This is a genomic window from Pseudomonas sp. FFPRI_1, from assembly GCF_055384485.1.
The window spans coordinates 6,553,028-6,607,406 of record NZ_AP029168.1; the positions used below are offsets into that span (position 1 = coordinate 6,553,028).

Sequence of the window (54,379 nt, forward strand, 5' to 3'; positions counted from 1 at the left end):
CTTTGGCGCCCGCGAGTCCGTCCAGGGCCAGGGCAGCCCGGCGCAATGGCGCCTGCACAAAGACCAGTTGAGCGGCCTTGACGGCTGGCAGATCAACGGCAAGATCGGCATCCGCGCGCCCAAGGACTCCGGCAGCGGCACCCTGTTCTGGCTGCAACGCCAGGACTATTACGACATTCGCCTGTCCGGCCCCCTGGGCCGTGGCGCCGCACGCCTGACCGGGCGTCCTGGCCAGGTCAGCCTGGAAGTGGCCAATCAGGGCCGTTATGAAGCCGCCAGCCCGGAAATCCTGCTGGAAGAACAGCTGGGCTGGAAACTGCCGGTGTCGCATCTGGCCTGGTGGGTCCGCGGCCTGCCCGCCCCCAACAGCAAGAGCCGCCTGACCCTGGACGGCGACAGTCACCTGGCAAGCCTGGAGCAGGACGGTTGGTTGGTGGAGTACACCAGCTATACCCAGCAGAACGGCTACTGGCTGCCGGAACGCATCAAACTGCATGGCAACGACCTTGACGTCACCCTGGTGATCAAGGAATGGCTGCCACGCAAGCTGGGGCAATGACATGAGCGCACCCCGCCTGAGCTTGCCCTCCCCGGCCAAGCTCAACCTGATGCTGCACATCCTCGGTCGCCGTGAAGACGGTTATCACCAACTGCAGACCCTCTTTCAGTTCCTCGATTACGGCGACGAGATCACCTTTGCCCTTCGCGATGACGGCGTGATCCAACTGCACACCGAGTTCGAAGGCGTGCCTCACGACAGCAACCTGATCGTCAAGGCAGCCAAAAAACTCCAGCAAGAGTCCGGCTGCAGCCAGGGCATCGATATCTGGATCGACAAGATCCTGCCCATGGGCGGCGGTATCGGCGGCGGCAGTTCCAACGCGGCCACCACCCTGCTGGGGCTCAATCATCTCTGGCAACTGGGCTGGGATGAAGATCGGCTGGCCGTGCTGGGTCTGACCCTGGGCGCCGACGTTCCGGTTTTCGTCCGTGGGCATGCGGCGTTCGCCGAAGGTGTCGGGGAAATACTCACCCCTGAATATCCCGAAGAACCCTGGTATCTGGTACTGGTCCCGCAAGTGTCTGTTAGTACAGCAGAAATTTTTTCCGATCCGCTGTTGACACGTGACACTGCGCCCATTAAAGTGCGCCCCGTTCCCAAGGGAAACAGCAGAAACGACTGCCTTCCGGTAGTCACAAGGCGTTATCCAGAAGTACGTAACGCATTGAATTTGTTAGGTAAATTTACCGAAGCAAAACTGACTGGAACTGGAAGTTGTGTGTTTGGGGGCTTCCCAAGCAAAGCTGAAGCTGATAAAGTCTCGGCCCTTCTTACAGAGACCCTTACAGGGTTTGTCGCCAAAGGCAGCAACGTTTCGATGTTGCACCGCAAGCTGCAAAGTCTGCTCTAAAGGAACCGGGTACCAGGTACTCGAAGCAACAGATACAGGGGCGTCGCCAAGCGGTAAGGCAGCAGGTTTTGATCCTGCCATGCGTTGGTTCGAATCCAGCCGCCCCTGCCATTTTCCTATACTCATCCAGGTATACCCTCAGCCTTCAGGTACTGCGCGTGTCCAAGATGATGGTCTTTACGGGGAACGCTAACCCCGATCTGGCTCGGCGTGTCGTACGTCAGCTGCATATCCCTCTCGGTGACATCTCTGTTGGAAAATTTTCCGACGGCGAGATTACTGCCGAGATCAATGAAAATGTCCGCGGTAAAGACGTCTTCATTATTCAGCCGACTTGTGCTCCGACCAACGATAACCTGATGGAACTCGTCGTGATGGCTGATGCCTTCCGCCGCTCCTCAGCGACTCGTATCACTGCTGTTATTCCTTACTTTGGTTATGCCCGTCAGGATCGCCGTCCGCGTTCCGCACGTGTGGCTATCAGCGCGAAAGTCGTCGCTGACATGCTTACCGTAGTCGGCATCGACCGTGTTCTCACGGTTGATCTGCATGCTGACCAGATTCAGGGTTTCTTCGATATTCCGGTAGATAACATCTACGGCTCCCCGGTTCTGGTGGATGACATCGAAGACCAGCGTTTCGAAAACCTGATGATCGTGTCCCCGGATATTGGCGGCGTCGTGCGTGCACGTGCCGTGGCCAAGTCCCTGGGCGTGGATCTGGGGATCATCGACAAGCGTCGTGAGAAAGCCAATCACTCCGAAGTGATGCATATCATCGGCGACGTCGAAGGACGCACCTGCATTCTGGTCGACGACATGGTCGATACCGCCGGCACTTTGTGCCACGCGGCCAAGGCCCTGAAAGAGCATGGTGCAGCCAAGGTCTTCGCCTACTGCACACACCCTGTGCTGTCGGGTCGGGCGATCGAGAACATTGAAAATTCCGTGCTGGACGAGCTGGTGGTGACCAACACCATCCCGCTGTCCGCTGCAGCACAAGCCTGTGCGCGTATCCGCCAACTGGATATCGCACCGGTAGTTGCCGAAGCGGTTCGCCGCATCAGCAATGAAGAATCGATCAGCGCGATGTTCCGCTAAGGGCTAGCCCTGGCAAAACATCCCGATGACGAAAAGCGCCCCGTCCCAACCTGTGTTGGGACGGGGCTTTTTTGCCCATATCGCCTTTAGCGCTGGTCGCAAACGCTAGGGCGAGTGTGGTTATTTTGGAGATACAACATGAACGATTTTACTCTGAATGCTGAAGTGCGTTCCGACCTGGGGAAAGGTGCGAGCCGCCGCCTGCGTCGTATCGCGAGCCTGGTTCCAGCTGTAGTTTACGGTGGCGACAAAGCCCCTGAATCCATCAGCATGCTGGCCAAAGAAGTGGCCAAGCTGCTGGAAAACGAAGCTGCCTACAGCCACATCATCGAACTGAACGTTGGTGGCACCAAGCAGAACGTCGTGATCAAGGCCCTGCAACGTCACCCGGCCAAAGGCCACGTGATGCACGCTGACTTCGTTCGCGTGGTTGCCGGTCAGAAACTGACCGCCATGGTTCCAGTGCACCTGATCAACGAAGCAGCACCGATCAAGAAAGGCGGCGAGATCTTCCGCGCTACCACCGAGATCGAAGTATCCTGCCTGCCGAAAGACCTGCCTGAGTTCATCGAAGTCGACATGGCTGAGACCGACATCGGCACCGTCATTCACCTGTCCAACCTCAAGGCCCCTAAAGGCGTTGAGTTCGTCGCTCTGGCACACGGCAACGACCTGGCAGTAGCCAACGTCTACGCTCCACGTGTTGCTCAAGACGCCGCAGAAGAAGGCGCTGCAGAGTAATTATTCACTCTGACGCCGGAGTGAGCGGAATACATCGCGGACTGGAACGTAGCGAGAAAGCGGGCGAGAACGCGAGGTTTGCCGCAAGGTAACCCAGCTTTGTCGTCCACTTTCGCCGCAGCCTGATCGCGGCGATGTTTTCCACCACTCCACAGAAGGGCCCCTATCGTGACTGCCATCAAACTGATCGTTGGCCTGGGTAATCCAGGCACCGAATACGAACAGACCCGGCATAACGCAGGGGCCCTTTTTGTTGAGCGCATCGCCGAGAAACAAGGGATCAACCTTGTCGCCGATCGCAAATATTTCGGCCTGACCGGGCGCTTCAGTCACCAGGGTCAGGACATTCGTCTGTTGATTCCCACCACCTACATGAACCGCAGCGGCCAGGCCGTGGCGGCGCTTGCCGGCTTCTTCCGCATCAAGCCGGAAGAGATCCTGGTGGCCCACGACGAACTCGACCTGCCACCCGGCGTCGCCAAGCTCAAGACCGGCGGCGGCCATGGCGGGCACAACGGACTGCGGGACATCATCGCGCAGCTCGGCAACCAGAATACCTTTCACCGCCTGCGGCTCGGCATTGGCCACCCGGGTGTTGCCAGTATGGTTTCAAACTTTGTCCTGGGTCGTGCGCCACGCGCCGAACAGGAAAAACTCGATGCCAGCATCGATTTTGCCCTCGGCGTGCTGCCGGATATCCTCGCCGGGGAATGGAACCGTGCGATGAAAAACCTGCACAGCCAGAAGGCCTGACTCTACTCCTCGGGGAATACACCATGGGATTCAATTGCGGCATCGTCGGCCTGCCTAACGTCGGCAAGTCCACCCTGTTCAACGCCCTGACCAAGTCCGGGATCGCGGCCGAGAACTTCCCCTTCTGCACCATCGAGCCCAACAGCGGTATCGTGCCAATGCCCGATCCACGCCTGGACGCCCTGGCGGCGATCGTGGTGCCGGAACGCGTGCTGCCCACCACCATGGAGTTCGTCGACATCGCCGGCCTGGTGGCTGGTGCCTCGAAAGGTGAAGGCCTGGGCAACAAGTTCCTGGCCAACATCCGCGAAACCGATGCCATTGCCCACGTGGTCCGCTGCTTCGAAGACGACAACGTGATCCACGTGTCCAACAGCGTCGACCCCAAGCGCGACATCGAGATCATCGACCTGGAGCTGATCTTCGCCGACCTCGACAGCTGCGAGAAGCAACTGCAGAAAGTCGCGCGCAACGCCAAGGGCGGTGACAAGGATGCCGTGGCCCAGAAGGCCCTGCTGGAACAGCTGATTGCCCACTTCACCGAAGGCAAGCCGGCTCGCAGCCTGATGAAGGACATGAGCAGCGACGAGAAGCTGATCATCCGCGGCTTCCACCTGCTGACCACCAAGCCGGTGATGTACATCGCCAACGTCGCTGAAGACGGTTTCGAGAACAACCCGCTGCTGGACGTGGTCAAGGCCATCGCCGACGAAGAAGGCGCGATCGTGGTGCCGGTGTGCAACAAGATCGAAGCGGAAATCGCCGAGCTCGATGACGGTGAAGAGAAAGACATGTTCCTCGAGGCCCTGGGCCTGGAAGAGCCTGGCTTGAACCGGGTAATCCGCGCCGGTTACGAAATGCTCAACCTGCAGACCTACTTCACCGCCGGCGTGAAGGAAGTACGCGCCTGGACCGTACGCGTCGGCGCCACCGCGCCACAGGCTGCTGCGGTGATCCACACCGACTTCGAGAAAGGCTTCATTCGCGCCGAAGTCATTGCCTACGACGACTTCATCCAGTTCAAGGGTGAAGCCGGTGCCAAGGAAGCCGGTAAATGGCGCCTGGAAGGCAAGGAATACATCGTCAAGGATGGCGACGTGATGCACTTCCGCTTCAACGTCTAACCCGCTGTCGGTTCGACCCGAACCACAACGGACACCAGAACCCCCGTGCATCATCAGGATGCACGGGGGTTCTGTTTTTCACGGCCACATGTTTTTCAAGGGCAGCCTGCGCCCCATCTCGCCAAGACAAGAGCAAGCACGCCTTTACTGCAGCGCCCGACTGAAAGCGGGCCGGCACTCAAGGCGACATAACAGATAAGTAATTTGCCTGCGATGCTGGTGAAAGGCAGCGTTACGTATCCTTGTGCCCGAATATCAGTTCAGGGTGCGTACATGAGGCCTCAAGTCACCGCGATCCATCGCGACAGCAAAGACGCTTAGGGTCTTTGCATGCCAGATGAACAACCGCTCATCCATGCCCAGTCGCTGGACAGCCGTTCTGCTCAATACTTCCTCGCCAGTGCACGTTGTGCGTCGTTCAAACAAGCGGCTCGCAGCCTGAACATCAGTGCATCGGTCCTGCGTAAGAAACTGCTGGCGCTGGAACAGCGTATCGGTACGCCTCTGTTTCTCTACCAGGACAACAGCCTGAGCCTGACCCTGGTGGGCAAGCGATTGCAGGCAGCGCTCGCCAGTCGCCAGGAGGAGTTGCTGCCTGCCAGGGCCGACAGCACCCGCCAGGGAGTGGTGATTGCGGTGGCGGACATATTGTTGCGAGACATCCTCGCAAGGGACCTGATTGCCTTTCTGCGGCGCAATGCGGCCTCACGACTGGAGCTGATTGCCCTGCATGGCGTGCCCTCGGCCAAGGCCGACATCATGCTGTGGCTGGCCGATCCGGGAAGCCCCCGACCGGATCCCGGCTTCGCCACCACCCAGCCGATCTGCCTGACCCGAATCCGCTATTCGGCCCATGTTGCCAAGCGCTATGTCGCCAAGCCGGCGATGCCCCGACGCATGGAACAGCTGGATGACTACATGCTGGTCCAGGTCAGCAGCCACATGGGCATGCCCGCCCTCGAACCCTGGAACCGGCTGATACGTCGCAGGGCAAACGGCGTGGCACAGACCAGTGATCCGCAACTGGCCCTGGAGCTGATCAGGAACAGTGCCTGCATCGGCTTGCTGCCCGATTACATCGCCCAGTTGGACAAGACCCTGGTTCCTCTGCCGCAGCTGTTCGATGCCAGCATGCAGCAGTACGCTTGGCTCAGTACCCATGCCCAAGCCGCCGAGCGCGCAGAGGTCAAGGTGCTGGTGGCGCTGATTCAACACGCCTTTGCCAGTCGCAGCGAGTGGTTTACCCCCCAAAACAGCTGAGCCCTCCACGCCTGATGCCACGAAAGATGCCTGCTCCCATGCCGTATCAGCCTCTTGATACGGCGTGAGAGCAGGAGTCTGGTGTTGCAGATTCATCTTGAAAGAGCCCGGATACAGCAGCCGTTATTTTTTTCCTTCATGTTCCCGACATATTTCCCCTGCCCTGCCCGGCGCCGGCCTGGAGCGCTGCACCCCTTGAAAATCCTGGGCCGGCCAAGGTCCCGAGAGGGTTCACGGGCCGCTGCAATAAAACCGTAATCAGAATGAACAAAAACCTTCATGTGCCCTGACAACTATCCGCCCAGCCGGCCTGCACACCTGCAGGCACGGCCACCCAAGACATAACGAGAAACGGACAGGAGAGCAGTATGTCGGTCAGAACAACCAGGGCCCCACAGGGCTGCGCAATGCTTTTCAGCCTGCTGAGCGTGGCCATGCCCCTCACCAGCCATGCCGGCACAGTCACCACCGACGGGGCGGACATTGTCTTGAAAACCAAGGGCGGCCTTGAAGTGGCCACCACCGACCAAGCCTTCAGCTTCAAGCTGGGTGGGCGCCTGCAGGCGGACTACGGCCGCTTCGATGGCTACTACACGCACAATGGCGATACTGCGGACGCCGCCTACTTTCGCCGCGCCTACCTGGAGTTCGGCGGCACCGCCTACCGAGACTGGAAATACCAGATCAACTACGACCTCTCACGCAACGTCGGCAATGACAGCACCGGCTATTTCGACGAAGCGGCCGTGACCTACACCGGCTTCAATCCGCTGAACCTGAAGATCGGCCGCTTCTACACCGATTTCGGCCTGGAAAAGGCCACCAGTTCCAAGTGGGTGACGGCGCTGGAGCGCAACCTCTCCTATGACACTGCCGAATGGGTGAATGACAACAGCGGCATGGGCGTGCAGGCCAACAGCGTGGTGGGCAACCTGGCCTATCTGTCCGCCAGCGTGTTCAGCGAGAACAACAACGACACCGATGGCGACAGCGTCAAGCGCTACAACCTGCGTGGCGTCTTCGCACCCTGGCACGCGCCGGGTAACGTCCTGCACCTGGGGCTGCAATACGCTTACCGGGATCTCAAGGACAGCGCCGTCGATACCCGCATCCGCTCACGCATGGGCGTGCGTGGCGTCGAGACCAATGGCGGCAACAGTGCCGGCAGCAACGGTAACCGTGGTGTATTCGGCGGAGCCACTGCCCAGTCCGGGTTGTGGAAAGACGATTCGGTCTGGGGACTGGAGGGCGCCTGGGCGATCCAGGCGTTTTCCATCCAGGCCGAATACCTGCGGCGTACCCTCAAGGCCGATAGCGCCGCCAATGACCTCAAGGCCTCGGGCTATTACACCCAACTGGCCTATACCCTCACCGGCGAGCCGCGGATCTACAAACTCGATGGCGCCAAGTTCGACACGATCAAGCCCCAGAACAAAACGCTCGGCGCCTGGGAGCTGTTCTATCGCTATGACGCCATGCAGGTCGAGGACGACAATCTGGTAGCCAGCAGCGCGTTGCGCCAGGTGGGTGACGCCGAGGGCAAGACCCACACCCTGGGGGTCAACTGGTACGCCAACGAAGCCCTGAAACTCAGCGCCAACTACATCAGGGCGAACACCGACAACATCAGCAACGCAGTCGGTGACGACTCCGGGCAGGGCCTGGTGATGCGCATGCAATACGTGTTCTAGCGACCTCGTCGCTGCGTCGCCAGCAAGACGACGCACTGTCACAGGAGGCCCCTCTGGAGCTCTTGCAAACCAGCCCGCGGGGGCCTCAAGTTTCCATTCGTCGCACCTTCAACCCCGTTGCCTGGCAACGGGGTCCTGGCCCACCTCAGAAGTAGGTGGTCGCTCCGGCGAAGAACGCCCGTCCCGGCACGTAGAAGGTGGTCGATCCGTCCCGCAGGTCCTTGTCCAGCAGGTTCTGCACCCCACCGTTGAGGGTCAGCCACTGGGTCAGCGCCAGGTTCGCGGTCAGGTCGTAGGTGGTGTAGGACTGGACAAAATCATTGCCGATCCCTCGCTGCTTGCCGACGTGCTGCGCCGACAACTCACTGCTCAAGCGGTCATTGACCTGCCAGTCCAGGGCACTGAACAACGATAGTTTGGGCGCATTGATCAACTCTTCGCCGGTGGACAGGTTCTTGCTCTCGAGCATGTAGGTGGCATTGGTGCGCCAGGACAAGGACTCGCCAAACGGCACCCGGGTGGTGCCCTCCCAGCCTCGGGTACGGGCCTTGTCGACGTTTTCCAGCATGGTCCACCAGCGACCCTGATATTGACCCAGCGGACCGTACTCGATCTTGTCGGTGAAGTCGGTGTGGAAGTAGGTCAGCGCCGCTTCCCAACCGTCATGCTCGAAGGACACGCCGACTTCCTTGTTGGTGCTGGTTTCCGGCGTCAGGTTAGGGTTGCCGGCCATCCAGCAACTGCCGGTGACATAACCCAATGGGCGCAACGAACCACAGCCACGGCCACCGGACTCGGTCGCCGCACCCGCACTGCCCTCCTTCAGGCTCGGCGCCCGGAACCCCTTGGAAACACCGCCACGCACCGTCCAGTCGGGGTGCGGGTGGTAGACCACATAGGCCCGTGGGCTGTTGTGATTGCCGTACTTGTCGCTGTGGTCGAAGCGGTTGCCCAGGGTCAGGGACAGGTTGTCCAGCAGGAACAGTTCATCCTCGATGAAAGCTGCCGAGACATCACCTTTCAACGTCGAGCCGTTGATCGCCGCCCCCTGATAATCCACCGGCACCGTGCCCAGAGTATCGGTGTTGGTCAGTTCTTCACGCTTCCATTGCCCGCCCACGGTCACCCGTTGATCCAGCAGCAGCTCGAACGGCATATTGAGGCTGCCCTCGACAATTTTCTCCTCGGAATTGGCTTTGCCCCAATCAATGTCGTTGCGGTACTTGTTCAGGTAAGCGTCGAGCTTTGAGGTGCCAAAGCCCCAATCCCCAACATGGGACAGGATGTAGCTGTCACGAGTCAGGCGGCTCGGACCGAAGGCCCCGCCAACGGTGTCGCCCCAGTCACCAAAGGTCTTCTTCGACGACCAGGAACGCTCCACTCCGTGCACCGCCTCGAATGACAGGCTCTGCGCTTCGTTGATCTGCCAGTCGAGCAAGGCGTTCACACTCTGGTCCTTGGCCCCACCGGCGCCATCGCCGTACATGAACTCGCCGTCGGCGTCACGACGCGCTTCCACTTCGTCCGCCGCCCGACGGGTTACGTTGGCCCCCAGGCGCAACCCCAGGGAATCGGTCAGCGGGCCGGAAGCATTGAGGCTGTACTGGGTGGTCTGGCCACGATCGGAGTCCTTGGGCACGGTGATGTTGGTGCTGGCCGAACCGCTCCAGGTCCGCGACACCTTGCGGGTAATGATATTGATCACCCCGCCCATGGCGTCCGAACCGTAGAGCGAAGACATCGGCCCGCGCACAATCTCGATGCGCTCGATCATGTTCGGCGAGATCCAGTTCAAATCCTGGCGCGCCAGGTCGCGACGATAGCTCAGGTCTCCGGAACTGCCGACACGCTTGCCGTCCACCAGGATCAATGTGTACTTGTCATCCAACCCCCGCAGCTTGATCTTCGACTGCTCGCCCACCGGGCCGAAACCACCGGTCACCCCGGGCACCCGACGCAACAGGGTGTTGAGGTCGTAGACCGGCTGGCGCTCGATTTCCTCGCGGGTGATGACGCTGACGCTGGCCGGGGCATCCTTGAGGTCAGTGGCGCCCCCGGTGGCAGTGACGAAGGCGGTATCCAATTCCAGTGGCGGCGGGTTGGCAGCATCGTCGGCCTCACTGGCGTACAACGCCGGAGCGGCCAGGCTGACGCCGGCACTGAGCAAAAGGGAATTGAACAGGCAGGAACTGACTTTCATTACAAACGATCCTTGTCGATTCCATGCACCCATAAGGTGCAAAAGGGAGGGGATCGAAGTGTAATGCTAATGATTAGCATTTAGAAATATAAATATTACAAAGCCGATACAGTCTCTCCAGTGACAGATCCGCAGCCGAATACGCCGAGACCGCCCCTGCCCGGGGACGGTTTCGGCGCTTTCAATTCAGCAGACTTCTTCGTAAGGCAGGCCCACATAGTTCTCGGCGATGTTCACCAGGCCTGCGTGGGAGTTGAGGAAATACTCGCGATCGGCCTGCTGCATCTTGTGATCCCAGGCGTCCTGATGCTCACCGAAATCGTGCAGCAGGTTGGTCATGAACCAGCTGAAACGCTCGCCCTTCCACACTCGGCGCAAGGCCAGCTCCGAGTATTTTTCCAGCAGGTCGGTGCGCCCTTCCTGATAGACCTTGACCAGGATGCGGTACAGGTAGCACACGTCGGAAGCCGCCAGGTTCAGGCCCTTGGCCCCAGTGGGCGGCACGATATGAGCGGCGTCGCCCACCAGGAACAGCTTGCCGTACTGCATCGGCTCCACCACATAGCTGCGCAGCGGCGCGATGCTCTTCTCCAGAGACGGCCCCTGCACCAGTTGCTCCGCCACCTCCTGTGGCAGGCGCTTGGCAAGCTCGCTCCAGAAGCGCTGGTCGGACCAGTCCTCGACCTTGTCGGTCAGCGGCACTTGCAGGTAATACCGGCTGCGGGTCAGGGAGCGCTGGCTGCAAAGCACGAAACCGCGCTCATGCTGGCCGTAGATCAACTCATGGTTGACCGGCGGGGTATCGGACAGCAGCCCCAGCCAGCCGAACGGGTACTCGCGTTCATAGTGGGTGAGCACCGCCTCGGGAATACTCTTGCGCGCCACCCCATGAAAACCGTCGCAGCCGGCGATGTAGTCGCAGTCGATACGGTGCTGCTGGCCGTCTTTCTCATAGGTGAGGTAGGGCTGCCCGTCCTGCATGCCATGGGGCTGTACATTGTCCGCCGAGTAGATGATCGGCGCGCCACTGGCGGCACGGGCTTGCATCAGGTCGCGGGTGACTTCGGTCTGACCATAGACCATCACCGTCTTGCCGCCGGTCAGGGCCTTGAGGTCGATGCGCACGCGCTTACCGCCCATCAACAACTCGACCCCTTCGTGAACCAGGCCTTCGGCATCCATGCGCTGGGCCACCCCGGCCTCGCGCAGCATGTCCACGGTGCCTTGTTCCAGCACCCCGGCCCGGATCCGTCCGAGGACATAATCTGCGGTCTGGCGTTCGACAATCACTGTCTGGATGCCGGCCTTGTGCAGCAGTTGGCCAAGAAGCAGGCCCGAAGGCCCGGCGCCGATAATCGCAACCTGAGTTTTCATTGTTGTCGTCTCACAAGGGCATTCCAGTCGCCCGCTGGGCGAAGGCTGGAATTTATGGTTATTGTTGTACCCCTGCATTTTTGCCGACAAAAACCTGAATAAATGGTGATTAGCCGCTGTAAAAATGCACTTTTGAAAACAGCGTTCGATTATCGATCATTCCAGCCATGCAGATCCGCCAGGGCACGCCCCATGAAAGCCAAGCTCTCCAGCATCCCCGTGTTCAAGCTCTATGGCGAAAACCAGGCCTGGCCGACACCGGACCTGCTGCACTGCGAATCGATCCCCAAGCGCAGCAGCCTGCACCACTGGGAGATCAAGCCCCACCGCCACGCCGACCTCTACCAGTTGCTGTATGTGCAGCGGGGCCAGGCGCTGGTGGAGGTCGAAGGACGGCGCCAGGAAGTGCGTGAAGCGGCGATCCAGGTCGTGCCGCCGCTGATGGTCCACGGCTTTCAGTTTTCCGAGAACATCGAAGGCTACGTGCTGACCCTCGGCGCTCCACTGGTGACCCAACTGGAAGCGCAGCTGGGCGCCCCCCTGACCGTACTCGCCGCCTCCGGCTACTACCCGGTGGGCCGTGACCGCAACACCCTCAACACCCTGTTCAAAGCCCTGCTGCATGAGTACGAAGGCAGCGCCTCGGCCCGCGACCTGCTCCTGCATTCGCTGGTCAATGTGCTGATGGTATGGATCAGTCGCCGTGGCCAGCAGAACAGCGTGCCCGGCAACCGCAGCGAACGTAATCAGCACCTGCTGGGGCACTTCATCAAGCTGGTGGAGCAGCACTACCAGGAGCACCCCAGCGTGGAATCCCTGGCCCACCGGATCGGCCTGTCCAGCGTGCACCTCAACACCCTGTGCCGGGAACTGGCCGGGCAAACCGCGCTGCAGATCATCCACCAGCGCCTGATGCTGGAGGCCAAGCGCGGCCTGATCTACACCAACATCAGCATCAGCCAGCTGTCCGACAACCTGGGCTTCAGCGATCCGACCTATTTCTCGCGCTTCTTCAAGCGCCTGGCTGGCCAGTCGCCCAACGCCTTTCGCCAGGCGGCCGGTCAGGATCAGCAAGTGCCCTGAAGAGCCCCAGAAACAAAACGCCCGAGGCTTGGACCTCGGGCGTTTTTCTTGCCGATGCCGTTCAGGCCATCACGCTTTCCTGGTGCGCGGCAGGAAAATCGCCAGCACCCCGAACAGCGGCAGGAACGAGCACAGGAAGTAGACATACTCGATGCCATGGATGTCCGCCAGGTGCCCCAGCAAGGCCGCACCGATGCCACCGAAACCGAACATCAGGCCGAAGAACACCCCGGCGATCATGCCGACGTTGCCCGGCACCAGTTCCTGGGCATAGACCACGATGGCAGAGAACGCCGAGGCCAGGATAAAGCCGATCACCACGCTCAGGACGCTGGTCCAGAACAGATCGACATGGGGCAGCAGCAGGGTGAACGGCGCCACCCCCAGGATCGAGAACCAGATCACCGCCTTGCGCCCGATCTTGTCGCCGATGGGGCCGCCGAAGAAGGTTCCCGCCGCTACTGCGCCAAGGAAGAGGAACAGGTGCAACTGCGAACTGGCCACCGACAGGTCGAACTTCTCGATCAGGTAGAAGGTGAAGTAGCTGGTAAAGCTGGCCATGTAGAAGTACTTGGAAAATACCAGCAACCCGAGGACCACCAGGGCGCTGATCACCCGCTTCCGGGAAAGGCCATGGGTGGCCGCCTGGCCCTGCTTGAGCTTGTACAGGCGCAGATGATTGGCGTACCAGCGGCTGATGGCGTACAGCACCACCAGGGCAAACAGCGCGAACAGGCCGAACCAGGCCACGTTGCCCTGGCCGTAGGGAATGATGATGGCCGCCGCCAGCAAGGGGCCGAAGGCGGTGCCGGCATTGCCGCCGACCTGGAAGCTCGATTGCGCCAGGCCATAGCGCCCGCCCGAGGCCAGCCGCGCGACCCGCGAGGCTTCCGGGTGAAAGGTCGAGGAGCCGATGCCGATCAGCCCGGCCGCCAGCAGGATCAGGGGAAAGCTGCCCACCTGGGACATCATCAGGATGCCGACCAGGGTGCAGATCATGCCCGCCGGCAGCAAAAACGGTTGCGGCCGCCGGTCGGTGTAGTAGCCCACCCAGGGTTGCAGCAACGACGCCGTGAGCTGGAAGGTCAGGGTGATCAGGCCGACCTGGGTAAAGCTCAGGCCGTAGTTGCTCTTGAGCATCGGGTAGATCGCCGGCAACACCGCCTGGATCAGGTCGTTGATCAAATGCGCCAGGGCCACCGCGCCGATGATGCGCAAGACCAGTGGACTGCTTTGCGAAGCAGGGGAAGCCGTCGTTGCGACGGTCTGAGGGTTGCTGCTAGCCATAGGATTTTCCGTACAACGGGTGGGTGCACAGGTGCGGGTGCGCCAATGTGCCATTTTTCAATGGGGTCGCGCCATCCCATTAGCTTGCTAACGACCTCTTCCCGTCAGTGCAGGCAAGCGCCATGGCAGACGGCGCCGGGGCCTGCTGTGCCGCTCACTGGCTGATGTGCGCCTCGGGAAAATCCGCTTCCAGCTCGGCCTTGAGCCACTGGACAAACCACTCCACATCCGCCGACCACTCATTGTGGGGGGTCAGTACCCGGTAGCTTTCCAGCTTGACCTGATCCTCCAGCACCCGCACCAGTCGGCCGGCCTTGAGCTCCTCGCGCACCAGCACTTCGTTGGCCAGGGCAATGCCCTGCCCGCTCTCGGCCACCGACAAGGCATGGTCGTTGTTCACGTAGATCAGGTCGGAACTGAGGTGGATATCCAGGCCATTGGCGGCAAACCACATGTTCCACCATTCGCCATCATCGAAGTGGATCAGCTCGTGCCGCGCCAAGTCCGCCGGAACCGTGACCGGTTCGATGCTGGCCAGGTACGCCGGGGTGCAGATGGGAAACACCCGGGGGCAAATCAGGCTCACCCGGGACTCGGGGTACTGCCCGTCCAGGCCGTAGGCGATCCCCAGGTCGCTGGTCCTGGCGTCGACTTCGGTAAAGGTCGAGTTCGGCTCGATGGCGAACTTCAGGCCCGGCCGCAGGTGACGCAGGGCTTCCAGACGCGGGGTCAGCCAACGCTTGGCAAACCCGGGCACCACCATGATCCGCAGCCAGCGTTCGGCGGCCCTGGGCTGGGCTTCGCGCCCGGCCTCGATGATCAACTGCAGGGCGGCGGCGATCTTGCGGTGGTATTTCTCCCCCGCGCTCGTCAAGGTCACGCCGCGAGAGGTGCGTTCAAACAGCTGCACCCCAAGCCATTCCTCCAGCAGCTTCACATGCCGGCCAATGGCGGGCTGGGTCACGTGCAGGGCCTTCGAGGCTTCGACGTAGCTGCCCAGGCGGGCGGCGGCATCAAAGGCACGTACGGCATTCAACGGCGGCAAACGCTGGTCGACCATGGTTTCGCAGGCTCTTGGCTATTAAATTTTTTAACAGCTCGTATGTTAAAATTGATGTTTCGCCCCTGCAACCCCTCACTGATAATCAGCCCAGCACAAAACAACAAGAACGTCCGGAACGCCCGAAAAGAAAGGCTTTCCACACACCCGAACATCTCGATCCTGCCCAAAAAAATAATATCCATGGCCCGACGGCGCGACCCTGCCGACAGGGCGATGGGGGAATCGGAGGTAAGGCATGAATGCCCTGCATTCGCTGCAAACGCTGGCGGTGTCCATCCGCTCGGTGCGCAAGGTCTACGGCGATCCACACAGCGGCCCGGTGGCCCTGAAGCACATCGACCTGGACATCCGCGACAACGAATTCTTCACCCTGCTCGGCCCGTCCGGCTGCGGCAAGACCACCCTGCTGCGGATGATCGCCGGGTTCGAATTCCCGACCCAGGGCGAGATCCTCCTCTATGGCGAGAACATCGCTGACCGGCCGCCCTTCGAGCGCCCGGTGAACACGGTGTTCCAGCACTACGCCCTGTTTCCCCACATGACCCTGGCCGAGAACCTGGCCTTCGGCCTGGAGTCCCGGCCCATGGGCCAGGTGCTGAGCAAGGCGCAGATCGCCGAACGAGTGCGCGAGATGCTGGCCCTGGTGCAGATGGAACGCTTCGCCGGGCGCAAGCCCAACCAGCTCTCCGGCGGCCAGCAGCAGCGCATTGCCCTGGCCCGGGCCCTGGCGCCCCATCCCAAGGTGCTGCTGCTGGACGAACCGCTGTCGGCCCTGGACCTCAAGCTGCGCCAGGCCATGCGTGAAGAACTCAAGACCATCCAGGCCAAGACCGGCATCACCTTCATCTTCGTCACCCATGACCAGGAAGAAGCCCTGACCCTGTCCGACCGCATCGCCGTGCTCTCGGAAGGCGAAGTTCAGCAAGTGGGCCGCCCGGAAGAAATCTACGAGCAGCCGCGCAACCGCTTCGTCGCCGACTTCATCGGCGAAACCAACTTTATCCAGGCCACCGTCAGCCGTGTCGAATCGGGCCTGGCCTGGTTCAGCGGGCCCGCCGGGCAGACACTGCCGGCGCAACCGTGCAGCGCAGTCCAGATCGGCCAGCAGGTCACCCTGTCAGTGCGTCCGGAGCGCCTGCACCTGCGCAGTGACGCCGTGGAAGGCGCCCTGGCGTGCCGTATCGAGGCGCTGATCTACCTGGGCACCGACCTGCAATACCAGGTCAGCCTCGGCGACGGCACGCGCCTCACCGTACGCACGCCCAACAGCCTCGAACATAACCCGCGCCTGAGCGTAGGCAGCAGTGCCGGGTTGCTGTTCGAGCGCGGCAGCGCCAGCGTCCTGCTGGATTGACCACGAGGATTCGCCATGCACGCTTCTTCGATTTCCCAGCACCTGGAACGGCGCAAGGCCCTGCGCAGCTTTCTCGGGGTCAGCCCGGCCCTGGTCGCCATCGGCCTGTTCCTGATCGTGCCGATCCTTATTGTCATCGGTTACTCACTGATGGAAGCCAACCCCTACGGCGGGGTGAACAAGGTCTTCAGCAGCGACGCCTACACCTCCCTGCTGTTCGAACGGCAACTGGACGACAGCCTGGCCTTCGCCGATTCCTACCTGCTGATCGCCCTGCGCTCCATCGGCATCGCCGGGTTGACCACGGTGATCACCCTGCTGATCGGTTTTCCGGTGGCGGTGTGGCTGGCCATGCAACCGGTGCAGCGCCGGGGTTTGCTGATCTTCCTGATCACCGTGCCGTTCTGGGCCAACCTGCTGATCCGCACCTACGCCTGGATCCTGCTGCTGCGCAACACCGGGGTGATCAACAACAGCCTGATGGGCCTGGGGATCATCCACGAGCCGCTGCAACTGCTGTACACCGACGGCGCGGTGCTGCTGGGGCTGGTCTACACCTACGCGCCCTTCGTGGTGCTGCCGATCTACGCCACCCTGGAAAAGATGGACACCCGCCTGCTGGAAGCCGCCCAGGACCTCTACGCCGGGCGCATTCGTACCCTGCGCAAGGTGGTGCTACCGATCGCCAAGCCGGGAATCTTCGCCGGCGCCATCCTCACCTTCGTGCCGTGCCTGGGGGCCATGATCGCCCCGGAACTGCTGGGCGGCGGGACCAAGATGATGCTCGGCAATCTGATCTTCCGCCAGTTCAGCGATGCCCGTAACTGGCCCTTCGGCGCCGCCCTGTCCCTGGTGCTGATGGCCGCGGTGATGCTGGTACTGACCGTCTACGCCCTGCGCGCCCAGCGCCAGCGAACCCTCCAGGAAGGTGCATGATGATCAGCCTGTTCAAGCGCAACGGCCTCGGCGTCCAGGACTTTCCCGGCTTCGGTGGCTTCAGCTTTCTGTTCTACCTGTACCTCTACGCGCCGATCCTGGTGCTGGTGGTGTTTTCCTTCAACGCCAACCAGTCGGCCACGGTGTGGAGCGGCTTCAGCCTCGACTGGTACCGCGCCGCGTTCGCCAACCAGGCCCTGCGCCAGGCGGCCGGCAACAGCCTGCTGATCGCCGTGTGCGCCAGCATGGCGGCCACCGCCATCGCCACCCTGGCGGCCCTGGGCACTTCGCGAGGGGCGAAATTCAAGGGCCTGCAACTGTCCATGGGCGCCATCATGCTGCCCCTGGTGCTGCCGGAAATCGTCGTCGGCGTGGCCACCCTGGCGCTGTTCTCCACCCTGGGGCTGTCCCTGGGCTACGGCAACCTGATCATCGCCCACACGGTGTTCTGCATCCCCTTCGCCTACCTGCCGATCCGCGCCCGCCTCAACGACATGGACCTGTCCCTGGAGCACGCTGCGGCGGACCTGTACGCCGGCCCCTGGCGCACCTTTCGCAAGGTCACCCTGCCGCTGCTGATGCCGGGGATCGTCTCCGGGTTGATGCTGGCCTTCATCGTGTCCCTGGATAACTTCGTGATCTCGATGATGGTGTCCCAGGCCGGTACCACCACCTTGCCGATCTTCATCTTCGGCCTGTTGCGCATGGGCGTGACACCCGACGTCAACGCCGTGTCGACGCTGATCCTCGGCGTCTCGGTGCTGTTCGTCAGCCTCTCTTACCTGTTGAGCAAGAAACACGCTTGAACCTTCCACTGACCCTGGGGAAATGCCATGAGCAAGTTGATCGCAAGTCTGGGTACCTCGCTGCTGCTGAGCCTGCCACTGGCGGTGCAGGCCGCCGAGAAACTCAACGTCGTGAGCTGGAGCGGCTACTTTTCGCCGGAGATTCTCGCCAAGTTCCAGAAACAGACCGGTATCGAGGTCACGGTGGACTCCTACGATTCCAACGAAACCCTGCTGGCCAAGCTGAAACAGGGCGGCACCGGCTACGACGTGGCGATCCCCTCCCACCAGTTCATCCCGATCCTGGTCAAGGAGCAGTTGCTGGAGCGCTTCGACCCGGCCAAGCAGCCCTACTACGCCAGCGTGGTCGACAACCTGAAGAACCCCACCTGGGACCCGGAAGGCGCCTACTCGGTGCCGTTCATCTGGGGCACCACCAGCGTGGTGCTCAATGCCGAGCGCTACCAGGGCCCGAGCGACAGCTACAAGGTGCTCTACCAGCCGCCGGCCGAACTGCAGGGGCGGATCAACATGTTCGACTCGGTCAGTGAAGTGATCGACATGGCCAGCCTGTACCTGGACATCCCGCTGTGCAGCGAAGACCCCAAGCAGATGCAGCAGATCCTCACCCTGCTCAAGACGCAGAAGCCCTTCGTCAAGACCTACAGCTCCAAGGCCGGTTCGATCCGCGAGAACCTGGCGGCCGGGGAAATCGACATGTCGATGTTCTGGGGCGGCTCGTCGATGCGCGCCCGGGAAATGAAACCCAGCCTGAAATACCTCTACCCGAAGGAAGGCGTGCTGGCCTGGGTGGACAACATGGTCATCCCCAAGGGCAGCAAGAACCCGGCGAACGCCAAGGCCTTCATCGCCTTCCTCAGCCAGCCTGAGAACGCCGCCATGACCCAGAACTTCCTCAAGCACCAGAGCCCGATCAAGGGCGTCGAACCCTTCCTCGACGCCGGCCTCAAGGACGCCCCCGAGCTGCACATTCCCGAGGGCACCAAGGTGGTCTTCAGCCAGACCTGCGGCGAAGGCGCAATCCGCCTCGCCGACCGCCTGTGGACCAACCTGATGCGCTAAGCAGCGTTGACTTGCCGCCCCGGCCTGGATGCCGGGGCGTTTCTAAAGCCGTTTGAAAGGCCCTTCTGCCATGATCGCCAAGCCCCCCAGCGAACTGGTCCTGCTCCAGGCCCATGAACTCGCCGAGCGTATCCGCCTGCGTCAGGTTTCCTGCCGGGAAGTGATGCAGACCTACCTTGCCCACATCGAAAGCTACAACCCCAAGGTCAATGCCCTGGTCAGCCTGCAACCGGCCGAAGCCCTGCTGGCCCAGGCCGAGCAGCGCGACGCCGAACTGGCCCGTGGCGAATACCGCGGCTGGATGCACGGCCTGCCCCACGCCATCAAGGACCTGTCCCTGACCCAAGGCATCCGCACCACCCTGGGCTCGCCGCTGTACCGGGATTTCATTCCCCAGCGCGACGGCATCATGGTGGAGCGGATCAGGGCCGCCGGGGCGATCCTGATCGGCAAGAGCAACACCCCGGAATTCGGCCTCGGCTCGCAAACCTACAACCCGCTGTTCGGCGCCACCGGCTGCGCCTATGACCCGAGCAAGACTGCCGGCGGCAGCAGTGGCGGCGCAGCGGCGGCCCTGGCCCTGCACCTGGTACCGGTGGCCGACGGCAGCGACATGATGGGCTCGCTGCGCAACCCGGCGGCCTTCAACAACATCTTCGGTTTCCGCCCGTCCCAGGGTCGGGTGCCCTTCGACGACAGCAGCGACTTGTTCTTCGACCAGCTCGGCTACGAAGGCCCCATGGCCCGCAGCGTGCGCGACGCCGCCCTGCTGCTGTCGGTGCAGGCCGGCGGCGATGCCCGGGCACCGCTGTCCATCGCCGAATCCGGCCAGGGCTTTGCTGCCCCGCTGGAACGCGACTTCAAGGGCACGCGCCTGGGCTGGCTGGGGAACTTCAACGGTTACCTGCCGATGGAAAAGGGCGTGCTGGAACTTTGCGAGAAAGCCTTGGGGGATTTCCGCAGCCTGGGCTGCAGCGTCGAACCGGCCACGCCCGACTTCGCCCCCGAACGCCTGTGGAGCAGCTGGCGTACCCTGCGCCACTGGATGGTCGCCGGCTCCTTGGGCAGTGCCTATGCCGACCCACACAAACGCGCACAGCTCAAGGACGAAGCCCTCTGGGAAGTGGAGAACGGCCTCAAACTGCCCGCCAGCCAGGTGTTCGAAGCCTCGGTGACGCGCAGCGACTGGTACCGCGCCATTTCAAAACTGTTCGAACGCTTCGACTACCTGCTGCTGCCCAGCGCCCAGGTCTTCCCCTTCGACAAGAACATCCCCTGGCCGCGCAGCATCGAAGGCGTGACCATGGACACCTATCACCGCTGGATGGAGGTGGTGATTCCCGGCACCTTGTCCGGTTGCCCGGTGGCCAGCGTGCAGGCTGGCTTCAACGCCGACGGCCTGCCCATGGGCTTGCAGATCATCGGCCGGCACCAGGCCGACTTCGCCGTCCTGCAATTGGCCCACGCCTACGAACAGGCCAGCCGCTGGTTCCAGCGCTGCCCGTCGCCGCTGTTTTCCGGGGGGAAGGGATAAACGGTTGATAGCGTAGATAATTTTTTTATAAAAACGCTTGACGCATTGCCGTTCCGAGCGAATAATGCGCGCCACTTGGCTACATAGCTCAGTTGGTTAGAGCATAGCATTCATAATGCTGGGGTCCGGGGTTCAAGTCCCTGTGTAGCCACCAAGTACTAAAAACGGCTTACCGCAAGGTAGGCCGTTTTTTTATGCCCGCAGAAAAGTGCCGGGGATTACGCCGGATTGATCCACAAACGCGACACCTGCATTGAGCCCCCGCCCGGGGTGAGATAGAACACCGGGGCAGTGTTTGTGAGAGCTGCGCAATCCTCACTTCAAGGGCTCGAAAATGAAAATAAAAACCACCGGAACTGCGGTCGCTCCCTGGCTCTTCTCGCTTCTGGCGATGACCTGTACCTCGGCCCTTGCCGATCAGGCCGTCACCCCGCCGTCCAACCTGCTGACCGCCGCCGTGGCCTGGAAACAGACCGCCGCCGAATTCGAAGCGCTGTACTACCAGGGCTTCAACGTGGCGCGCATGCAGCTGGATCGAGCCCTGCAGGCACACAAACCAGGCGACCGCCCCCTGGCGATCATCAGCGATGTCGACGACACCGTGCTCAGCAGCAACAGCTACTGGGGCTACATGATCAACTCGGGGAAGGAGTTCTTCGACGACGCCGCCTGGGATCAATGGGTGGCCGAGAACGGCCCCGTCGCCACGCCCGGAGCGGTGGAGTTCCTCAACTACGCCCAGTCCAAGGGGGTCGAGGTGTTCTATGTCACCAGCCGTGACCAAGGCGAAAAGACCTATGAATATGCCCTGGCCAACCTGCGCAACAGCAAGCTGCCATTCGCCGATGACAAGCACCTGACGGTGTATCGCGACAGCTCCAACAAGGAGCCGCGGCAAACCGAGATCGCCAAGGACTACCAGGTGGTGCTGATGCTCGGAGACAACCTCAACGACTTCAAACGCAAGTACTACGTGGCCGACGTCAAGCAGCGCAGCAGCCTGATGAACGAAGACAAGGAACAGTTCGGGCGCAAGTTCATCCTCTTCCCCAACCCCACCGACGGCCATTGGCTGAAGGCGATCTTCGGCGACTCCGAACCGCCGGCCACTCCGGAAAACCGGGCCAAGTTCAAGGCGGCGGCCGCTGCCAACGCCTGGCAGGCAAAGCCCTGACACCACCAACGGGCAACACGTCGGAATAAAAAACCGCAGCAGGCTGCGGTTTTTTTCGCTCAATTGAAAGGTTGCGGACGCGGCGTCTGCGCTGTGGAGGGCGGCAGGATCGGCAGCTTGAAGTCCGGTTGGTCGCCGGTCAGCGTTTCAAGGAAGGCCACGATCTGGCTGATCTCCTCGTTGCCTAGCTTGCGTCCCAGCTGCAGGCGGGCCATCACGTCCACTGCCTCTTCCAGTTTCCAGTACGCGCCGTCGTGGAAGTAGGGATAGGTCAAGGCCACGTTCCTCAAGGTCGGCACCTTGAAGCGCATCCGGTCGGCGTCCTTGCCGGTCAGCCCGGCAACGCCCTGGGCCGGGTTCTGTGTGGCATAGGGTTCGATCATGCCCATTTTCTGAAAGGAGCTGCCGCCCACGGCCTCGCCGTTGTGGCAGGCCACGCAACCGATGGACTTGAACAGTTGATAGCCCTTCAGCGCGGTCGGGCTGATGGCCGCCTTGTCACCCTGCAGCCAGCGGTCGAACGGTGCGTTGGGGGTCACCAGGGTCGCTTCGAATGCGGCGATGGCATGGGTGACGTCCTCGAACTTGATGCCTGCGTCGCCGTAGAGCTGTTTGAAAGAGGCGCGGTACTGGGGAATGGAGCGCAGCACGTCCACCGCCAGTTCATGGCTGGAGCCCATTTCTCCCGGGTTGGTGATAGGGCCGCCGGCCTGTTCCTGGAGGGTGGCCGCACGGCCATCCCAGTATTGGGCGAAGCTCAGGCCGGAGTTGAGCACGGTGGGCGAGTTGATCGGCCCCTGGTGCCAGTTATGCCCGATGGAAGTCGGCAGGTTGTCGCTGCCGCCCATGCTCAGGTTGTGGCAGGAGTTGCAGGAAATGAAACCGGACTTGGACAGGCGCGGATCGAAGAACAGTTGCTTGCCCAACTCGACCTGGCCGGCGTCCATGATCTTGGCCGGCTGCACCGGCAAGATCGGCTCGTTCAGCGCCTCCCCCCGTACCTCGCCCCCCAGCATCAATCCAAAAAGAAGTATCCATTTACGACTGTGCATGACGTCCTCTCATCAGGCTTATAGTTTTGATCACCATGTGCCCAATACCCCCCTGATGCCCTGATGCAGATCAATCGACGAGCCAAGTTGCAGGCCGGTCCGATCAGGCGATGACGGCTTGCGCTGGCCCGGCCTCGCCCAAGGCAAATGCATCGCGTCGCCCTTCACAGGCCCAACGGCTCGCTCCAGTGCTGTACATTTCCCCTCACGGACGACACCTCATTCCCCAGTGAACGGAGCTCAACGCGTGTTCTCGATCTTCCATCCGCGTCACCGCCGGCTTGCCAGCCTCACCCTCCTGGCCGCGGCCCTCAGCCTCGGCGCCTGCCACAACCCGCCCGCCTCCAACAGCGCTCCTGCCCTGCCCACCGCTCCGGAGATCGCCTCGGGCTACCGCACCGACATGCAGGTCCGGCACGCCGCCAAACACATGGCGGCAGCCGCCAACCCGCTGGCCGCCGAGGCCGGGCGCGAGATGCTGCGCAAGGGTGGGTCGGCCATCGATGCGGCGATTGCCATGCAGGCCGTGCTGACCCTGGTGGAGCCGCAATCCTCGGGGATCGGTGGTGGCGCAATGATCGTGCTCTGGGACGGCAAAGCCGTGCGCACCTATGACGGCCGGGAAACCGCTCCTGCCGGTGCCACCGAGAAGCTGTTCCTGCAGGCAGACGGCAAGCCCATGCCGTTCCCCCAGGCGCAGATCGGCGGACGTTCGGTGGGCACTCCGGGGGTGTTGCGTGCCCTGGAAATGGCCCATCAGCAGCATGGCCGCCTGCCCTGGGCGCAGTTGTTCGAACCGGCGATCCGCCTGGCCGAGCAAGGCTTTGCTATCTCGCCACGGCTGCACACCATGATCAGCGCCGACCCGTTCCTGCCGCGCTCACCGGACATGGCCGCGTACTTCCTGAACGCCGACGGCACACCGAAGGCCGTGGGCACCCTGCTGAAGAACCCGGCCCTGGCAGCAGTGCTCAAGCGCATCGCCAAGGAAGGCCCGGACGCCCTGTACAAGGGCCCGATAGCCGCCGAGATCGTGGCCAAGGTACAGGGCCATGCCAACCCCGGCAGCCTGTCGCTCAATGACCTGCAAGGCTACCGCGCCAAGGAACGTGCGCCGCTGTGCAGCGACTACAAGCGCTGGCAGGTATGTGGCATGCCGCCGCCCTCTTCCGGCGGCGTGGCGGTGGCGCAGATCCTCGGCACCCTGCAGGCCCTTGAACAGCGTGACCCGCGCTACGCCCTGGCCAACCTCAAGCCGCAGAAAACCAACCTGCCCGCAGGCCTTGAGCCGGCGCCACAAGCGGTCCACCTGATCGCCGAGGCCGAGCGCCTCGCCTACGCCGACCGCGGCCTGTACGTGGCCGACAGTGACTTTGTACCGGTGCCGGTGGCCGGCCTTATCGCCCCGGACTACCTGGCCCAGCGTGCCGCGCTGATTGGCGAGCGCAGCATGGGCAAGGCCGAACCGGGCAAGCCCCAGGGCATCCGCGTGGCCTACGCACCGGACCGTTCGCCAATGCGCATCTCCACCTCGCAAGTGGTGGCGGTGGATGACCTGGGCGGCGCCGTGTCCATGACCACCACGGTGGAAGCGGCCTTTGGTTCGCACCTGATGGTCCAGGGCTTCATGCTCAACAACCAGATGACCGACTTCTCCTTCGTCCCCGAGGAAAACGGCCTGCCGGTGGCCAACCGCGTGCAGCCGGGCAAGCGCCCACGCTCGTCCATGGCGCCGACCCTGGTCTTCGACCGCACCAGCGGCGAACTGCTGGCCAGTGTCGGCTCCCCCGGTGGCTCGCAGATCATCGAGTACGTGGCCAAGTCGGTGGTCGGCATGCTCGACTGGAACCTCGACCCGCAAGCCGCCGTCGGCCTGCCCAACTTCGGCAGCCGCAACGGCCCTACCGAACTGGAACAGGGGCAATTCAGCCCGGCGCTGCAACAGGCGCTGCAAGCCAAGGGGCATGAGCTCAAGGAGATCGACATGACCAGCGGCACCCAGGCCATCGTTCGTGTGCGCGATGCTCAGGGCAAGGCATCCTGGGCTGGCGGCGCCGATCCACGGCGCGAGGGGGAAGCGCTGGGGGATTGAGGGTTATCGAATGAACCCAAGGGCTGGCCGTGAGGCTGGCCCTTTTTTGTGGGCGGGGAACCAGGGCGCTGTATGCAAAATTTTGCGGCAGTCTGTGTCTGACCCGGCCTGGGGATCTGCCCTAGCATCGTCCCTGTCCACCGAGGAACCGACGATGAGCGAGATTGCAACAGACCTTGATATCCCGGGCCTGAGCCCACGATGCCTGACGCCCCAGGACCTTGAACTGATCTGCCGCCATCGCCAGGCGATGTTTCTCGATGCGGGCAAGGACCTCTGCACCTTGCAAGTGATGACCGAGCACTTTCGCCCCTGGTTGCGTGAACGCCTGGAGGACGGCCGCTACTACGGCTTCGCCCTGCTGGACGGGGAGCAGAGCGTGGCCAGCATCGGCCTGATGAGCATCGACTGGCCGCCTCACCCTTCCCATCCGACCCAGGATCAACGCGGCTACGTACTCAACGTCTACGTCGAACCGGCCTACCGGCGCCGCGGCCTGGCGTCGGCGCTGATGCAACTGGCGGAGGCCGAGTTCAGCCAGCGCGGGCTGGGCTTTGCCGTGCTGCATGCGACCGAGGCCGGCAGGCCGCTGTATCAGGGGCTGGGTTGGGCGGCCACCAGTGAGATGGCGAAGGTGTTGGAAGCTTGAGTGAGCGGCTCCGGGTCATGGATCACACACAAGAAAAAGAATGGCCTGACTGGATATCAGGACTCCGGTCATTGGAGTAGCAACGCCAGGTTCTTAATCTCCAAGGCGTCACCGAAAACATTCCAGCGCCTGCTCTGCGCAGAATTGCAAAGGAGATGAATCATGCTCCTTACTGAAAAAGAATTATTGGCACGCGATGCCAAGCGCAATATCGGCCAAGAGCTTCTGGAAGCGGTCATCGATGTCAAAGCCGGCCGGCCTGGCCATCCCCATAGCATGCCGATCACCAAGGCCGCCGAAGCGCGCGGTAAAACCGGGTTGTCGCAACCCAGATTTGCCCAACTGCTTGGCGTGTCGGTAAGGACCCTTCAAGAGTGGGAGCAAGGTCGGCGCTCGCCTTGCGGAGCTGCCCGCTCATTGCTGCACATCGCAATGCTCAGGCCCGATGTATTTCGTGAGGTGCTGGCACAGCCTCTGTAGCCTCTACCGCAGGCTGCGACAAGAACCGAAGGGCCTTCGGCGTCTGGAAGATCGCTGCGACCGCTATGCCTGGGCGGCATACTACCTGGCAGCGATGGGCAAGGCGCTGTCGTTGCCGTGGCCTATCGATTCGGTGCGTTGCACATCAAGTTCGTAGGTAGCTACCAGCAGTACGACGCCATTGAGGCCGACAGCCTAGGCATGGAGTAACCCACATGAACATCCGCCCTATCCACACCGACCAGGACTACCGCGCAGCGCTGAAAAGCGTCTCGCCGCTGTTCGACAACGAACCGCAGCCCGGGACGCCTGAAGGCGCCTGCTTCGATGTCATGATCACCCTGATCGAGGCGTACGAAGCCAAGCAGTTTCCCTTGGACCTGCCCAACCCGATCGAGGCGATCAAGTTCCGCATGGAACAGTCCGGGTTATCCGTCGCGGACCTGGTGCCCGCCATCGGCCGCACCAACCGTGTGTACGAAGTGCTCAATGGCAAACGGGCACTGACCCTGCCAATGATCTGGAAACTGAATCAGCTGTTCGGTATCCCCGCGCACAGCCTGATCAAGCCCGCCAAGCCTTCCTGAGGCAGGCCGGGACCGCTACGACGCCTGCCACTGCCCCGCCCGCTGGCGATTGTCCATCAGCTCATCCAGGGCGTCGCAGTTCTCGTCGGCCCAGCCATACAGCGCGCGCAACGGCTCGACAAAACGCCAGCCCAGGGGCGTCAGCGAGTACTCCACCATCGGCGGCATCACCTGCATCACCGTGCGCGCCACCAGGCCGTCGCGCTCCAGCTCACGCAAGGTCTGGGTCAGCATCTTCTGCGAGATGCCCGGCATGCTGCGCTGCAATTGCCCGGTGCGCAGGGCACCAAAACTCAGGCAGTAGAGGACCATGGACGTCCATTTGGTCGACAGCAGCGCGTGGATCCGCCGGGGTGGACAGGTCTCCTCGACCACCAGCGGACCGGTGACGGGAATGTGGGTGAGATCGCTCATGGGTACTTCCAGGTGTCTAGGGCACTAAAAAGTGCCTGATTTACAGCCGGGCACTGGCTGCCAATAATTCTAACCAAGCCAGGGGCGATCACCGCCCCAACATTGATTCGAGGTTTGAACATGCCCTTGCCCTCCACCATGCGCGCCCTGGTGCTGCACGACTACGCCAGCGGCCAGCTCACTGAACAGCAACTGCCGGTACCCAGCCCCGGCCCGGGTGAGGTGCTGGTGCGTGTAGTCGCCAGTGGGGTCAATCCGATCGACTACAAGATCCGCACCGGCAAGGCGCCTTACGCCATGCCCGAGCTGCCGGCCATCATCGGTACCGATCTGGCAGGGGTGGTCGAGGCCGTAGGCCCCGGTGTCCACCTGTTCACCGTCGGCGATGAAGTCTACGGCCTCACTGGTGGTGTACGCGGCTTGCCAGGCTCCCTGGCAGAGTACGTGGCCGTCGATGCCCAGCTGCTGGCCCACAAGCCGCGCAACATCAGCCTGCGCCAGGCGGCAGCGATGCCCCTGGTGTTCCTCACCGCCTGGGAAGGCCTGGTGGATCGGGCCCGAGTCGGCGCCGGCCACAAGGTGCTGGTGCACGGTGGTGCCGGCGGCGTGGGCCATGCGGCGGTGCAGATTGCCCGCGCCCTGGGGGCCGAGGTATTCGCCACGGTCTCGGCGGGCAAGCAGGGCATCGTCGAGGGCTATGGCGCCACAGCCATCGACTACCGCAGCTGCAGCGTCGCGGACTATGTGGCCGCCCATACCGGCGGCGAAGGCTTTGACGTGATCTACGACACCGTGGGCGGCGCCAGCCTGGACGCCTCCTTCGAGGCCATTGCGCCCTACGGCCATATCGCCAGTTGCGCAGCCTTTGGCCAACACTCCCTGGCCGGCGGCTCGCTGCGCTGCATGACCTTGTCCGGGGTGTTTGTGCTGCTGCCGATGCTCAGTGGCAAGGGCCGCGCCCATCATGGTGAAATTCTCAAGGCCGCGGCGCAGATGGTGGAGCAGGGCCAGTTCATCCCCCTGCTGGACGAGCAGCGCTACAGCCTGGCCGAGGCTCACGCCGCCCACGATGCCGTGCAGCAAGGCCAGGTGCTGGGCAAGGTGGTGATCGACATTGCCTGAAGCAGGCAGGCGAGGCGCAGCGCCGGGCAACAAGACCGATCCAGGGCTTGAGTCTGCCCCTGGGTAAAGGCCCAGGATGCCTCCCTCCTCCACACAACAAGGACGCGCCATGCTCACCATCGGACAAATGGCCCGCTGCCACGGCCTCACCACCAAGACCTTGCGTCACTATGACAGTATCGGCCTGTTCACTCCGGCCCTCACCGGCCGGGACAACGGCTACCGCTACTACAGCCCGGAACAGATCGTGCCCCTGGGTCGCATCGTCTGGCTGCGGCAGTTGGGCATGTCCCTGGAAGACATCCGTCGACTCGCGGACCAGGGCGGCCTGGACAGCGTGCTGCACATGCAGCAGTCGCTGCAGGAGCATGCCCGGCAGCTGGAAAGTGAGATTGCCCGCAGCCAGAAAGTGCTGGGCCACCTGCAACGCTACCTGGCCCAGCCACAGCGCCAGATTCCTGCCGCGCAGACACCGCAGAAGGTGTTCCTGGCCCGGCAACGGTTCATCGGCATGGCCTGGCAGCAGGATGACCCGGGCTCCATCGCCGAGCTCTGGCAACGCTTCGAACCCCGGGAACAGGAAATCCAGCGCCTGGCCGAGCCGGTGGGCACCTACGGCATCTGCCAGCCCCTGGAAGACGGCCAGTGGCGCTATGTGGCCGGCTTGCCAGTAGCCGACGACGCGCCCCTGGTGCCCGGAATGATCGAGCTCGACATCCCCGCCCGCCACTACGCCCGGGTCGAGCATCACGGCACCGTGGCCACCCTGCCGGAAACCTATCGCGCCGCTTACAGCGAATGGCTGCCTGCCGCCGGGCTGATGCCGATCGAAGCGGTGGAATTCGAATACACCGGCGAGCGTTTCCTGGGGCCCATGCACCCGGACAGCGTGGTGGAACTGTACATCCCGCTCAAGGCCTGAAATATCCGCAAGGCGGGCTGCCCCGCAGGCAACCGCTGGTCTGGCGCTGCCTTTGCAGCGCGGCCTGTCAGCAAAAGTGCCTCGGATACCGCTATGCTCTGCAGCCATTCCCAGGTTACCGAGCGAAGGCCCGATGAGTTTCCAGGCAGGTGTGTTGAACCAGATACCCGGCATCCGTCATGAGTTTTTGACCCTTGGCGCTGCCCTGCCGGCCAACCTGTTCTTCTGCTCGCAGGTCCACAGTGGCGAGGTGGTGCACGCCAGTACCACCCTGCCCAGCGGGATCATTCGCGGCGATGCGGTCCTCACCCATTCCAGCCGGCCCATCGCGGTGGTCACCGCCGACTGCCTGCCGTTGCTGATCAGCAGCGACGACGGTTCCTGGGTCGCGGCGGTGCACGGCGGCTGGAAAGGCCTGCATGGCGGGATCATCGCCAATGTGCTGCAACACTTCGCCAGCAAGGGCATCACCCCACGGCAATTGCGGGTGGCCATCGGCCCGTCGATCAAGCCCTGCTGCTATGAAGTCAGCGCCGACTTCATCGACACCCTGTCCGCCACTCAGGACCCGCAGTGGCCGGTCGCACAGGCACCCTGGAGCCGTAAGCAACCGGCCCCGCTGCTACCGCCGCAGATTCCGCCACCGCAACCGACCCAGGCCGATTCCCTGTGGTTCGACCTAAGCCGCTATGCCGTGCACTTGCTGCACGCCGCTGGCATCAATGATCAACAGATCGAAATCAGCGAGCTGTGCACCTACTGCTCGACCCCGGCCCTGGCCAGCTATCGTCGACGCGGGCACCGGGGTGAAGCCAAGGCCTTCCAGTATTCGTGGATCGGCCGCACATGAGCCTCGAGAGTGCACTACTCCCAACCTCCCTGAGCGACCTGGAAACCCTGGTCCAGATGCGCATCGCGGCCATGCGCGAAAGCCTTGAGCGCCTGGGGCGCTTCGATCCGCAGCGGGCCCGGGAGCGTTTTGCCGCAAGCTTCGCGGCCGAACGCTGCCACTTCATCCTCAGTGACGGACAGCCCGCGGGCTTTATCCAGAGCCAATCACACGGCGATCATCTGCGCCTGCAGCACCTGTACGTCCTACCGCAATTCCAAGGGCGGGGCCTCGGCGCCAAGGCCCTGGAGCCACTTTTGGAACGCTCCGCCAACGAGCAACTACCCATCCACCTGGATGCGTTGCGCGGGAGTGACTCGAATCGTTTTTATCGACGCCTGGGTTTTGTTCAGGTGGGTGAAAGTGAATGGGATATTCACTACATTCGGCCGGCGGATCCGCCCCGGGCCTGAACCCGGTTCCGGTCGGCCACCGCGACCATGCTGGTTCTTGGCCAACAACCTGAGCTAACGTTGCCTCCTCCCCTTCAGACCCAACCCAAGGAGTGCCCGTGTCTGACAACCTCTATGCCCCGCCCCAGGCGGATCTGGTCGCCCCCTCGCCCGAGACAGCACAACAGCCGTTCTACGTGGTGTCCAGGGCCAAGTTCCTGACCCTGTACATCCTCACCTTCGGCATCTACCAGGTGTACTGGGCCTACAAGAACTGGCACCAGTTCAGGCACGCCAGCGGCCAGGAACTGTGGCCGGTGGCCCGGGCCTTCTTCGCGATCTTCTTCACTCATGCGCTGTACCGCGAAGCCGATGCAACGCTCAAGCGCGACGGCCGCAGCCATGACTGGCGGCCCGGTGAACTGGCAACCCTGTTTGTGGTGGGGGTGATCATCAACAACGTGGTGGACGCCCTGTCGCGCAAGAACATCGGCTACCCGGTGACCGACATTGCCAGCCTGGCGCTGCTGCCGGTAATGGCGTGGATCACCTGGCTCGGCCAGCGCGGCCTGAATGCCGCCGCGGGAGATCCCGAAGGCCGCAGCAACGCCCGTTTCACACCGCTGAACTATGTGTTCATCGTGCTCGGGGCGGTGCTGCTGGCCCTGGCGTGCATCGGGGTGATGCTGCCGCCGGAGTGAGCCGCAGACTCAGGCGCTGACGTAGACCCAGGCCTGGATACCGGAGGCCAGCTTCACGCTGACCCGCTGGTAGTCCGAGACTTCATAGCTGTCGGCAGCGGCCAGTTCTTCAGGAGTGATGCGAAACACCGTCCCGGCAATCGGTGCGCTGTCGGGACGGCCCGGGCGCAGGATCGGGTGATGGGTCTTGCCACTGGCGGCCAGCACCTGGGGATCGGTGATCTCGACCCAGTGCTGGTCGTAGCCGAGCATGGCGTCGGCGCTGCCACTCAACTCGCGGCCAAAGTTGGCGATCTGCACCGCCTTGTCCTGCAGGGTGCCGTAGGAAAACAGATAAACCGTTGCGTCTGTTGCCGCACTCATTCGTCACATCCTTAACCATGCTGATCGGCTTCAGCGGTTGATTTTCAAACCCTGCCGTTCGGCATGGCGCTCCAGCGCCAGCTCGATCAGGCGGCTGACCAGCTCGCTGTAAGTCATGCCGGCAGCCTGCCAGAGTTTGGGGTACATGCTGATCCGGGTGAACCCCGGCAGCGAGTTGATTTCGTTGATCAGAACTTCACCGTCCGCGGTCAGGAACACATCGACCCGGGCCAGCCCGGAGCAACCCAGCACCTGGAACGCCTCGACGGCCAGGGTGCGGATCCGCTCGCGGTGTTCATCGCTGATGTCCGCCGGCACCACCACCTGCGCCGCCTGGTCATCGATGTACTTGCTGTCGTAGGAATAGAAGCCGTTGCCGACCACGATTTCGCCACAACCGCTGGCAATCGGCTGATCGTTGCCCAACACCGCACATTCGATTTCCCGACCGCTGATGGCCGACTCCACCAGCACCTTGTGGTCATAGTCCAGGGCCAGGGCCACGGCGGTCCGGTATTGAGCCTCGTTGTCGACCTTGCTCACCCCCACCGACGAGCCCTGGTTGGCCGGCTTGATGAACAGCGGCAGGCCGAGTTTTTCCACCGCCTGGGCAAAGCTCGTACGCGACGCCGTGGCCCGGTTCAGCGTGATGAAAGGGGTCACCGCCAGCCCGGCATCGCGCAGCAGGCGCTTGCTGATGTCCTTGTCCATGCACACCGCCGAGCCCAGCACATCCGAGCCCACGAACGGCAGGTCAGCCATGCGCAGCAAGCCTTGCAGGCAGCCATCCTCGCCGAGGGTGCCGTGGACGATGGGGAAGATCACATCGACGTGCCCGAGCAATTCCTGGCTGGAAGTTTCCACCAGTTGCTGGCTGGCCTTGCCCGGCACCACCGCCAGCTCGCGGTTGGACTGGTTGAGGGCGATCAGCGCCGGGTTTTCCTGGTTGATCAGGAAGTTCGAGGTGTCGTTGAGGTGCCAGTGCCCCTGTTTGTCGATACCGATCAGCACCGGCTCGAAACGCATGCGATCCAGGGCATCGACGATATTGCGCGCCGACTGCAGCGACACTTCGTGTTCGGCCGAACGGCCACCAAAAATAATCCCGACCCGCAACTTGCTCATGACTGGTTTCCGTTGAAAAAAATGGTCTCTGGTTAGGCGTGGCCCGCAGGCGTCACTTCGGGCTGTAGCGCAGGTGGATCAGCGCCACCCGCTCCTGCTGCTTGTCCTGGCGCTCCTCGATGGCGAACGGCACGAACCCCAGCTTCGGATAGAACAGCAACCCCGCCACATTGCTGTTGAAGCAGGACAGGGTGACATCGCTGGCCTGATGCTTGCTGCGGGCGAGGTAGATCATCTGCCCGATCAACTGCGCCCCCAGGCCCACGCTGCGCACCTGGGGATCGACGATGACGTTGCCGATGGTGCAGGTGCCACCCTGCTCCCAGCGATAGAAGTTGGCAAAGCCCACTACCTGACCGTCACGCTCGATCACCGTCGAGTCGCTGCGCTGGGCGATGGAGTCGCGCAACTGCTCGTGGGTCAGTGGCCAGGTGGCAGCGGGAAAGAAGAAATACAACTCCTGGGGATTGCCCACGAAACTGCAGATCCGCGGAATGTCCGCCTCTGCCACCGGGCGAAAAACAACAGCCATGTTCAGTCTCCTGATACGGGGACGGGTCGTCCTTGTTGGGGGGCGGATACTGGCCGGCGCAAGGCACCGGCCGTTCAGCGATTGGCCAGCAGATGCCCGCCGAACAGCACATAGCAACCACCGGCCAGGCGGTCCAGCCAGCGCCGGGCCCGGGCATAGAACCCGGCCACCCGGCTGCTGGCGAAAAACAGCGCCACGCAGCAGTACCAGGACAGCGACAGGCCGGCCATGGTCAGCACCGCCAGCCCCAGTAGCAGAGGTGGCGGGGAGGCCGGCATCGAAGTGGCAAAAATGGTGGCCACGAACAGCGCCGACTTGGGGTTGGTCATGTTGCCGAGAAAGCCCAGCCGGTAGGCCGAGAACAGGCTGCGCGCAGCATGGCTCGCGCCATCGGTGGTCGGGGCCTCCAGGGCCGGTTTGCACTTGAACTGCTTGAGCCCCAGGTAGATCAGGTAACAGCCACCGGCAACCTTGAACAACACGAACAGCGCCGGCGCCGCGCTGAACAGCGATTTGATGCCCAAGCCTCCCGCCAGCCCCCAGAGCACGGTGCCGCTGGCCACCCCCAGGGCGGCGAACAGGCCATGGCGCCGCGAACAGCCCGCCGCCAGTTGTGCAGTGGTGAAAAAGTTCGGCCCGGGGGTGATCACCGCCACGCTCCAGAGCAGGGCCAGCGACAACAACGGGGCGAGGTAAACCAGGTGTGAGGCGTACATGGGAACAGATGGCCATGAAGAGGGTCCGGGGGAACGACGCTACTCCACTCGCGCCTGCCCAGGCAACCGCCGATTGGCCTCGCAACCCGGCTCAGGCCGCAAGCCGTCGTGCAGCGCCGGCCCCCTCCTGCAAGCCGCCCTTCTTCCGGCAGAACCGCTACGGCGTAGAACCGAGGGGCAAGACAGCCAGCGCGCCCCTGAGTTAACGTACGGCCCTTGGTTTCATCCATCAGGACCGTTCCATGGCCAAACCCCCAGCTGTCACCGACTGGGTTCACCGCGCACCAGCCGCCCGGGGCCTGGAACGCATCGAGGCGTTTTTCGCCGGCCACGGCTATGACATGCACCGCCATGACACCTACGCCATCGGCCACACCTTGCAGGGCGTGCAGAGCTTCCAGTACCGCGGCGGCTGGCGCCACAGCCTGCCGGGCGGGACCATGGTCCTGCACCCCGACGAAGCCCACGATGGCGAGGCTGGCACCCAGCAGGGCTTCCACTACCGCATGCTGTATGTCGAGCCGGCGCTGATCCAGCAGATCCTCGGCGGCCAGCCCCTGCCCTTCATCACCGGCGGCCTGTCCAATGACCCGCGGCTGTTCGCCGCTACCCAGACCCTGCTGCGCAGTGTCGACAGCCCCCTGGACCCGCTGGAACAGGAAGACGCTCTGTTCGACCTGGCTCACGCCCTGAACGCTGCCTGCGGGGTGGTCCGGCCTCGGCAGCGCTACGATTACGTAGCCGCCGAACGTGCCCGGGAGTACATCCACGGCGCCCTGGACCGGACCCTCACCCTGGACGAACTGGCGGCCCACAGTGAACGGGACCGCTGGAGCCTGTCGCGGGATTTTCGCCTGCTGTTCGGCACCAGTCCCTATCGCTACCTGAGCATGCGCCGCCTGGACCTGGTTCGGGCGCTGCTGGTGCAGGGCCAGCCCCTGGCCAACGCAGCGCTGATGGCCGGGTTTGCCGACCAGAGCCACATGACCCGGCAGTTTCGCCAGGCCTACGGCCTGCCGCCGGCGCGCTGGCTGAAAATGCTCCACCGCTGAACCACGCACAATCGTTCAAGAACCCGGCGCCGCGGCTGTTTACCCTCAGTGCTCTTTCATCACTGATGTGGACCGCACCATGCAGAACCCCACCGCCGCTACCGCCCAACGCACGTTCCAGAGCATCAACTTCGCCCACAAGCTCAGCCTGTTCAGCGAGCACTGGACGCCCAAGGTGATCGCCGAAATGAACGATTACCAGTTCAAGATCTCCAGGCTGCAGGGCGAATTCGTCTGGCACGCCCACGCCGATACCGATGAAACCTTCATCGTCCTCGATGGCCTGCTGCACATCGACTTTCGCGACGGCCGGGTGTCCATCGCCAGCGGCGAGATGTTCGTGGTGCCCAAGGGCGTCGAGCACAAGCCCTGGGCCGAACAGGAGGTCAAGCTGCTGCTGATCGAGCCCAAGGGCGTACTCAATACCGGCGACCAGGGAGGCGAACGCACCGCCCAGAACGATGTCTGGATCTGATCCTCGGCCTTGAACCTGCGAGGCGGAAAGGGAGTTTCTGCCTCAACGAGCCTGTCAGGCACGGCGAAAAACCATGGATCGACTACGCTTGGCCGACCGGCGGTCTGTCAAAACCCTGCGCCAAGCGAAAAAGCAGGGGTAGAGTAGCGCCCTGATTTTTCTGTGCGATGGCTCTATTGCAGGGACTGCAGCCAGTCCCAGCCTTTGAAGACGCCCGAAGCGCGTCCATTAACCGTTGCGACCCTTGATCCCTGAATGCCCACTCCGCACCAAGACTGCCTAGCTCCCAGCCTGCTCCAGGAACTGCGTACCGGCACCGCGACCTTGCACGTGGCCCTGGAAAAACGCCTGCCGTTCTTCTCCGAACACTTCGATGCCGCCTACTACCGGCGGCTGATCCAGGCCTATTACGGCTTCTATCAGCCCCTGGAGGCGGCCCTGCTGGGCTGCGGCCTGATTCCTCCGGGCTACGATCCGCCCCAGCGCTTCAAGACTCCGGCCCTGAGCGGCGACCTGCAGGCCCTGGGGCTCAATGCCGCCAGCATCCGCACCCTGCCCCTTTGCCCGCAACTACCGGCGCTGGACAGCGCCGGCGCCTGCCTGGGGACCCTCTACGTGCTGGAAGGCGCAACCCTGGGCGGGCAGATCCTGCGCCGTGAAATGGCCCGGCGCCTGGACCTCGACGCGAACAACGGCGGCGCCTTCCTGGATGTCTACGGCGCCGCCACCGGCCGGCGCTGGAAGGACTTTCTCGACTACCTGGGGCGCATGCCCGAGGATGCGAGCGCGCGACAACAGGTAGTCAGCGCCGCGCAATCCACATTTGCCTGTTTCGAGCACTGGCTCGATAGCCGCGAGGTGCTGCTATGACCCCATCGGATTCCCAAGACTTCGAACAGCTGCTGGCCAATTGCGCCAATGAGCCTATCCGCTCCCCCGGGGCGATCCAGCCCCATGGCGTGCTGCTGACCCTGTCCGAGCCTTCGCTGTGCATCCAGCAGATCAGTGCCAACGTCGAGGCCCTGCTGGGCCGGGTCGCCGAGCAGGTCCTCGGCCAGCCGCTCGAGTTCCTGCTGGGGGATGCCCAGGGCCGGCGCATTCGCGAAGTGCTGCAGTTGGACCGGCTGTTCGACCCCCCCCCCTTGCAGCTGTCACTCAATGGCACGCAGTTCGAGGGTTTGCTGCACCGTCATCAGGGCGTACTGGTGCTGGAACTGGAAATCCAGCCCGAGCCCCTGCACGCCCAGCCGAGCGCGAACCTCGGGCGCCTGCTGCGACGCCTGCAAGCGGCCAGGACCCTGCACGAGCTGTACGCCATCAGCGTGACCGAGATCCAGGCCATGACCGGCTATGACCGGGTGCTGATCTACCGCTTCGAAGAGGAAGGCCACGGCCAGGTGATCGCCGAAGCCACCCGCCCGAGCATGGAGGTGTTCAACGGCCTGTTCTTCCCCGCCTCGGACATTCCCCAACAGGCCCGCGAGCTGTACCGCAGCAACTGGCTGCGGATCATCCCCAACGCCGACTACCAGCCGGTGCCGTTGCTGCCGACCCTGCGCCCGGACACCGGACAGGCCCTGGACCTGAGCTTCGCCACCCTGCGCAGCGTGTCGCCGATCCACTGCCAGTACATGAAGAACATGGGCGTGCTGTCATCCATGAGCATTTCCCTGCTCAAGGACGACCAGCTCTGGGGCCTGATCAGTTGCGGCAACCGCCAGCCGCTGCTGGTGCCCCATGAACTGCGCATGGCCTGCCAGACCCTGGGCCAGGTGCTGTCGCTGCAGATCAGCGCCATGGAGGCCCTGGACATCAGCCGCCAGCGAGAGGAAAAGATCAGCGCCCTGGCCGAGCTCAACCAGGCCATGGACGCCGCACCGGGCAGCGTCTTCGAGACCCTGGCGCAGGTGCCCCGACAATTGCTCGAACTGACCCAGGCCGGTGGCGTGGCCATTATCGAAGACAAGCAGTTGCACTGCTTCGGCCACTGCCCGCCCGCCGATGACATCCGCGCCCTGCACCACTGGCTGCAAGCGAGCGGGCAGCCGGTGTTCGCCAGCCACCAGCTGGCCAGCGTCTATCCACCGGCCGCGAGTTATCAACAGGTGGCCAGCGGTGTCCTGGCCATGAGCCTGCCCAAGCCTGTGGATAACGGTGTGCTGTGGTTCCGCCCGGAAGTGAAGGAGAGCATCAACTGGAGCGGCAACCCGCAAAAACCCCTGGACCTGGAAAACTCCGAGGCCGGCCTGCGCCTGCGGCCGCGGACCTCGTTCGAGATCTGGAAGGTGGAAATGGCCGGAATCTCCGCCAAGTGGAGCCATGGCGAGCGCTTTGCCGCCAACGACCTGCGCCGCTCGGCCCTGGAGCGCGACCTGGCACGCCAGGTACTGCGCGAACAGCAGGCGGTGCATGCACGGGACGAACTGGTGGCGGTGGTGTCCCACGACCTGCGCAACCCCATGACCGTGATCTCCATGCTCTGCGGCATGATGCAGAAAGCCTTCAGTTCCGATGGCCCCCACACCTCGCGGCGGATTGCCTCGGCCATCGACACCATGCAACAGGCCGCCAGCCGCATGAACACCCTGCTCGAAGACCTGCTGGACACCTCGAAGATCGAGGCCGGGCGCTACCAGATCACTCCGCAGTTGCTCGACGTCAGCCAGATCTTCGAAGAGGCCTACTCACTGCTGGCGCCCCTGGCCCTGGACAAGTCCATCGACATCCGCTTCGACGCCGAGCCGGACCTGATGATCGATGCCGACCCCGAGCGCCTGTTCCAGGTGCTGTCGAACCTGGTAGGCAATGCCATCAAGTTCACCCCCAAACAGGGCCAGGTCAGCATACTAGCGAGCTCCGATGGCGAGCAGATCGTGTTCAGCGTGCGCGACTCCGGCGAAGGCATAGCCGAAGACCAACTGCCGCATATTTTCGATCGCTACTGGACTCTCAAGGAAGGCAACCCCAACGGCACCGGCCTGGGCCTGTACATCAGCCGCGGCATCGTCGAGGCCCATGGCGGCACGATCGAGGCCTTCAGTGAGCTGGGCACAGGCAGCGAGTTCCGCTTCAGCGTGCCCCGCGCCAACCGCTGACCCACACCCCCGGGATGCTCTTCAGCGGCCCGGGGTTTCTTCAGCACAGCGAGCCACCAGCCAATCGCGGAACAGCTGGCCACTGGCAGACAGGCGTCGGTGCCGCAGGTGCACCAGGAAATCCGCCTGACCGGTGTGGAACGCCCATTCGCCAACCCGCTGCAACTCGCCCTGGGCCACCCCTTCGCTGGCCATGAAATCCCAACCCAGCCCCACCCCCATGCCCTGCTGCACGGCGCTGTAGGTCAGGGTCAACTGGTTGAACCCCAGAGCCCCGGGCGGCGCGCTGTATTCCAGGCCGAAATGCCGGAACCAGTCCCGCCAGTCAATGCAGTTCCATCCCGAGGCATCCAGCTGGATCAGGGGCAGCTCGCTCAATTGCCCGAGGTCATCGACCCGTGGCAGTTCCAGGTGCCGGCTGGCGATGGGGTAGACGATCTCGGCGAACACTGGCACCACCGCCAGGGATGACCACTGCCCCGCGCCGTAGAGAATGCCGAAGTCATGCTCGGCCACGCTGGACTCGTCCATGTCGTTGTTGGCATGGATGCTCACGGTGATGTCCGGATGCTGCTTGTTGAATGCCAGCAACCGCGGAAACAGCCAGAACTGCGCCACCGCATGGGTGCATTGCACGGTGATGGTCTTGGCATCACGTCCGGCCCGCAGGCGGCTGACACTGCGCAGCAAGGCCTCGAGCTGGGTGCTGACCTCGGCGAACAACGAGGCACCGCTGGGGGTGAGTTTGACCCCCCGGGCCTGGCGCTCGAACAGCTCGGTCTTGAGCGACAGTTCCAGGGCGCGGATCTGCTTGCTGACCGCGCTCTGGGTCAGGCACAGCTCGGTAGCGGCCCGGGTGAAGCTGGCGTTGCGCCCCACTGCTTCGAAGGTCACCAGGGTTTCCAGTGGTGGCAGGTGGCGCGCGTAACGACTCATCAGGCATTCCCTGGAAGAATAGGTAGGTGCCTATATATCCTTTGTCCACTCGGTCAGCAATGGCTAGCCTGCGCACCTTGATGAATGGTTGCGAGTGTGTGGATGAAACGCGGAGTTGCTTATGCGGCCCTGGCCGGTGCGGTCTGGGGCCTGGCCATTGTGGTGCCCAGCCTGTTGCCGGAGTTCAGCCCGCTGATGCTCAGCTGCGCCCGCTTCAGCCTGTACGGTGCATTCTCCCTGCTCCTGGCTGCGCCCCAGGCCCGGGAGCTGCTGCAGCGCCTGAGCTGGGGCGATGCGGCGCTGCTGCTGAAGCTGTCCCTGACCGGCAACCTGATCTATTTCATGCTCCTGGCCAGCGCCATCCAGTGGGCCGGCGTGGCCAGTACCGCACTGATCGTCGGCCTGTTGCCGCTGACCATCACCCTGGCCGGACGCGGCGATGCCGACGCCGTGCCGTTGCGCCACCTGCGCTGGCCCCTGCTGCTGGTGTTCATCGGTATCTGCTGCATCAACCTGGACACCCTGCTCACGGCCCCGAGTGGCTCGAGTGAACTCGGCCAGCGCGCCCTGGGCCTGCTCTGCGCCTTTGGCGCCTTGCTGTGCTGGACCTGGTTTGCCACCGACAACGCCCGCTACCTCAAGCGCAGCCGCTTCAACAGCGCCCAGTGGTCGACCCTGTGGGGCATCAGCACCGGCCTGATCAGTGCCGTGGTCTGGCTGCTGGCTGCCGGCCTGGCCCTGCCGGGCACCCAGGCCGAGGCCAGCGATCAGCGCTGGACGCTGTTCTGGGGCCTGAGCCTGTGCAGCGCGGTGCTGGGCTCCTGGTTCGGCAATCGCATGTGGAACGCCTCGACCCGGCGCTTGCCACTGACCCTGAGCGGTCAGTTGATCGTGTTCGAGACCCTGTTCGCCCTGCTCTACGGGTTCATCAGCCTGCAGCACCTGCCCAGCCTGCTGCAGGGCTGCGCCGCGCTGCTGTTGCTGGCCGGGGTGCTGTGGGCGGTGCGCCGCCACCTGCCGCAAGCCCACGGCTAGGCACCTCAACCCTGGGCTGCGGAACAGGCCGGCAAGGCCGCCGAAGCGCGGGGCAGGCGCAGCGCCAGCAGGGCCCCGAGCAAGGCCAGCAGGGCACTGGCGGCGGTGGCGATCTCGATGCCATAGGCCTGGTTGCCGGTGGGGCTCAGGGTATTGGCCAGGGACACCAGCAGCGCCAGGCCCAGGGCCCCGCCGATCTGCTGACTGGTGGAAGCCACGCCCGCCGCCACCCCTTGCTCGGAAGCCGCGATGCCCTGCCCGGCCGAGACCCACATCGAGGTCCAGGTCATGCCCTGGCCGATGCTCATGATCACGATTCCCGGCAGCAGGCCGACAAACCCGCTGCTACCGGGCAGGGCCAGGTACATCATGCCAATGCCCACGGCGCCGGCCAGCAGGCCGCTGACCAGGGTCGCCCGCAGGCCGAAGCGCAACAGCGCCCGTTCCGCCACCCAGATGCCCAGGGTGCAGAGCAGGGTTGAGGGCAGGAACGCCAGGCCGCTCTGCAATACGCTGAACTGGTAGACCTGCTGGAAGTACAGGCTGAGAAAGTAGTACTGCACGCCGAAGCTGCTCATGAACAGCGCGGTAATCAGCATGGCCATGCGCAGCTGTGGATAACCCAGCAGGCGCAGCGGCATCAGCGGATCGCGGCTGCATTGCTCAAGCAGGACAAACAGCCCGAGCAACCCCAGGGACACCCCCAGGCAACCCAGGGTCGCCGGTGCGCTCCAGCCCCATTCAGGGCCCTGGACGATCGAGAACACCAGCAGGGTGCCGCCCAAGGTCACGGTCAGCGCACCACGCAGATCGAACGGGCGCCCACGCTGGCGCGCCGGGTCGGCGGGAATCCAGCGTCGGGCCAACAGCGCACAGGCACCGGCCAGCGGCACGTTGACCAGGAACACCGCTTCCCAGCCCCAGTACTGGGTCAGCACGCCACCCAGCAAGGCCCCCAGGGCCAACCCCGCCGCCGAGGCCGCGCTCCACACGGCGAAGGCACGATTACGTGCCGGGCCTTCGGCGTAGTAGGTGTTGATCAGGGCCAGGGTCGCCGGGAACAGCATCGCCCCGCCGACGCCTTGCACCGCCCGGGCCAGCACCAGCAGCAAGGCGCTGCCGCCCAGCCCGCCGGCCAGCGAGGCCAGGGCGTACAGCGCCTGGCCGACAATGTAGAAACGCCGCTTGCCCAACAGGTCTGCCGCGCGCCCACCCAGCAGCAGGAAGCCACCGAAGGCGACACTGTAGGCACTGACCACCCATTGCAGTTGCTGGGCAGAGAAGCCCAGGCGGGTGCCGATTTCCGGCAGGGCGACAAACACGATAGTGGCGTCCAGGGCGATGATCAGTTGGGCAGTGGCCAGCAGGAGCAGCATCCAGCCTGAAGGCTTGGCGGAGAGGGACGCGGACATCGCGAAAATCCTTGTAGGAAATAACTGGCGGCCAGTTTCATCGATGCGCTTTAAATGATAAACACGCCACTGTCTCTTTCAGTAATGACTTTAATCATGGATCTGAACGCCGTTCGCCTGCTGGTCAGGGTGGCCGAAACCCGCAGTTTCACCCGCGCGGCTGGGGACCTGGGGTTGACCCAGTCCGGCCTGTCCCGGGCCATTTCCCGGCTTGAACAGCAGTTGGGCGTGCGCCTGCTGCAGCGCAATACCCGCAGCGTCAGCCTGACCCCGGACGGCCAGGTGCTGGTGGAACGGGCCGGGCCCTTGCTGGCCGAACTGGCCCACACCGAGAACCTGCTGCTCGATCGCCGAGATTCCCCTCGCGGAGTGTTGAAGATCAGTACGCCGTCGCTGTTCGGGCGCAAGGTGGTGATGCCGGTGATAGGCCAACTGATGGGCCAGTACCCCGAGCTGAGCATCGAGGCGGTGATGACCGACCGGGTGGTGGACATCATCGACGAAGGCTTCGATGCCGTGGTGCGCACCGGAGTGATCCAGGACCAGCGCCTGATCGCCCGTACCCTGGCGCCGCTGCGCTGGGTCACGGTGGCGGCGCCGGCCTACCTGCAGCGCCATGGCACACCGCAGCGGCTGACGGACCTGCAGCGGCACAACTGCCTGGCGGTGCGCAACCTGCGCAGCGGCCGGCTGGTGGACTGGCAGTTCATGGACCAGGGCAAGCCCCTGGACCTGGCGGTCCAGGGCCGCTTGATCTTCGACATTGGCGACGCCCTGGTGGACGCGGTGCTGGGCGGCTACGGCATTGCCCAGTTGATGGAGTTTGCCGTGCGCGACGCCCTCGACGACGGCCGCCTGCAGCCGGTACTGCAGGCCCATGACGGGCGCTGCCGGGAGCTGTCCCTGGTCTATCCGCCGTCGCGCCAGTGCTCGCCTAAGCTCACTGCCTTCGCCGACGCCCTGGGCCAGGTCAGCTGGTAGCCGGGCCCGAATCGGACGGCACGCCTTGGGCTTGCGGCTCCTGGGTCACGCTCAGCACCAGGGGCCGGGCAATCCGCAGGTAGTCCTGGGTATCGAGCACCATGGAGGCATCCAGGCGCCCGGCATTAAAGGCGATCTCGGCGTAGCGCGAGGGCAGGTGCGGGTCGACGATCAGGGTGATGCGCTGATCGAAACTCAAGGGCGGGATGGCACCGATGACACAGCCCGTGAGCTCCCTGGCCAGGTCTGCAGGCACCAGTTGCGCCTTCTTGCCCCCCAGGGCCGCGCCGACCTTTTTCATGTCCAGTCGCTGATCCCCGGAGAGAATCACCAGCCCATACACCTCATCCGCGCCCTTGAGGCTACAGAGCATGGCCTTGGCCCCCTGCCCCGGCTCGGTGCCGCGAATCTCGGCCACCCGCGCCGACTGCCCTTCGGCCGGGTGCAGGATCACCCGGTAGCTCGCCTGGTGGCTGTCCAACAGGCTCACCAGACGCTGAAAAACTTCATCCATGTTCGGTCCTTGAAAGAAAGGGCGGGAGCTGATTCAAGCATCCGGCGGCAATGCTGACCAGTGGCCCCCGAGAGAAAACGACAGCGGCACCCGCTGCACCAGAAAATCGATAAACACCCGTACCCGGGACGGCAGGTGGCCGCCCTGGCCCACATAGAGCGCGTAGAAACTTTCCACCGGTGCCTGATTGAACGACTCGAGTACCGGTACCAGGCGCCCCGCCGTCAGATCATCGGCAATGGTGAAGGCCGCCAGTTGCGCCAGCCCGACGCCGTGCAGCGCCAGGTGGCGCAAGGCTTCACCATCACTGGCCTGAACCCGCCCGTTGGGCTGCACCACCGAACCCTGGCCCTCAGCCCCCAGGCGCCATCCCGGCAAGGCCCGGGCATAGTCGAAGCCGAGCAGATGATGCCGAGCCAGATCGCCTGGCACCTGGGGCGTGCCGCAGCGGGCCAGATAAGCCGGAGAGGCGACAATGATGCCGCGGGTTTGCCCCAGCTTGCGGGCCACCAGTTGCGAGTCCGTCAGGGGGCCGGTGCGGATCGCCACATCGATCTGCTGCTCCAGCAGATCCACCAGCGCATCGCTGTGGACCAGGTCCAGGGACACCGCCGGGTACAGTTCGAGGAAGTCCGCCAGCAAAGGCGCCAGCACATGCAGGCCGAAGGACGCACTGGTGTTGACCCGTACCCGGCCAATGGGCGAGCGGCCACTGCTGGCCTCACCTTCCACCTCACGCAGATCCGCCAGCAGGCGCACGCTGTTCTCGTAAAACCCCCGGCCCTCGGGAGTCAGCTGCAACTGCCGAGTGGAGCGATTGAGCAGCCGCACACCCAAGCGCGCTTCGAGCCTGGCCAAGAGCTTGCTCACCGAGGACGGGGTCACCTGTCGCTGCCGCGCGGCGGCCGACAGGCCACCGCATTCGATCACCTGAACGAAGGTTTCCATTTCCGCGAACCGATTGATTTCACTGCCCGCCATATGAACTCAACTCACAAATGCTGTGCCGGCAGGCAGTCTATTTCACTCAGGTTCACGACTCTATGCTGGCGTTCCTTCATTTCGAGGTACTCCCCATGAGCCTTTCTCTTTCCCCTGAACGCCACCTGCTGGTCATCGGCGGCTACGGCGTGGTCGGTACCGCCGTGGTCGACCTGATGACCCAGACCTCGGGCTGGCAGCTGACCACCGCTGCCCGGCGCCAGCCACCGACCACCCTGTTCGACGGCAGGCCGGCCCCGGCGCACATCAGTGTCGACCTGTTGGATGCCGCGGCGACCCGGCAGGCCTTCGCCGACCTCGCCAGCGTCACCGACCTGGTGTTCTGCGCCTACAACGAGCGCGAGACCATGGCGGCCACGGTGGCGCCCAACCTGGCGATGCTTGATCACAGCCTCCAGGCCCTGCGCCAGGCCGGTGCCCGGGTGCAACAGGTGGTGCTGATCGGCGGCGGCAAGTCCTACGGCGAGCACCTGGGGCCCTACAAGACCCCGGCCAAGGAAAGCGACCCTCGCTTCATGGGCCCGATCTTCTACAACGATCAGGAAGACTTGCTCTGGCGCGAGGCCGAACGTGAAGGTTTCGCCTGGACCGTGCTGCGCCCGGATGGCGTCATGGGCCCTAGCCTCAACTCACCGATGAACATCCTCACCGGCATCGCCAGCTTTGCCGCCATCAGCCAGGCCCTGCAGCTGCCACTGCGCTTTCCCGGCAGCCTGGGCGCCTGGTCGGCCCTGCACCAGGCCACCGACTCCGGGGTGCTGGCCCAGGCGGTGCTCTGGGCGTTGACCTCTGCGGCCGCCCGCCAGCAGGTGTTCAATGTCACCAACGGCGATCACTTTCGCTGGCAGCAACTGTGGCCGCAGATCGCCGGGTTCTTCGGCCTGGACAGCGCCATGCCACAACCGATGAACCTGGGCGTGCAGATGGCCGACAAGGCGCCGCTGTGGGCACGCATTGTCGAAGAACACGGCCTGCGCCAGACACCCTGGGAGCAGATCGCCGCGTGGCCCTTCGTCGATGGCTGGCTCAACGCCGGCTACGACATGGTGCAAAGCACCATCAAGATTCGCCAGGCGGGTTTCCAGGGTTGCATCGACAGCCACCAGAGCGTGCTCGAGCAGTTGCAGCGCCTGCGCGACTACCGGCTGATTCCCTGATTCAGGCACCGTTGGCCTGGGGCAACTGACGACCGTCGATGCTGTCGCCAATGGCCAGGAAATGCCCGCCGGCCACATGGTGCAGGGTCCGCAGCGAATCCTGCCCCTCGAAGTGCCAGCGGCCCTCGCTGAACACCCGGGTATCGGCCTGGGCGGCAATCACTTCGCCAAGGAACAGGTCGTATTGCTGGTGATTGTGGGGCTCGGGCAACAGGCGGCATTCGAGCCAGGCCACACAGCCCTCGAGCAAGGGCGCCTCAAGCGCCTCGCCGGCGAAGGTGGACAGGCCGTAGGCGGCGAACTTGTCCTGGCCGGCATGGCTCAGTTGCAAGCCGGAACTGTTGCCCACGCTCTGCACGATGTCGGCCTGGGCCACGCAGGGGACGTTGAGCACGAAGGTGGCCGACGCCTCCAGCAGTTGCCGGGTCCAGGTGGACTTGTCGAGTACCACGGCGACTTTCGGCGGATCGAAGTCCAGGGGCATGGCCCAGGCCGCGGCCATGATGTTGCGCTGCCCGCCGTGGGCGGCACTGACCAGTACCGTGGGGCCGTGGTTGAGCAGGCGATAAGCCTTGTCGAGGGGCACCGGACGACGGAATGCGGACATGGAAGGCTCCTTAAAAAAGCCCGATTGTAGCCCTATCCAGCGTGCCGGCAGAGGCCGCGATTAGGCAGGTTTGCCGGATAATCCGTCCAGCCGGCACGGGCTTATCCGCGACCGTCCTGGCACTAGACTCAGCCTTCACCTCACTTGTTGAAGGACCCGCACCATGGCCGATCACTCCCTGAACAACAAAGTCGTGCTGATCGCCGGAGGGGTGAAGAACCTCGGCGGCCTGATCGCCCGCGACCTCGCCAGCCACGGTGCCAAGGCCGTGGCCGTGCACTACAACAGCAGCTCCAGCCAGGGCGACGCCGACACCACGCTGGCAGCGCTCAAGGCCCTGGGGGTCGACGCCCACGCCTGGCAGGCCGACCTCACCCGTGCCGCTGCCGTGGAACGCTTGTTCAGCGAGGCCAAGGCACGCTTCGGCAAGATCGACATCGCCATCAACACCGTGGGCAAGGTGCTGAAAAAACCCATAGTCGAGATCAGCGAAGACGAGTACGACCAGATGTTCGCGGTCAACGCCAAGAGCGCGTTCTTCTTCATCAAGGAGGCCGGCAAGCACCTGGAGGACAACGGCAAACTGGTGACCCTGGTGACCTCGCTGCTGGGTGCCTTCACACCTTTCTATGCCGCCTACGGTGGCTCCAAGGCACCGGTCGAGCATTTCACCCGGGCCGCGGCCAAGGAGTTCGGCGCACGCGGCATCTCGGTGACGGCGGTCGGGCCGGGCCCCATGGACACGCCCTTCTTCTACCCCGCCGAAGGCGCCGATGCCGTGGCCTACCACAAGAGCGCCGCAGCCCTGTCGCCGTCGAGCAAGACCGGGCTCACCGATATCGAGGACGTGGTGCCCTTCATTCGCCATCTGGTCACCGAGGGATGGTGGATCACCGGCCAGACCTTACTGATCAACGGCGGCTACACCACCAAGTAATCCTGGCGCCCAAGGGGTAAATTGGCCTGCCGAACCGCTGCATCGGTCACCTCGGACGATGCGGCGATCCCCAGCCATCAGGCGTCCCCCGAACCAGGACCGTTCATACGATGGATAAACTTGAACAATACCGCGTGTTCATCCAGGTGGCCGACATGGGCAGCTTCATCAAGGCCGCCCACGCCCTCGAACTGCCACGGGCCACCGTCTCTTCTGCCGTGCAGCAACTGGAAACCGGCCTGGGCACCCGCCTGCTGCACCGTACTACCCGGCATGTGCAGTTGACCGCCGACGGCGCCATCCTCCTGGAGCGGGCACGGCGCCTGCTGGCCGACGCCTCGGAACTCAACCAGCTGTTCCAGCATCGTCAGGTGGACGTCAGCGGACGCTTGAACATCGACGTGCCGAGCCGTATCGCCCGGCGCCTGATCGTCCCGGCACTGCCCCACTGGCTGGGCCTGTACCCCGGGCTGCAACTGGCCCTGGGCGCCAGCGACCGCAGCATCGACCTGGTCCAGGAGGGCATCGACTGTGCAATTCGGGTGGGCAGCCTGGCGGACAGCAGCCTGATCGCCCGCCCACTGGGACAACTGGCCCTGGTCAACTGTGCCAGCCCCGCCTACCTCGCCGAACACGGTGAACCCCACAGCGCCCAGGACCTGCAGAACGGCCAGTGGATGGTCGGCTATGCCTCCCCCGATACCGGCCGCGAGCAACCCTGGGAATACCTGCAGGAAGGTCGCGAGCACCTGCTCGGGCTGCCCAGCCGGGTGATCGTCAACAATGTGGAGAACTACATTGCCTGCTGCCGCCAGGGGCTGGGCCTGATCCAGGTGCCGCGCTTCGATGTGCAGCACCTGCTGGACCGTGGCGAGCTGGTGCAGGTATTGAGCGCTCTGCCGGTAGCACCCATGGACATCTGCGCGCTGTACCCCGACCGCCGCCATCGCTCGCGACGCCTCAACGTGTTCATTGAATGGTTTGCCGAACTGATCAAGCCTCACCTGGAGGCTTGATCGCGGCGACGGACCTCAGACCGCCAGCTGATTGGCGAACTGCCCCACTGCGCCCACCACCTTCTGCGCACCGTCCTGGATCTCGACGATCACCGTCCCGGCCTCCGCCGCCAGGGTCAGGCCCTGCTCGGCCTGCTGCCGCCCCTCGGCCATCAGCTCCACCGCCGAACGGGCCATGTCCTGGTTCTGGCGAACCACACCGACGATTTCATCGGTCGCGTTGCTGGTGCGCGAGGCCAACTGCCGGACCTCATCGGCCACCACCGCAAAACCCCGGCCCTGCTCCCCGGCCCGGGCCGCCTCGATGGCCGCATTGAGGGCCAGCAGGTTGGTCTGCTCGGCAATCCCGCTGATGGTCTTGACGATGCTGGCGATCACCAGAGACTGCTCGTTCAACGCCTCGATGCCGTCACCGGCCTCCTGCATGCACTTGGCCAGGTCACGCATCACGTCCAGGGTCTCGGTGACCACGGCGGAGCCACGCTGGGCGCTGGTGTCAGTCTGCCGGGAGATGCTGTAGGCAATGTCCGCGGCCTCGGCCACCGAGCGTTCCTGGTTCACCTGGTCGGTAATCAGGGTGGCGAACTTCACCACCTTGTAGAGCTCGCCGCTGGCATCCAGCACCGGGTTGTAGGAGGCGTCGAGCCACACCACTCGCCCCTGGCTGTCGATACGCTTGAAGCGGTCGGCAACGTATTCGCCGGCGTTCAGGCGCGCCCAGAAATCCAGGTACGACGGACCTTCGTACTCCTGGGGCTCGCAGAACAGTCGGTGGTTCTGGCCCTGGACCTCGTCGAGGCGGTAGCCCATGCACCCGAGGAAACGCGGGTTGGCGGTGAGTACCCGCCCCTGCAGGTCGAACTCGATCACCGCCGTGGAACGCAGCAAGGCCGCCATCAGGTTTTCATGCTCGCAGGCACGTTCCACCGACTCGGTCTGGTCGCTGCAGATCAGGTTGTAATGGTCGAGCTGACCGGCACTGTCACGGATCGGCTGCACGCAGACATGCAACCAGGCGTCGTGCCCGTCCCCCCGTTGCAGGCGCAGTTGACCGACATAGGTTTCGTTGCGGGCCAGGGCCGCCTTGAAGGCCCGATACAGCTCGGCGGCCTGGGGATGGCGCGAGACAAGACGCTCCAGCGGCTGCCCGCAAAGCTGCTGGCCACCCAGGTCCAGGGCTTGATTGAAGTTCTGGTTGACCCTGCGGATCGCCCCCTCGCCATCCAGCTCGATGCTGAGCACCTGGGTCTCCAGGCAGGCCTTGAATTGCTGCAGCGCGCTCAGCTCGTCATTCAAGGTGGCAAGTTGTTGCTTCAAGCGTTTGTTGAACATGGATACACCGACAGACTAGGAGTGGATACAACGATCCCCTAGCCATCGGCGCCTGCGGGCCTTTCTCCAAGCCCTGTACCGGCTTTCAGAATATTCTTAATACTTGTTGGGAAACATCTCACCAGATACCTGGCCTGCAGGCCGGGCCGCCCCTCACGCACCTGCCAGCGGACAGCCCCCTGGCAGCGACTCAAGTGCACAGACACCGCCGTTACCCGTGCCCCGACAACGGGCCACGGGTAACGGGCACTCAGGACGACAACTGATTGGCGAACTGCCCAACCGCGCTCACCACTTTCTGCGCTCCGTCCTGGATCTCGACGATCACCGTGCCGGCCTCGGCGGCCAGGGCCAGGCCCTGCTCGGCCTGCAGCTTGCCCTCGGCCATCAGTTCCACGGCCTCGCGGGCCATGTCCTGGTTCTGGCGCACCACACCGACGATTTCCTCGGTGGCCTTGCTGGTGCGCGAAGCCAGTTGCCGGACCTCATCGGCCACCACCGCAAAGCCCCGGCCCTGCTCCCCGGCCCGAGCCGCCTCGATCGCCGCATTGAGGGCCAGCAGGTTGGTCTGCTCGGCAATTCCGCTGATGGTCTTGACGATGCTGCCGATCACCAGGGACTGCTCGTTGAGGGCTTCGATGCCTTCGCCGGCATCCTGCATGTGCTTGGCCAGGTCACGCATCACCGTCACCGCCTCGGTGACCACAGTGGTGCCGCGCTGGGCGCTGCTGTCGGTCTGCAGCGACGTGCTGTAGGCAATGTTCGCCGCCTCGGCCACCGCCAGTTCCTGGTTCACCTGATCGGTGATCACGGTGGCGAACTTCACCACTTTGTAGAGTTTGTTGTTGGCGTCCAGCACCGGGTTGTAGGACGCCTCCAGCCAGACCACCCGGCCGTGGGCATCGACGCGCTTGAAGCGTTCGGCAATGAACTCGCCGGCATTCAAGCGCTTCCAGAACGCCTGGTAGGCCGCGCTGTTGTACTCCTCAGGCTCGCAGAACATGCGGTGATGCTTGCCCTTGATCTGCGCCAGGCTGTAGCCCATTCCCGACAGGAAGCGCTCATTGGCATTGAGCACCATGCCGTTGAGATCGAACTCGATCACCGCGGTGGAACGCACCAGGGCGCCGATCAGGTTCTCGTGCTCGCGGGAGGCTTCGATGGTCCGGGTCAGGTCGCTGGAGAAAATCGCGAAGTACTTGATCCGCCCCTCGGAATCGCGAATCGGCTGGGAGATCGAGCGCAGCCAGGCCTCCTCGCCGTTGCCCCGCAGCAACCGCACCGCCCCGGCGAAATGTTCGCCACGGCTGAGGGTCGCCTTGAAGCGTTGATGAAACTCGTCGTTCTTGACGTGGGCCGGGACGATGTCTTCCAGGGGCCGGCCCACCAGGTCACCACTCTTGTAGAGCATTTCCTCGGCGAAGTTGTGGTTGACCGATTGAATCCGTCCATCGGCGCTCAAATAGATCACAAGCATCTCGCTTTCAAGGCTTTCCTTCACTTGCTGAAGGCTCGAAAGTTCTTCACGAAGAGTCGACAGCTCTTGCTTCAAGCGTTTATTGAACATGGGGACGCACCGAGGGGGGGACTGAAAAAATAGGCTGCTTTGGGCCTAACATCGGCCCTGAAATAATTTTCTTAATAGCCGCCAAGACTTGTCTGACAAAAATAATCCAGTATTGGCCAAAGCCCATCGATACGGGGCCTGTGCCGCGGATCGGCCGAGCCTATAGTCAGGCTCGGGGAAATCCACGGCGATCGACGGAGTTGGACTATGGAAGCATCACGCAAGGCACTTTTCCTGCAGGCAGCGGCACAGGTCGGGCACAGTTTCGAAGGCGAAATGCGCATTGGCGGCAACTATGTGCCGGCGCTGCGCAACGGGGATGAGGTGTATGTCAGCGGGCAGATCCCGCGCATCGACAACCAGGTGATGGTGGTCGGCCGGGTCGGTGCCGAGACCACCCTGGAACAGGCCCGGCACGGGGCACGGATCAGCACCCTGCGGGCCCTGGCCATTCTTGGGCAGATGCTGGGCGACCTGCAACGGATCAAGCGGATTCTGCGGATCAACGTCTATGTGCAGAGCGCAACGGACTTCACCCGGCAGAGCGAAGTGGCGGACGGCGCTTCAGAGATCCTCTATTCGATCTTCGCCGAGGCCGGGGTGCACACCAGGACCTCGGTAGGGGTCTACCAGTTGCCGAAGAACGCCTCGGTGGAAGTCGACATGATCGTCGCCCTGCACCCCGAACCGACCGACGACTGAAACCGCCTGTGCCTTGCCGGGCAGGCTATCCCGGCAAGGCAAGCTGCGAGCCAAGACTCAGCTGCCGTTCTTGCGGCACTGGCCCATGACCTGATACTCGATGGTCTGGAGCTGCCCGGCGGAGTCCTCGTAGGTCATGCGCGAAGGCACCACCTGGCAGGCCTGGAACGGCGGCGTGACGTTGACCACCTTGGCGATGTCCAGCTTCATGCCGTAGCGGTAGTTCTGCACCACCGGGGCCGGCTTGCCCTGCTTCGCGGCATAGCGCTCCATGGCCTTCTGATTCTCCACCATGGCCTGGGTAAAGGTGCGGTCTCCTCCGCCTTCGGCCAGGGCCAGGGAAGAGAGGGAGAGCAACAGCGCGGCAATACTCAGGTTGAATGATTTCATGACAGTTTCCTCGTCCAATTGACATCAGCGAGGATAAGCAACCGACCCTGTCAGAATGATCGCGGGCACATTACTTATCTGTAATGCCCTCTTCCGGAAGACCATCACCCCCAGTCAAACGCCCGCTCTACAAGGCCTGCCGAGCTTGTCACGAGCAACGGCCAGGCGCATTTCTTGCACAATTGTAATCACCGGGTCACCCCGACGTTATCTGCCGTTTGCAACTATCGACAGCGACCGCCAAGGCGTAACAACGCCTGTTGGTCGAAGCCAATAAGAACGCCTCTGGCGATATAAAAGTTGATAGCTGCCAACACTCAGGAGCGACCCCATGCGAATCAATCCCCCCTTGTCCCTGTCCGTGCTCGCTGCGGTACTGGGACTCAGTCCTATGGCGGCAGTGGCCGCCGAGGAACGGCCCGAAGGCTTTGTCGAAGGCAGCCGCCTCGACCTGCTGCTGCGCAACTTCTACTTCAACCGCGACGACCGCAAGGGCCAGTCCAGCCCCACTGGCAACGGCTATTCCGAAGCCTGGGCCCAGAGCCTGATCGGCAAGTTCGAATCCGGTTTCACCCAGGGCACCGTGGGCCTGGGTGTCGATGCCTTCGCCATGTACAGCCTCAGGCTCGACTCCGGGCCCGGCCGCAGTGGCGGCGGCGGCTCCTTCGGCATGCTGCCGGTGAACCATGACAACGAACCCTCCGCAGGCTACGGCAAGGCCGGCGGTGCGGCGAAATTGCGGGCCCTGGACACCGTGGTGAAAGTCGGCGACGTTTTTCCCATGACCCCGGTGGTGCACTACGGCGACTCGCGCCTGATGCCGGAGAGCTTTCGCGGGGTGACCCTGGAGAACACCAGCCTCGACGGCCTGAAGCTGCAGGGCGGGCGCTTGCACGCCATGAGCCAGCCCGACAGCAGTGGCATGCGCGATGGCTTCGCCACCTTCTACGCCGGCAAGGTGGACTCGCCCTGGATCGGCTACTTCGGTGGCGACTACCAGCTCAATCCCAACCTTAGCCTGAGCCTCTACAGCAGCCGCCTGAAAGACGCCTGGGACCAGTACTACTTCGGCGCGGCCGGCAACTACCCGGTGTCCGACGACCTCACGCTGTTCAGCGGCTTCAACTATTACAAGGCCGTCGACGAAGGCAAGAAACTGCTGGGCGAACTCGACAACAACATCTGGAGCGCCAAGGTCGGCGCCACCTTCGGCGCCCACACCCTGGCCCTGTCGCACCAGCGCAACAACGGCAACGACGACTTCGACTACCTGCGCCAGTCGGACTCGATCTTCCTCGACAACTCGATCCAGTACAGCGACTTCAACTCGCCCAAGGAACGCTCGTGGATGGTCCGCTACGACCTCGACATGCAACCCCTGGGCATCCCCGGCCTGTCGTTCATGACCCGCTATGCCCGGGGCAGTGGCGCCGACTACAGCCATGCCAATTCGGTGTACATGCGCCGCGACGCGGCGGGTGATCCCTTGACCGACCAACGTCGCTGGGAACGGGATTTCGAAGCCAAGTATGTGTTCCAGGGCGGCAGTCTCAAGGACCTGTCCCTGCGCATCCGCCAGGCGACCATCCGCTCCAGCCAGTTCGAGTCCGACCTGGAGGAGTTCCGGCTGATCGTCGAGTACCCCCTGGCACTGCTCTGAGGTGTCTGGCCGGGCAGGTTGCCCCTGCCCGGTGTTAAAACTTCTTCACAGACTCGTGCCTTTCAGAACTGTAATATCGGCCTCACCTTCTCGTTAGGTTGGTCTCCATATACTCCCGGACACACATGAATCAGCCGTGCCTTCTACGGCCGGACAGCGTGTCAGGAGAGCGTCCATGCGCCCAACCCAACTGTTGTTGATCGGCCTTCTGGCCACTACCAGCTCTGCTGTCTGGGCCGCTGATGGCAGCGAACGCCCACAGCAGCTTCGCGAAGCCTTCCTGGCCAGCCAGGAACAGATTCACGGCGACGCCAACCAGGAAACCGCCGCCACCGGCGGCCCCGGCAAGACCCCAGTCGATGCTTCAACGGCCCCGGTGGCCAAAGAAGATATTTGACGGCCCTTGCCTACCGAGCACATTCATCTCTTGAAGCGTTTTTTCTGATGCTCCTTTGGAAAGAGATGAATTTTTAGCGTCCCGCATGGGGCGCTTTTTTTTGCCTGCCGATTTCTTCTGCT

The 54,379-nt window shown here is 63.4% G+C and carries 54 protein-coding genes, 2 tRNA genes and 4 pseudogenes (1 of these 60 only partly in view); 40 read left to right on the forward strand and 20 right to left on the reverse strand.

Translation table 11 applies throughout. The annotated features are described in order from the left end of the window. The 9 genes from lolB to ACZ5BO_RS29375 form a co-directional block, all read left to right on the forward strand. Positions 1-559 carry the 3' portion of a lipoprotein insertase outer membrane protein LolB gene (lolB, locus tag ACZ5BO_RS29335; RefSeq protein WP_025131829.1) on the forward strand. Its footprint begins 59 nt before the window's first position, so only the last 559 of its 618 coding nucleotides appear in the window; its start codon lies off the left edge, out of view; its stop codon occupies positions 557-559. Position 560: 1 nt separating this feature from the next. Beyond that, positions 561-1,412 carry a 4-(cytidine 5'-diphospho)-2-C-methyl-D-erythritol kinase gene (gene ispE / locus ACZ5BO_RS29340; protein WP_464697216.1) on the forward strand — a complete coding sequence of 284 codons (852 nt, stop codon included), beginning with the start codon at positions 561-563 and terminating at the stop codon, positions 1,410-1,412. Positions 1,413-1,448: 36 nt separating this feature from the next. Then, positions 1,449-1,523 (forward strand) — tRNA-Gln (locus tag ACZ5BO_RS29345). A 47-nt stretch (positions 1,524-1,570) separates the two neighbouring features. Then, positions 1,571-2,512 (forward strand): ribose-phosphate pyrophosphokinase, encoded by a 942-nt coding sequence (locus ACZ5BO_RS29350; RefSeq protein ID WP_003171603.1) that lies wholly within the window; start codon positions 1,571-1,573, stop codon positions 2,510-2,512. Between the two features lie 138 nt (positions 2,513-2,650). Beyond that, positions 2,651-3,253: a 50S ribosomal protein L25/general stress protein Ctc gene (locus tag ACZ5BO_RS29355; protein ID WP_025131827.1), complete on the forward strand. Its 603-nt coding sequence runs from the start codon at positions 2,651-2,653 to the stop codon at positions 3,251-3,253. Positions 3,254-3,421: 168 nt separating this feature from the next. Then, positions 3,422-4,006, forward strand: a complete 585-nt coding sequence (pth, locus tag ACZ5BO_RS29360; protein ID WP_025131826.1) for an aminoacyl-tRNA hydrolase — start codon at positions 3,422-3,424, stop codon at positions 4,004-4,006. Positions 4,007-4,029: 23 nt separating this feature from the next. Continuing rightward, positions 4,030-5,130: a redox-regulated ATPase YchF gene (gene ychF / locus ACZ5BO_RS29365; RefSeq protein ID WP_025131825.1), complete on the forward strand. Its 1,101-nt coding sequence runs from the start codon at positions 4,030-4,032 to the stop codon at positions 5,128-5,130. A 330-nt stretch (positions 5,131-5,460) separates the two neighbouring features. Further along, positions 5,461-6,390 (forward strand): LysR family transcriptional regulator, encoded by a 930-nt coding sequence (locus ACZ5BO_RS29370; protein ID WP_464697218.1) that lies wholly within the window; start codon positions 5,461-5,463, stop codon positions 6,388-6,390. 407 nt (positions 6,391-6,797) lie between these two features. After that, entirely contained in the window at positions 6,798-8,081 is a 1,284-nt protein-coding gene (locus ACZ5BO_RS29375; RefSeq protein WP_464697219.1) for an OprO/OprP family phosphate-selective porin, read from the forward strand. A 145-nt stretch (positions 8,082-8,226) separates the two neighbouring features. Here ACZ5BO_RS29375 and ACZ5BO_RS29380 read toward each other — a convergent pair whose 3' ends face one another. Then, positions 8,227-10,281 carry a TonB-dependent receptor domain-containing protein gene (locus tag ACZ5BO_RS29380; RefSeq protein WP_025131822.1) on the reverse strand — a complete coding sequence of 685 codons (2,055 nt, stop codon included), beginning with the start codon at positions 10,279-10,281 and terminating at the stop codon, positions 8,227-8,229. Positions 10,282-10,467: 186 nt separating this feature from the next. Then, positions 10,468-11,655, reverse strand: coding sequence for a 4-hydroxybenzoate 3-monooxygenase (gene pobA, locus ACZ5BO_RS29385; RefSeq protein WP_025131821.1), 1,188 nt, complete (start codon positions 11,653-11,655; stop codon positions 10,468-10,470). A gap of 192 nt (positions 11,656-11,847) precedes the next feature. Between pobA and ACZ5BO_RS29390 the strand changes: the two genes are divergently transcribed. Continuing rightward, complete coding sequence (locus ACZ5BO_RS29390) at positions 11,848-12,738, forward strand: helix-turn-helix domain-containing protein (RefSeq protein ID WP_025131820.1); 891 nt, start codon at positions 11,848-11,850, stop codon at positions 12,736-12,738. Positions 12,739-12,807: 69 nt separating this feature from the next. Here the strand turns inward: ACZ5BO_RS29390 and ACZ5BO_RS29395 are convergent, their stop codons facing one another. Next, complete coding sequence (locus ACZ5BO_RS29395) at positions 12,808-14,025, reverse strand: MFS transporter (protein WP_025131819.1); 1,218 nt, start codon at positions 14,023-14,025, stop codon at positions 12,808-12,810. Between the two features lie 154 nt (positions 14,026-14,179). After that, positions 14,180-15,085 (reverse strand): LysR substrate-binding domain-containing protein, encoded by a 906-nt coding sequence (locus ACZ5BO_RS29400; RefSeq protein WP_464697220.1) that lies wholly within the window; start codon positions 15,083-15,085, stop codon positions 14,180-14,182. A gap of 238 nt (positions 15,086-15,323) precedes the next feature. On the opposite strand from ACZ5BO_RS29400, the gene ACZ5BO_RS29405 reads away from it, so the two are divergent. The 7 genes from ACZ5BO_RS29405 (at position 15,324) to ACZ5BO_RS29435 (ending at position 21,954) form a co-directional block, all read left to right on the forward strand. Continuing rightward, complete coding sequence (locus ACZ5BO_RS29405; protein WP_464697221.1) at positions 15,324-16,442, forward strand: ABC transporter ATP-binding protein; 1,119 nt, start codon at positions 15,324-15,326, stop codon at positions 16,440-16,442. 15 nt (positions 16,443-16,457) lie between these two features. Further along, positions 16,458-17,378: an ABC transporter permease gene (locus ACZ5BO_RS29410; RefSeq protein WP_025131816.1), complete on the forward strand. Its 921-nt coding sequence runs from the start codon at positions 16,458-16,460 to the stop codon at positions 17,376-17,378. Beyond that, positions 17,378-18,184, forward strand: a complete 807-nt coding sequence (locus ACZ5BO_RS29415) for an ABC transporter permease (RefSeq protein ID WP_025131815.1) — start codon at positions 17,378-17,380, stop codon at positions 18,182-18,184. Before ACZ5BO_RS29410 ends, ACZ5BO_RS29415 begins: the two co-directional genes overlap by 1 nt. Positions 18,185-18,211: 27 nt before the next feature. Next, positions 18,212-19,246, forward strand: a complete 1,035-nt coding sequence (locus tag ACZ5BO_RS29420; RefSeq protein ID WP_025131814.1) for an ABC transporter substrate-binding protein — start codon at positions 18,212-18,214, stop codon at positions 19,244-19,246. 70 nt (positions 19,247-19,316) lie between these two features. Further along, entirely contained in the window at positions 19,317-20,780 is a 1,464-nt protein-coding gene (locus ACZ5BO_RS29425; protein WP_464697222.1) for an amidase, read from the forward strand. A gap of 77 nt (positions 20,781-20,857) precedes the next feature. After that, a tRNA-Met gene (locus ACZ5BO_RS29430) sits at positions 20,858-20,934 on the forward strand. Between the two features lie 180 nt (positions 20,935-21,114). Continuing rightward, the gene (locus tag ACZ5BO_RS29435) at positions 21,115-21,954 is read left to right on the forward strand and encodes a 5'-nucleotidase, lipoprotein e(P4) family (RefSeq protein ID WP_464697223.1); all 840 of its coding nucleotides are present in this window, start codon (positions 21,115-21,117) and stop codon (positions 21,952-21,954) included. A gap of 59 nt (positions 21,955-22,013) precedes the next feature. On the opposite strand, the gene ACZ5BO_RS29440 is transcribed toward ACZ5BO_RS29435, so the two are convergent. After that, positions 22,014-23,006 carry a cytochrome-c peroxidase gene (locus ACZ5BO_RS29440; RefSeq protein WP_025131811.1) on the reverse strand — a complete coding sequence of 331 codons (993 nt, stop codon included), beginning with the start codon at positions 23,004-23,006 and terminating at the stop codon, positions 22,014-22,016. Between the two features lie 247 nt (positions 23,007-23,253). On the opposite strand from ACZ5BO_RS29440, the gene ggt reads away from it, so the two are divergent. From ggt to ACZ5BO_RS29470, 6 genes and pseudogenes are all read left to right on the forward strand, one after another. Then, positions 23,254-25,098, forward strand: a complete 1,845-nt coding sequence (ggt, locus tag ACZ5BO_RS29445) for a gamma-glutamyltransferase (protein ID WP_464697224.1) — start codon at positions 23,254-23,256, stop codon at positions 25,096-25,098. Between the two features lie 154 nt (positions 25,099-25,252). Then, a complete protein-coding gene (locus ACZ5BO_RS29450; RefSeq protein ID WP_464697225.1) occupies positions 25,253-25,747 on the forward strand; it encodes a GNAT family N-acetyltransferase in 495 nt (164 codons plus the stop codon). Positions 25,748-25,909: 162 nt separating this feature from the next. After that, the gene (locus ACZ5BO_RS29455; RefSeq protein WP_464697227.1) at positions 25,910-26,227 is read left to right on the forward strand and encodes a helix-turn-helix domain-containing protein; all 318 of its coding nucleotides are present in this window, start codon (positions 25,910-25,912) and stop codon (positions 26,225-26,227) included. Beyond that, positions 26,193-26,306: pseudogene (locus ACZ5BO_RS29460) on the forward strand (hypothetical protein); the annotation flags it as partial. The gene ACZ5BO_RS29455 and the pseudogene ACZ5BO_RS29460, both read left to right, overlap by 35 nt. A 29-nt stretch (positions 26,307-26,335) precedes the next feature. Further along, positions 26,336-26,437: pseudogene (locus tag ACZ5BO_RS29465) on the forward strand (type II toxin-antitoxin system HigB family toxin); the annotation flags it as partial. A gap of 5 nt (positions 26,438-26,442) precedes the next feature. Further along, complete coding sequence (locus ACZ5BO_RS29470) at positions 26,443-26,814, forward strand: helix-turn-helix domain-containing protein (RefSeq protein WP_464697228.1); 372 nt, start codon at positions 26,443-26,445, stop codon at positions 26,812-26,814. A 15-nt stretch (positions 26,815-26,829) separates the two neighbouring features. Here the strand turns inward: ACZ5BO_RS29470 and ACZ5BO_RS29475 are convergent, their stop codons facing one another. Beyond that, entirely contained in the window at positions 26,830-27,228 is a 399-nt protein-coding gene (locus ACZ5BO_RS29475; RefSeq protein ID WP_464697229.1) for a winged helix-turn-helix transcriptional regulator, read from the reverse strand. A 120-nt stretch (positions 27,229-27,348) separates the two neighbouring features. Between ACZ5BO_RS29475 and ACZ5BO_RS29480 the strand changes: the two genes are divergently transcribed. The 5 genes from ACZ5BO_RS29480 to ACZ5BO_RS29500 all read left to right on the forward strand — a co-directional run bounded on the left by ACZ5BO_RS29480 (position 27,349) and on the right by ACZ5BO_RS29500 (position 31,254). Next, entirely contained in the window at positions 27,349-28,350 is a 1,002-nt protein-coding gene (locus ACZ5BO_RS29480; protein ID WP_464697230.1) for a zinc-dependent alcohol dehydrogenase family protein, read from the forward strand. Positions 28,351-28,459: 109 nt separating this feature from the next. Beyond that, on the forward strand, positions 28,460-29,272 hold the full coding sequence (locus ACZ5BO_RS29485) for a MerR family transcriptional regulator (RefSeq protein ID WP_464697232.1): 813 nt from the start codon (positions 28,460-28,462) through the stop codon (positions 29,270-29,272). A 133-nt stretch (positions 29,273-29,405) separates the two neighbouring features. Next, a complete protein-coding gene (locus ACZ5BO_RS29490; RefSeq protein ID WP_464697233.1) occupies positions 29,406-30,122 on the forward strand; it encodes a purine nucleoside phosphorylase YfiH/LACC1 family protein in 717 nt (238 codons plus the stop codon). Then, complete coding sequence (locus ACZ5BO_RS29495) at positions 30,119-30,574, forward strand: GNAT family N-acetyltransferase (protein WP_464697234.1); 456 nt, start codon at positions 30,119-30,121, stop codon at positions 30,572-30,574. Before ACZ5BO_RS29490 ends, ACZ5BO_RS29495 begins: the two co-directional genes overlap by 4 nt. A gap of 98 nt (positions 30,575-30,672) precedes the next feature. Beyond that, on the forward strand, positions 30,673-31,254 hold the full coding sequence (locus tag ACZ5BO_RS29500) for a membrane protein (RefSeq protein ID WP_025131802.1): 582 nt from the start codon (positions 30,673-30,675) through the stop codon (positions 31,252-31,254). Positions 31,255-31,263: 9 nt separating this feature from the next. Here ACZ5BO_RS29500 and ACZ5BO_RS29505 read toward each other — a convergent pair whose 3' ends face one another. The 4 genes from ACZ5BO_RS29505 to ACZ5BO_RS29520 all read right to left on the reverse strand — a co-directional run bounded on the left by ACZ5BO_RS29505 (position 31,264) and on the right by ACZ5BO_RS29520 (position 33,990). Continuing rightward, the gene (locus tag ACZ5BO_RS29505; RefSeq protein ID WP_025131801.1) at positions 31,264-31,617 is read right to left on the reverse strand and encodes a gamma-glutamylcyclotransferase family protein; all 354 of its coding nucleotides are present in this window, start codon (positions 31,615-31,617) and stop codon (positions 31,264-31,266) included. A 30-nt stretch (positions 31,618-31,647) separates the two neighbouring features. Beyond that, positions 31,648-32,742 (reverse strand): D-alanine--D-alanine ligase, encoded by a 1,095-nt coding sequence (gene ddlA, locus ACZ5BO_RS29510; protein WP_464697235.1) that lies wholly within the window; start codon positions 32,740-32,742, stop codon positions 31,648-31,650. A 52-nt stretch (positions 32,743-32,794) separates the two neighbouring features. After that, the gene (locus ACZ5BO_RS29515; RefSeq protein WP_464697236.1) at positions 32,795-33,274 is read right to left on the reverse strand and encodes a GNAT family N-acetyltransferase; all 480 of its coding nucleotides are present in this window, start codon (positions 33,272-33,274) and stop codon (positions 32,795-32,797) included. A 74-nt stretch (positions 33,275-33,348) separates the two neighbouring features. Continuing rightward, positions 33,349-33,990: a LysE family translocator gene (locus tag ACZ5BO_RS29520; RefSeq protein ID WP_464697237.1), complete on the reverse strand. Its 642-nt coding sequence runs from the start codon at positions 33,988-33,990 to the stop codon at positions 33,349-33,351. Between the two features lie 242 nt (positions 33,991-34,232). On the opposite strand from ACZ5BO_RS29520, the gene ACZ5BO_RS29525 reads away from it, so the two are divergent. The 4 genes from ACZ5BO_RS29525 (at position 34,233) to ACZ5BO_RS29540 (ending at position 38,612) form a co-directional block, all read left to right on the forward strand. Then, a complete protein-coding gene (locus tag ACZ5BO_RS29525; RefSeq protein WP_025131797.1) occupies positions 34,233-35,042 on the forward strand; it encodes an AraC family transcriptional regulator in 810 nt (269 codons plus the stop codon). 79 nt (positions 35,043-35,121) lie between these two features. Continuing rightward, the gene (locus tag ACZ5BO_RS29530) at positions 35,122-35,517 is read left to right on the forward strand and encodes a cupin domain-containing protein (RefSeq protein ID WP_464697238.1); all 396 of its coding nucleotides are present in this window, start codon (positions 35,122-35,124) and stop codon (positions 35,515-35,517) included. A gap of 255 nt (positions 35,518-35,772) precedes the next feature. Beyond that, positions 35,773-36,387, forward strand: a complete 615-nt coding sequence (locus ACZ5BO_RS29535) for a biliverdin-producing heme oxygenase (RefSeq protein WP_464697239.1) — start codon at positions 35,773-35,775, stop codon at positions 36,385-36,387. Further along, a complete protein-coding gene (locus ACZ5BO_RS29540) occupies positions 36,384-38,612 on the forward strand; it encodes an ATP-binding protein (RefSeq protein ID WP_464697240.1) in 2,229 nt (742 codons plus the stop codon). Before ACZ5BO_RS29535 ends, ACZ5BO_RS29540 begins: the two co-directional genes overlap by 4 nt. A 21-nt stretch (positions 38,613-38,633) precedes the next feature. On the opposite strand, the gene ACZ5BO_RS29545 is transcribed toward ACZ5BO_RS29540, so the two are convergent. Continuing rightward, the gene (locus tag ACZ5BO_RS29545) at positions 38,634-39,548 is read right to left on the reverse strand and encodes a LysR substrate-binding domain-containing protein (protein WP_464697241.1); all 915 of its coding nucleotides are present in this window, start codon (positions 39,546-39,548) and stop codon (positions 38,634-38,636) included. 102 nt (positions 39,549-39,650) lie between these two features. On the opposite strand from ACZ5BO_RS29545, the gene ACZ5BO_RS29550 reads away from it, so the two are divergent. Next, positions 39,651-40,583 (forward strand): DMT family transporter, encoded by a 933-nt coding sequence (locus tag ACZ5BO_RS29550; RefSeq protein WP_464697242.1) that lies wholly within the window; start codon positions 39,651-39,653, stop codon positions 40,581-40,583. Between the two features lie 5 nt (positions 40,584-40,588). Here the strand turns inward: ACZ5BO_RS29550 and ACZ5BO_RS29555 are convergent, their stop codons facing one another. Beyond that, the gene (locus tag ACZ5BO_RS29555) at positions 40,589-41,995 is read right to left on the reverse strand and encodes an MFS transporter (RefSeq protein WP_464697243.1); all 1,407 of its coding nucleotides are present in this window, start codon (positions 41,993-41,995) and stop codon (positions 40,589-40,591) included. 96 nt (positions 41,996-42,091) lie between these two features. Here ACZ5BO_RS29555 and ACZ5BO_RS29560 point away from each other — a divergent pair, with 96 nt between their 5' ends. Then, entirely contained in the window at positions 42,092-42,976 is an 885-nt protein-coding gene (locus ACZ5BO_RS29560) for a LysR family transcriptional regulator (RefSeq protein ID WP_464697244.1), read from the forward strand. Here the strand turns inward: ACZ5BO_RS29560 and ACZ5BO_RS29565 are convergent. Both ACZ5BO_RS29565 and ACZ5BO_RS29570 read right to left on the reverse strand, forming a co-directional pair. Next, positions 42,966-43,490 (reverse strand): YbaK/prolyl-tRNA synthetase associated domain-containing protein, encoded by a 525-nt coding sequence (locus ACZ5BO_RS29565; protein ID WP_464697245.1) that lies wholly within the window; start codon positions 43,488-43,490, stop codon positions 42,966-42,968. The genes ACZ5BO_RS29560 and ACZ5BO_RS29565 overlap by 11 nt on opposite strands. Positions 43,491-43,523: 33 nt before the next feature. Next, the gene (locus ACZ5BO_RS29570) at positions 43,524-44,471 is read right to left on the reverse strand and encodes a LysR family transcriptional regulator (protein ID WP_464697246.1); all 948 of its coding nucleotides are present in this window, start codon (positions 44,469-44,471) and stop codon (positions 43,524-43,526) included. Between the two features lie 95 nt (positions 44,472-44,566). Between ACZ5BO_RS29570 and ACZ5BO_RS29575 the strand changes: the two genes are divergently transcribed. Continuing rightward, positions 44,567-45,649 carry an SDR family oxidoreductase gene (locus ACZ5BO_RS29575; RefSeq protein ID WP_025131787.1) on the forward strand — a complete coding sequence of 361 codons (1,083 nt, stop codon included), beginning with the start codon at positions 44,567-44,569 and terminating at the stop codon, positions 45,647-45,649. A gap of 1 nt (position 45,650) precedes the next feature. Here the strand turns inward: ACZ5BO_RS29575 and ACZ5BO_RS29580 are convergent, their stop codons facing one another. Continuing rightward, the gene (locus ACZ5BO_RS29580) at positions 45,651-46,256 is read right to left on the reverse strand and encodes a flavin reductase family protein (RefSeq protein ID WP_464697247.1); all 606 of its coding nucleotides are present in this window, start codon (positions 46,254-46,256) and stop codon (positions 45,651-45,653) included. A 163-nt stretch (positions 46,257-46,419) separates the two neighbouring features. Between ACZ5BO_RS29580 and ACZ5BO_RS29585 the strand changes: the two genes are divergently transcribed. Both ACZ5BO_RS29585 and ACZ5BO_RS29590 read left to right on the forward strand, forming a co-directional pair. Continuing rightward, positions 46,420-47,193 (forward strand): SDR family oxidoreductase, encoded by a 774-nt coding sequence (locus ACZ5BO_RS29585; RefSeq protein WP_464697248.1) that lies wholly within the window; start codon positions 46,420-46,422, stop codon positions 47,191-47,193. A gap of 110 nt (positions 47,194-47,303) precedes the next feature. Next, on the forward strand, positions 47,304-48,209 hold the full coding sequence (locus ACZ5BO_RS29590) for a LysR family transcriptional regulator (RefSeq protein WP_025131784.1): 906 nt from the start codon (positions 47,304-47,306) through the stop codon (positions 48,207-48,209). A gap of 15 nt (positions 48,210-48,224) precedes the next feature. On the opposite strand, the gene ACZ5BO_RS29595 is transcribed toward ACZ5BO_RS29590, so the two are convergent. The 4 genes and pseudogenes from ACZ5BO_RS29595 to ACZ5BO_RS29610 form a co-directional block, all read right to left on the reverse strand. Beyond that, complete coding sequence (locus tag ACZ5BO_RS29595; RefSeq protein ID WP_464701406.1) at positions 48,225-48,770, reverse strand: methyl-accepting chemotaxis protein; 546 nt, start codon at positions 48,768-48,770, stop codon at positions 48,225-48,227. Further along, positions 48,768-49,541 (reverse strand): annotated as a pseudogene (locus ACZ5BO_RS29600) (PAS domain-containing protein); the annotation flags it as partial. The gene ACZ5BO_RS29595 and the pseudogene ACZ5BO_RS29600, both read right to left, overlap by 3 nt. Before the next feature lie 250 nt (positions 49,542-49,791). After that, positions 49,792-50,223: a methyl-accepting chemotaxis protein gene (locus ACZ5BO_RS29605; RefSeq protein ID WP_464701408.1), complete on the reverse strand. Its 432-nt coding sequence runs from the start codon at positions 50,221-50,223 to the stop codon at positions 49,792-49,794. A gap of 114 nt (positions 50,224-50,337) precedes the next feature. Beyond that, positions 50,338-51,108, reverse strand: a pseudogene (locus ACZ5BO_RS29610) (PAS domain-containing protein); the annotation flags it as partial. Between the two features lie 207 nt (positions 51,109-51,315). On the opposite strand from ACZ5BO_RS29610, the gene ACZ5BO_RS29615 reads away from it, so the two are divergent. After that, positions 51,316-51,810 carry a RidA family protein gene (locus tag ACZ5BO_RS29615; protein WP_464697249.1) on the forward strand — a complete coding sequence of 165 codons (495 nt, stop codon included), beginning with the start codon at positions 51,316-51,318 and terminating at the stop codon, positions 51,808-51,810. 57 nt (positions 51,811-51,867) lie between these two features. Here ACZ5BO_RS29615 and ACZ5BO_RS29620 read toward each other — a convergent pair whose 3' ends face one another. Then, positions 51,868-52,200, reverse strand: coding sequence for a DUF2790 domain-containing protein (locus ACZ5BO_RS29620; RefSeq protein ID WP_025131780.1), 333 nt, complete (start codon positions 52,198-52,200; stop codon positions 51,868-51,870). Between the two features lie 331 nt (positions 52,201-52,531). Between ACZ5BO_RS29620 and ACZ5BO_RS29625 the strand changes: the two genes are divergently transcribed. Both ACZ5BO_RS29625 and ACZ5BO_RS29630 read left to right on the forward strand, forming a co-directional pair. Further along, positions 52,532-53,860, forward strand: a complete 1,329-nt coding sequence (locus tag ACZ5BO_RS29625; protein WP_464697250.1) for an OprD family porin — start codon at positions 52,532-52,534, stop codon at positions 53,858-53,860. 175 nt (positions 53,861-54,035) lie between these two features. Continuing rightward, positions 54,036-54,257, forward strand: a complete 222-nt coding sequence (locus ACZ5BO_RS29630) for a hypothetical protein (protein WP_025131778.1) — start codon at positions 54,036-54,038, stop codon at positions 54,255-54,257. The last annotated feature ends 122 nt before the right edge of the window (positions 54,258-54,379 follow it).

What these genes read in the sequence shown, in the direction of transcription:
- ACZ5BO_RS29515 (WP_464697236.1), bottom strand. Translation starts at nt 33,274, where the DNA reads ATGGCTGTTGTTTTTCGCCCGGTGGCAGAGGCGGACATTCCGCGGATC.
- ACZ5BO_RS29485 (WP_464697232.1), top strand. Translation starts at nt 28,460, where the DNA reads ATGCTCACCATCGGACAAATGGCCCGCTGCCACGGCCTCACCACCAAG.
- ACZ5BO_RS29540 (WP_464697240.1), top strand. Translation starts at nt 36,384, where the DNA reads ATGACCCCATCGGATTCCCAAGACTTCGAACAGCTGCTGGCCAATTGC.
- ACZ5BO_RS29395 (WP_025131819.1), bottom strand. Translation starts at nt 14,025, where the DNA reads ATGGCTAGCAGCAACCCTCAGACCGTCGCAACGACGGCTTCCCCTGCT.
- ACZ5BO_RS29550 (WP_464697242.1), top strand. Translation starts at nt 39,651, where the DNA reads ATGAAACGCGGAGTTGCTTATGCGGCCCTGGCCGGTGCGGTCTGGGGC.
- ACZ5BO_RS29605 (WP_464701408.1), bottom strand. Translation starts at nt 50,223, where the DNA reads ATGCGTGACCTGGCCAAGCACATGCAGGATGCCGGCGAAGGCATCGAA.
- ACZ5BO_RS29410 (WP_025131816.1), top strand. Translation starts at nt 16,458, where the DNA reads ATGCACGCTTCTTCGATTTCCCAGCACCTGGAACGGCGCAAGGCCCTG.
- ACZ5BO_RS29375 (WP_464697219.1), top strand. Translation starts at nt 6,798, where the DNA reads ATGCTTTTCAGCCTGCTGAGCGTGGCCATGCCCCTCACCAGCCATGCC.
- ACZ5BO_RS29400 (WP_464697220.1), bottom strand. Translation starts at nt 15,085, where the DNA reads ATGGTCGACCAGCGTTTGCCGCCGTTGAATGCCGTACGTGCCTTTGAT.
- ACZ5BO_RS29405 (WP_464697221.1), top strand. Translation starts at nt 15,324, where the DNA reads ATGAATGCCCTGCATTCGCTGCAAACGCTGGCGGTGTCCATCCGCTCG.
- ychF (WP_025131825.1), top strand. Translation starts at nt 4,030, where the DNA reads ATGGGATTCAATTGCGGCATCGTCGGCCTGCCTAACGTCGGCAAGTCC.
- ACZ5BO_RS29525 (WP_025131797.1), top strand. Translation starts at nt 34,233, where the DNA reads ATGGCCAAACCCCCAGCTGTCACCGACTGGGTTCACCGCGCACCAGCC.
- ddlA (WP_464697235.1), bottom strand. Translation starts at nt 32,742, where the DNA reads ATGAGCAAGTTGCGGGTCGGGATTATTTTTGGTGGCCGTTCGGCCGAA.
- ACZ5BO_RS29520 (WP_464697237.1), bottom strand. Translation starts at nt 33,990, where the DNA reads ATGTACGCCTCACACCTGGTTTACCTCGCCCCGTTGTTGTCGCTGGCC.
- ACZ5BO_RS29530 (WP_464697238.1), top strand. Translation starts at nt 35,122, where the DNA reads ATGCAGAACCCCACCGCCGCTACCGCCCAACGCACGTTCCAGAGCATC.
- ACZ5BO_RS29435 (WP_464697223.1), top strand. Translation starts at nt 21,115, where the DNA reads ATGAAAATAAAAACCACCGGAACTGCGGTCGCTCCCTGGCTCTTCTCG.
- ACZ5BO_RS29490 (WP_464697233.1), top strand. Translation starts at nt 29,406, where the DNA reads ATGAGTTTCCAGGCAGGTGTGTTGAACCAGATACCCGGCATCCGTCAT.
- ACZ5BO_RS29585 (WP_464697248.1), top strand. Translation starts at nt 46,420, where the DNA reads ATGGCCGATCACTCCCTGAACAACAAAGTCGTGCTGATCGCCGGAGGG.
- ACZ5BO_RS29415 (WP_025131815.1), top strand. Translation starts at nt 17,378, where the DNA reads ATGATCAGCCTGTTCAAGCGCAACGGCCTCGGCGTCCAGGACTTTCCC.
- ACZ5BO_RS29620 (WP_025131780.1), bottom strand. Translation starts at nt 52,200, where the DNA reads ATGAAATCATTCAACCTGAGTATTGCCGCGCTGTTGCTCTCCCTCTCT.
- pobA (WP_025131821.1), bottom strand. Translation starts at nt 11,655, where the DNA reads ATGAAAACTCAGGTTGCGATTATCGGCGCCGGGCCTTCGGGCCTGCTT.
- ACZ5BO_RS29630 (WP_025131778.1), top strand. Translation starts at nt 54,036, where the DNA reads ATGCGCCCAACCCAACTGTTGTTGATCGGCCTTCTGGCCACTACCAGC.
- ACZ5BO_RS29470 (WP_464697228.1), top strand. Translation starts at nt 26,443, where the DNA reads ATGAACATCCGCCCTATCCACACCGACCAGGACTACCGCGCAGCGCTG.
- ispE (WP_464697216.1), top strand. Translation starts at nt 561, where the DNA reads ATGAGCGCACCCCGCCTGAGCTTGCCCTCCCCGGCCAAGCTCAACCTG.
- ACZ5BO_RS29535 (WP_464697239.1), top strand. Translation starts at nt 35,773, where the DNA reads ATGCCCACTCCGCACCAAGACTGCCTAGCTCCCAGCCTGCTCCAGGAA.
- ACZ5BO_RS29355 (WP_025131827.1), top strand. Translation starts at nt 2,651, where the DNA reads ATGAACGATTTTACTCTGAATGCTGAAGTGCGTTCCGACCTGGGGAAA.
- ACZ5BO_RS29565 (WP_464697245.1), bottom strand. Translation starts at nt 43,490, where the DNA reads ATGGATGAAGTTTTTCAGCGTCTGGTGAGCCTGTTGGACAGCCACCAG.
- ACZ5BO_RS29380 (WP_025131822.1), bottom strand. Translation starts at nt 10,281, where the DNA reads ATGAAAGTCAGTTCCTGCCTGTTCAATTCCCTTTTGCTCAGTGCCGGC.
- ACZ5BO_RS29495 (WP_464697234.1), top strand. Translation starts at nt 30,119, where the DNA reads ATGAGCCTCGAGAGTGCACTACTCCCAACCTCCCTGAGCGACCTGGAA.
- ACZ5BO_RS29390 (WP_025131820.1), top strand. Translation starts at nt 11,848, where the DNA reads ATGAAAGCCAAGCTCTCCAGCATCCCCGTGTTCAAGCTCTATGGCGAA.
- ACZ5BO_RS29575 (WP_025131787.1), top strand. Translation starts at nt 44,567, where the DNA reads ATGAGCCTTTCTCTTTCCCCTGAACGCCACCTGCTGGTCATCGGCGGC.
- ACZ5BO_RS29560 (WP_464697244.1), top strand. Translation starts at nt 42,092, where the DNA reads ATGGATCTGAACGCCGTTCGCCTGCTGGTCAGGGTGGCCGAAACCCGC.
- ACZ5BO_RS29615 (WP_464697249.1), top strand. Translation starts at nt 51,316, where the DNA reads ATGGAAGCATCACGCAAGGCACTTTTCCTGCAGGCAGCGGCACAGGTC.
- ACZ5BO_RS29555 (WP_464697243.1), bottom strand. Translation starts at nt 41,995, where the DNA reads ATGTCCGCGTCCCTCTCCGCCAAGCCTTCAGGCTGGATGCTGCTCCTG.
- ACZ5BO_RS29450 (WP_464697225.1), top strand. Translation starts at nt 25,253, where the DNA reads ATGAGCGAGATTGCAACAGACCTTGATATCCCGGGCCTGAGCCCACGA.
- ACZ5BO_RS29625 (WP_464697250.1), top strand. Translation starts at nt 52,532, where the DNA reads ATGCGAATCAATCCCCCCTTGTCCCTGTCCGTGCTCGCTGCGGTACTG.
- ACZ5BO_RS29570 (WP_464697246.1), bottom strand. Translation starts at nt 44,471, where the DNA reads ATGGCGGGCAGTGAAATCAATCGGTTCGCGGAAATGGAAACCTTCGTT.
- ACZ5BO_RS29480 (WP_464697230.1), top strand. Translation starts at nt 27,349, where the DNA reads ATGCCCTTGCCCTCCACCATGCGCGCCCTGGTGCTGCACGACTACGCC.
- ACZ5BO_RS29440 (WP_025131811.1), bottom strand. Translation starts at nt 23,006, where the DNA reads ATGCACAGTCGTAAATGGATACTTCTTTTTGGATTGATGCTGGGGGGC.
- ACZ5BO_RS29420 (WP_025131814.1), top strand. Translation starts at nt 18,212, where the DNA reads ATGAGCAAGTTGATCGCAAGTCTGGGTACCTCGCTGCTGCTGAGCCTG.
- ACZ5BO_RS29475 (WP_464697229.1), bottom strand. Translation starts at nt 27,228, where the DNA reads ATGAGCGATCTCACCCACATTCCCGTCACCGGTCCGCTGGTGGTCGAG.
- ACZ5BO_RS29580 (WP_464697247.1), bottom strand. Translation starts at nt 46,256, where the DNA reads ATGTCCGCATTCCGTCGTCCGGTGCCCCTCGACAAGGCTTATCGCCTG.
- ACZ5BO_RS29425 (WP_464697222.1), top strand. Translation starts at nt 19,317, where the DNA reads ATGATCGCCAAGCCCCCCAGCGAACTGGTCCTGCTCCAGGCCCATGAA.
- ACZ5BO_RS29545 (WP_464697241.1), bottom strand. Translation starts at nt 39,548, where the DNA reads ATGAGTCGTTACGCGCGCCACCTGCCACCACTGGAAACCCTGGTGACC.
- ACZ5BO_RS29590 (WP_025131784.1), top strand. Translation starts at nt 47,304, where the DNA reads ATGGATAAACTTGAACAATACCGCGTGTTCATCCAGGTGGCCGACATG.
- ACZ5BO_RS29505 (WP_025131801.1), bottom strand. Translation starts at nt 31,617, where the DNA reads ATGAGTGCGGCAACAGACGCAACGGTTTATCTGTTTTCCTACGGCACC.
- ACZ5BO_RS29370 (WP_464697218.1), top strand. Translation starts at nt 5,461, where the DNA reads ATGCCAGATGAACAACCGCTCATCCATGCCCAGTCGCTGGACAGCCGT.
- ACZ5BO_RS29455 (WP_464697227.1), top strand. Translation starts at nt 25,910, where the DNA reads ATGCTCCTTACTGAAAAAGAATTATTGGCACGCGATGCCAAGCGCAAT.